This is a genomic window from Pseudoduganella sp. OTU4001, from assembly GCF_038440195.1.
GTDB lineage: Bacteria > Pseudomonadota > Gammaproteobacteria > Burkholderiales > Burkholderiaceae_D > Rugamonas.
In genome coordinates this window covers 1-55,338 of record NZ_JASATG010000017.1, presented here as the reverse complement: position 1 = coordinate 55,338, position 55,338 = coordinate 1, and the positions used below count along the sequence as shown (strand labels likewise).

Annotated in this window: 55 protein-coding genes (1 of these 55 only partly in view); 20 read left to right on the top strand and 35 right to left on the bottom strand. The window is 61.8% G+C overall.

What is annotated here, in order from left to right; translation table 11 throughout:
- The 15 genes from hisB to AAHE99_RS16360 form a co-directional block, all read right to left on the bottom strand.
- Positions 1-111, bottom strand: the 5' portion of a protein-coding gene (gene hisB, locus AAHE99_RS16430) for an imidazoleglycerol-phosphate dehydratase HisB (protein WP_342118433.1). 480 nt of this gene lie to the left of the window's left edge; 111 of the gene's 591 nt are visible here — the first part of the coding sequence; its start codon is at positions 109-111; the stop codon falls past the left edge of the window.
- 20 nt (positions 112-131) lie between these two features.
- The gene (hisC, locus tag AAHE99_RS16425) at positions 132-1,238 is read right to left on the bottom strand and encodes a histidinol-phosphate transaminase (RefSeq protein WP_446728934.1); all 1,107 of its coding nucleotides are present in this window, start codon (positions 1,236-1,238) and stop codon (positions 132-134) included.
- Positions 1,238-2,059, bottom strand: a complete 822-nt coding sequence (locus AAHE99_RS16420) for a DNA-methyltransferase (RefSeq protein ID WP_342118432.1) — start codon at positions 2,057-2,059, stop codon at positions 1,238-1,240. Before AAHE99_RS16420 ends, hisC begins: the two co-directional genes overlap by 1 nt.
- Positions 2,056-3,354 carry a histidinol dehydrogenase gene (hisD, locus tag AAHE99_RS16415; protein WP_342118431.1) on the bottom strand — a complete coding sequence of 433 codons (1,299 nt, stop codon included), beginning with the start codon at positions 3,352-3,354 and terminating at the stop codon, positions 2,056-2,058. The genes AAHE99_RS16420 and hisD overlap by 4 nt, the downstream gene beginning before the upstream one ends.
- Positions 3,351-4,007 (bottom strand): ATP phosphoribosyltransferase, encoded by a 657-nt coding sequence (gene hisG / locus AAHE99_RS16410; RefSeq protein WP_342118430.1) that lies wholly within the window; start codon positions 4,005-4,007, stop codon positions 3,351-3,353. Before hisG ends, hisD begins: the two co-directional genes overlap by 4 nt.
- A gap of 6 nt (positions 4,008-4,013) precedes the next feature.
- Positions 4,014-5,264, bottom strand: coding sequence for a UDP-N-acetylglucosamine 1-carboxyvinyltransferase (gene murA, locus AAHE99_RS16405; RefSeq protein ID WP_342118429.1), 1,251 nt, complete (start codon positions 5,262-5,264; stop codon positions 4,014-4,016).
- A 5-nt stretch (positions 5,265-5,269) separates the two neighbouring features.
- Complete coding sequence (locus AAHE99_RS16400; protein ID WP_055938984.1) at positions 5,270-5,506, bottom strand: BolA family protein; 237 nt, start codon at positions 5,504-5,506, stop codon at positions 5,270-5,272.
- A gap of 18 nt (positions 5,507-5,524) precedes the next feature.
- Positions 5,525-6,286, bottom strand: a complete 762-nt coding sequence (locus AAHE99_RS16395) for an ABC transporter permease (protein WP_342118428.1) — start codon at positions 6,284-6,286, stop codon at positions 5,525-5,527.
- Positions 6,283-7,188, bottom strand: coding sequence for an ABC transporter ATP-binding protein (locus tag AAHE99_RS16390; protein ID WP_342118427.1), 906 nt, complete (start codon positions 7,186-7,188; stop codon positions 6,283-6,285). Before AAHE99_RS16390 ends, AAHE99_RS16395 begins: the two co-directional genes overlap by 4 nt.
- Positions 7,189-7,334: 146 nt before the next feature.
- The gene (locus AAHE99_RS16385; protein ID WP_342118426.1) at positions 7,335-7,631 is read right to left on the bottom strand and encodes an STAS domain-containing protein; all 297 of its coding nucleotides are present in this window, start codon (positions 7,629-7,631) and stop codon (positions 7,335-7,337) included.
- Entirely contained in the window at positions 7,631-8,278 is a 648-nt protein-coding gene (locus AAHE99_RS16380) for an MlaC/ttg2D family ABC transporter substrate-binding protein (RefSeq protein ID WP_342118425.1), read from the bottom strand. Before AAHE99_RS16380 ends, AAHE99_RS16385 begins: the two co-directional genes overlap by 1 nt.
- A gap of 31 nt (positions 8,279-8,309) precedes the next feature.
- Positions 8,310-9,089, bottom strand: coding sequence for an MlaA family lipoprotein (locus tag AAHE99_RS16375; protein WP_342118424.1), 780 nt, complete (start codon positions 9,087-9,089; stop codon positions 8,310-8,312).
- Positions 9,086-9,559, bottom strand: coding sequence for an outer membrane lipid asymmetry maintenance protein MlaD (gene mlaD, locus AAHE99_RS16370; RefSeq protein ID WP_342118423.1), 474 nt, complete (start codon positions 9,557-9,559; stop codon positions 9,086-9,088). Before mlaD ends, AAHE99_RS16375 begins: the two co-directional genes overlap by 4 nt.
- A gap of 14 nt (positions 9,560-9,573) precedes the next feature.
- The gene (mlaE, locus tag AAHE99_RS16365) at positions 9,574-10,356 is read right to left on the bottom strand and encodes a lipid asymmetry maintenance ABC transporter permease subunit MlaE (protein ID WP_161024049.1); all 783 of its coding nucleotides are present in this window, start codon (positions 10,354-10,356) and stop codon (positions 9,574-9,576) included.
- A complete protein-coding gene (locus tag AAHE99_RS16360) occupies positions 10,353-11,156 on the bottom strand; it encodes an ABC transporter ATP-binding protein (protein ID WP_342118422.1) in 804 nt (267 codons plus the stop codon). The genes mlaE and AAHE99_RS16360 overlap by 4 nt, the downstream gene beginning before the upstream one ends.
- A gap of 219 nt (positions 11,157-11,375) precedes the next feature.
- Between AAHE99_RS16360 and AAHE99_RS16355 the strand changes: the two genes are divergently transcribed.
- The 6 genes from AAHE99_RS16355 to AAHE99_RS16330 all read left to right on the top strand — a co-directional run bounded on the left by AAHE99_RS16355 (position 11,376) and on the right by AAHE99_RS16330 (position 18,476).
- Positions 11,376-13,691 (top strand): TonB-dependent receptor, encoded by a 2,316-nt coding sequence (locus AAHE99_RS16355; protein ID WP_342118421.1) that lies wholly within the window; start codon positions 11,376-11,378, stop codon positions 13,689-13,691.
- Positions 13,692-13,695: 4 nt separating this feature from the next.
- Positions 13,696-14,790 carry a DUF3592 domain-containing protein gene (locus tag AAHE99_RS16350; RefSeq protein WP_342118420.1) on the top strand — a complete coding sequence of 365 codons (1,095 nt, stop codon included), beginning with the start codon at positions 13,696-13,698 and terminating at the stop codon, positions 14,788-14,790.
- Positions 14,769-16,133 carry a serine hydrolase domain-containing protein gene (locus tag AAHE99_RS16345; RefSeq protein WP_342118419.1) on the top strand — a complete coding sequence of 455 codons (1,365 nt, stop codon included), beginning with the start codon at positions 14,769-14,771 and terminating at the stop codon, positions 16,131-16,133. The genes AAHE99_RS16350 and AAHE99_RS16345 overlap by 22 nt, the downstream gene beginning before the upstream one ends.
- Positions 16,114-16,350, top strand: a complete 237-nt coding sequence (locus tag AAHE99_RS16340) for a hypothetical protein (RefSeq protein WP_342118418.1) — start codon at positions 16,114-16,116, stop codon at positions 16,348-16,350. The genes AAHE99_RS16345 and AAHE99_RS16340 overlap by 20 nt, the downstream gene beginning before the upstream one ends.
- Complete coding sequence (locus AAHE99_RS16335; RefSeq protein WP_342118417.1) at positions 16,347-16,679, top strand: hypothetical protein; 333 nt, start codon at positions 16,347-16,349, stop codon at positions 16,677-16,679. The genes AAHE99_RS16340 and AAHE99_RS16335 overlap by 4 nt, the downstream gene beginning before the upstream one ends.
- A gap of 81 nt (positions 16,680-16,760) precedes the next feature.
- Positions 16,761-18,476 carry a serine hydrolase gene (locus tag AAHE99_RS16330; RefSeq protein WP_342118416.1) on the top strand — a complete coding sequence of 572 codons (1,716 nt, stop codon included), beginning with the start codon at positions 16,761-16,763 and terminating at the stop codon, positions 18,474-18,476.
- 59 nt (positions 18,477-18,535) lie between these two features.
- Here AAHE99_RS16330 and AAHE99_RS16325 read toward each other — a convergent pair whose 3' ends face one another.
- From AAHE99_RS16325 to AAHE99_RS16315, 3 genes are all read right to left on the bottom strand, one after another.
- A complete protein-coding gene (locus tag AAHE99_RS16325; RefSeq protein WP_342118415.1) occupies positions 18,536-18,772 on the bottom strand; it encodes a hypothetical protein in 237 nt (78 codons plus the stop codon).
- 91 nt (positions 18,773-18,863) lie between these two features.
- Complete coding sequence (locus AAHE99_RS16320; protein ID WP_342118414.1) at positions 18,864-20,327, bottom strand: glutamate synthase subunit beta; 1,464 nt, start codon at positions 20,325-20,327, stop codon at positions 18,864-18,866.
- 15 nt (positions 20,328-20,342) lie between these two features.
- Positions 20,343-25,064, bottom strand: coding sequence for a glutamate synthase-related protein (locus AAHE99_RS16315; protein WP_342118413.1), 4,722 nt, complete (start codon positions 25,062-25,064; stop codon positions 20,343-20,345).
- A gap of 372 nt (positions 25,065-25,436) precedes the next feature.
- Here AAHE99_RS16315 and AAHE99_RS16310 point away from each other — a divergent pair, with 372 nt between their 5' ends.
- The 3 genes from AAHE99_RS16310 to AAHE99_RS16300 are packed head-to-tail and all read left to right on the top strand — an operon-like array spanning position 25,437 to position 27,961.
- Positions 25,437-26,078, top strand: a complete 642-nt coding sequence (locus AAHE99_RS16310) for a choice-of-anchor J family PEP-CTERM protein (protein ID WP_342118412.1) — start codon at positions 25,437-25,439, stop codon at positions 26,076-26,078.
- 23 nt (positions 26,079-26,101) lie between these two features.
- Entirely contained in the window at positions 26,102-26,509 is a 408-nt protein-coding gene (locus AAHE99_RS16305) for a post-PEP-CTERM-1 domain-containing protein (RefSeq protein WP_342118411.1), read from the top strand.
- A 3-nt stretch (positions 26,510-26,512) separates the two neighbouring features.
- The gene (locus AAHE99_RS16300) at positions 26,513-27,961 is read left to right on the top strand and encodes a PA domain-containing protein (protein WP_342118410.1); all 1,449 of its coding nucleotides are present in this window, start codon (positions 26,513-26,515) and stop codon (positions 27,959-27,961) included.
- Between the two features lie 42 nt (positions 27,962-28,003).
- Here AAHE99_RS16300 and AAHE99_RS16295 read toward each other — a convergent pair whose 3' ends face one another.
- From AAHE99_RS16295 to AAHE99_RS16280, 4 genes are all read right to left on the bottom strand, one after another.
- On the bottom strand, positions 28,004-28,708 hold the full coding sequence (locus AAHE99_RS16295; protein WP_342118409.1) for a transposase: 705 nt from the start codon (positions 28,706-28,708) through the stop codon (positions 28,004-28,006).
- A 30-nt stretch (positions 28,709-28,738) separates the two neighbouring features.
- Complete coding sequence (locus AAHE99_RS16290; protein WP_342118408.1) at positions 28,739-29,419, bottom strand: response regulator transcription factor; 681 nt, start codon at positions 29,417-29,419, stop codon at positions 28,739-28,741.
- An 88-nt stretch (positions 29,420-29,507) separates the two neighbouring features.
- The gene (locus AAHE99_RS16285; protein WP_342118407.1) at positions 29,508-30,539 is read right to left on the bottom strand and encodes a PAS domain-containing sensor histidine kinase; all 1,032 of its coding nucleotides are present in this window, start codon (positions 30,537-30,539) and stop codon (positions 29,508-29,510) included.
- A 4-nt stretch (positions 30,540-30,543) separates the two neighbouring features.
- A complete protein-coding gene (locus tag AAHE99_RS16280) occupies positions 30,544-33,663 on the bottom strand; it encodes a DEAD/DEAH box helicase (protein ID WP_342118406.1) in 3,120 nt (1,039 codons plus the stop codon).
- A 206-nt stretch (positions 33,664-33,869) separates the two neighbouring features.
- Here AAHE99_RS16280 and AAHE99_RS16275 point away from each other — a divergent pair, with 206 nt between their 5' ends.
- Positions 33,870-36,218 carry a Tex family protein gene (locus AAHE99_RS16275; RefSeq protein ID WP_342118405.1) on the top strand — a complete coding sequence of 783 codons (2,349 nt, stop codon included), beginning with the start codon at positions 33,870-33,872 and terminating at the stop codon, positions 36,216-36,218.
- Positions 36,219-36,221: 3 nt separating this feature from the next.
- Here the strand turns inward: AAHE99_RS16275 and AAHE99_RS16270 are convergent, their stop codons facing one another.
- Genes AAHE99_RS16270 through AAHE99_RS16255 form a run of 4 tightly spaced genes read right to left on the bottom strand, consistent with a single transcriptional unit; the run spans position 36,222 to position 38,177 of the window.
- Positions 36,222-36,764, bottom strand: a complete 543-nt coding sequence (locus AAHE99_RS16270) for a DUF2812 domain-containing protein (RefSeq protein WP_342118404.1) — start codon at positions 36,762-36,764, stop codon at positions 36,222-36,224.
- On the bottom strand, positions 36,761-37,279 hold the full coding sequence (locus AAHE99_RS16265) for a DUF2812 domain-containing protein (RefSeq protein WP_342118403.1): 519 nt from the start codon (positions 37,277-37,279) through the stop codon (positions 36,761-36,763). Before AAHE99_RS16265 ends, AAHE99_RS16270 begins: the two co-directional genes overlap by 4 nt.
- Positions 37,280-37,317: 38 nt before the next feature.
- Entirely contained in the window at positions 37,318-37,857 is a 540-nt protein-coding gene (locus AAHE99_RS16260; RefSeq protein WP_342118402.1) for a DUF2812 domain-containing protein, read from the bottom strand.
- Positions 37,854-38,177, bottom strand: a complete 324-nt coding sequence (locus AAHE99_RS16255) for a PadR family transcriptional regulator (RefSeq protein ID WP_342118401.1) — start codon at positions 38,175-38,177, stop codon at positions 37,854-37,856. Before AAHE99_RS16255 ends, AAHE99_RS16260 begins: the two co-directional genes overlap by 4 nt.
- 120 nt (positions 38,178-38,297) lie before the next feature.
- On the opposite strand from AAHE99_RS16255, the gene grxD reads away from it, so the two are divergent.
- The gene (gene grxD, locus AAHE99_RS16250) at positions 38,298-38,615 is read left to right on the top strand and encodes a Grx4 family monothiol glutaredoxin (RefSeq protein ID WP_342118400.1); all 318 of its coding nucleotides are present in this window, start codon (positions 38,298-38,300) and stop codon (positions 38,613-38,615) included.
- Positions 38,608-39,189, top strand: coding sequence for a UbiX family flavin prenyltransferase (locus AAHE99_RS16245; RefSeq protein ID WP_342118399.1), 582 nt, complete (start codon positions 38,608-38,610; stop codon positions 39,187-39,189). The genes grxD and AAHE99_RS16245 overlap by 8 nt, the downstream gene beginning before the upstream one ends.
- A gap of 210 nt (positions 39,190-39,399) precedes the next feature.
- Here AAHE99_RS16245 and AAHE99_RS16240 read toward each other — a convergent pair whose 3' ends face one another.
- A complete protein-coding gene (locus AAHE99_RS16240; protein WP_342118398.1) occupies positions 39,400-39,810 on the bottom strand; it encodes a hypothetical protein in 411 nt (136 codons plus the stop codon).
- A 271-nt stretch (positions 39,811-40,081) separates the two neighbouring features.
- The gene (locus AAHE99_RS16235; RefSeq protein WP_342118397.1) at positions 40,082-41,146 is read right to left on the bottom strand and encodes an MBL fold metallo-hydrolase; all 1,065 of its coding nucleotides are present in this window, start codon (positions 41,144-41,146) and stop codon (positions 40,082-40,084) included.
- A gap of 49 nt (positions 41,147-41,195) precedes the next feature.
- Here AAHE99_RS16235 and AAHE99_RS16230 point away from each other — a divergent pair, with 49 nt between their 5' ends.
- From AAHE99_RS16230 to AAHE99_RS16205, 6 genes are all read left to right on the top strand, one after another.
- Positions 41,196-41,600, top strand: a complete 405-nt coding sequence (locus AAHE99_RS16230) for a MerR family transcriptional regulator (RefSeq protein WP_342118396.1) — start codon at positions 41,196-41,198, stop codon at positions 41,598-41,600.
- Between the two features lie 75 nt (positions 41,601-41,675).
- A complete protein-coding gene (locus AAHE99_RS16225; protein ID WP_342118395.1) occupies positions 41,676-42,860 on the top strand; it encodes an isovaleryl-CoA dehydrogenase in 1,185 nt (394 codons plus the stop codon).
- A gap of 23 nt (positions 42,861-42,883) precedes the next feature.
- A complete protein-coding gene (aceK, locus tag AAHE99_RS16220) occupies positions 42,884-44,707 on the top strand; it encodes a bifunctional isocitrate dehydrogenase kinase/phosphatase (RefSeq protein ID WP_342118394.1) in 1,824 nt (607 codons plus the stop codon).
- The gene (locus AAHE99_RS16215; RefSeq protein WP_342118393.1) at positions 44,700-45,899 is read left to right on the top strand and encodes an acetyl-CoA C-acyltransferase; all 1,200 of its coding nucleotides are present in this window, start codon (positions 44,700-44,702) and stop codon (positions 45,897-45,899) included. Before aceK ends, AAHE99_RS16215 begins: the two co-directional genes overlap by 8 nt.
- A 5-nt stretch (positions 45,900-45,904) precedes the next feature.
- Entirely contained in the window at positions 45,905-46,573 is a 669-nt protein-coding gene (locus tag AAHE99_RS16210; protein WP_342118392.1) for an SDR family oxidoreductase, read from the top strand.
- A gap of 6 nt (positions 46,574-46,579) precedes the next feature.
- The gene (locus AAHE99_RS16205) at positions 46,580-47,707 is read left to right on the top strand and encodes an acyl-CoA dehydrogenase family protein (protein ID WP_342118391.1); all 1,128 of its coding nucleotides are present in this window, start codon (positions 46,580-46,582) and stop codon (positions 47,705-47,707) included.
- Here AAHE99_RS16205 and AAHE99_RS16200 read toward each other — a convergent pair whose 3' ends face one another.
- Positions 47,708-48,205 carry a DUF3828 domain-containing protein gene (locus AAHE99_RS16200; protein ID WP_342118390.1) on the bottom strand — a complete coding sequence of 166 codons (498 nt, stop codon included), beginning with the start codon at positions 48,203-48,205 and terminating at the stop codon, positions 47,708-47,710. It lies immediately after the preceding gene.
- A complete protein-coding gene (locus AAHE99_RS16195; RefSeq protein ID WP_342118389.1) occupies positions 48,186-48,464 on the bottom strand; it encodes a hypothetical protein in 279 nt (92 codons plus the stop codon). Before AAHE99_RS16195 ends, AAHE99_RS16200 begins: the two co-directional genes overlap by 20 nt.
- Before the next feature lie 169 nt (positions 48,465-48,633).
- On the opposite strand from AAHE99_RS16195, the gene AAHE99_RS16190 reads away from it, so the two are divergent.
- Positions 48,634-49,314, top strand: a complete 681-nt coding sequence (locus tag AAHE99_RS16190; protein ID WP_342118388.1) for a response regulator — start codon at positions 48,634-48,636, stop codon at positions 49,312-49,314.
- Here AAHE99_RS16190 and AAHE99_RS16185 read toward each other — a convergent pair.
- The 3 genes from AAHE99_RS16185 to AAHE99_RS16175 all read right to left on the bottom strand — a co-directional run bounded on the left by AAHE99_RS16185 (position 49,311) and on the right by AAHE99_RS16175 (position 51,799).
- A complete protein-coding gene (locus tag AAHE99_RS16185) occupies positions 49,311-50,006 on the bottom strand; it encodes a hypothetical protein (RefSeq protein ID WP_342118387.1) in 696 nt (231 codons plus the stop codon). The genes AAHE99_RS16190 and AAHE99_RS16185 overlap by 4 nt on opposite strands.
- Positions 50,006-50,893 carry a MipA/OmpV family protein gene (locus tag AAHE99_RS16180; RefSeq protein WP_342118386.1) on the bottom strand — a complete coding sequence of 296 codons (888 nt, stop codon included), beginning with the start codon at positions 50,891-50,893 and terminating at the stop codon, positions 50,006-50,008. The genes AAHE99_RS16185 and AAHE99_RS16180 overlap by 1 nt, the downstream gene beginning before the upstream one ends.
- 66 nt (positions 50,894-50,959) lie before the next feature.
- Positions 50,960-51,799 (bottom strand): hypothetical protein, encoded by an 840-nt coding sequence (locus AAHE99_RS16175; protein WP_342118385.1) that lies wholly within the window; start codon positions 51,797-51,799, stop codon positions 50,960-50,962.
- 132 nt (positions 51,800-51,931) lie between these two features.
- Between AAHE99_RS16175 and AAHE99_RS16170 the strand changes: the two genes are divergently transcribed.
- The gene (locus AAHE99_RS16170) at positions 51,932-53,239 is read left to right on the top strand and encodes an ATP-binding protein (protein WP_342118384.1); all 1,308 of its coding nucleotides are present in this window, start codon (positions 51,932-51,934) and stop codon (positions 53,237-53,239) included.
- On the opposite strand, the gene AAHE99_RS16165 is transcribed toward AAHE99_RS16170, so the two are convergent.
- Complete coding sequence (locus tag AAHE99_RS16165; protein ID WP_342118383.1) at positions 53,236-54,141, bottom strand: YihY/virulence factor BrkB family protein; 906 nt, start codon at positions 54,139-54,141, stop codon at positions 53,236-53,238. The genes AAHE99_RS16170 and AAHE99_RS16165 overlap by 4 nt on opposite strands.
- Before the next feature lie 151 nt (positions 54,142-54,292).
- The gene (locus AAHE99_RS16160; protein WP_342118382.1) at positions 54,293-55,246 is read right to left on the bottom strand and encodes a S66 peptidase family protein; all 954 of its coding nucleotides are present in this window, start codon (positions 55,244-55,246) and stop codon (positions 54,293-54,295) included.
- Positions 55,247-55,338 lie beyond the last annotated feature (92 nt).

Below are 55,338 nucleotides of genomic sequence, written 5' to 3'. Positions count from 1 at the left end.
GAGGAAAGGCACGCCCGTGTTCAGCTTCTGGGCGCCGGTGCCATCGAGGTTGATGGCGACGCGGACCTGGGTCTCGCTGGTGTTGCGAGTAATTTCTGCGGTGCGGTTCATGAAATGCTCTTGGGTTTCGCTTAGGCTGCCAAGGCGGCCTTCAGGCCGTCCAGCATGATTGCGTTTTCCTCGGGCGTACTGACGGTGATGCGCAGACAGTTGGCCAGTACATTGTGCATTCTACCCACATTTTTGATCAATACCTTGCGTTGCAGCAGCGCGGCGTGCGCAGCGTCGGCATTTGGTACACGAATGAGGATAAAGTTGGCCGCCGAGGGGAAAACATTGACACCCGGCAATTTCGCCAGCGCTTCAGACAGCTCGCTGCGCTGTTGGCGCAGCAGGGCAGCCTGTTCGTTCAGCACCTCGAGGTGGTCGAGGCAGAATTCAGCGGCGGCCTGGGTCAGGACATTGACGTTGTAGGGTGGGCGGATCTTGTCGAATTGCTCCAGCAGGGCTGGCGCGCACGACATATAGCCAAGGCGGATACCCGCCAGGCCAAGTTTCGACAGCGTGCGCATGACGATCAAATTCGGGAATTCGGGCAGGCGGCCCATGAAGCTTTGTTGCGCAAATGGCTCATAGGCTTCATCGACCACGCACAGGCCCTGGTCGCCCAGCGCGGCGATGACCTGCTCGATGTCGCTGGCGGCAAACAGGTTGCCGGTCGGGTTGTTCGGGTAGGCCAGGAACACCAGCGCGGGCTTGTACTGCGCGATGGCGGCCAGCATGGCGGACAGGTCGAGCGTCAGGTCGGCCTTCAGCGGCACGCCGACGAAGTCCATGCCGGCCACCATGGCCGAACGCTGGAACATGACGAAGCTCGGTGCGGGCGCCATCATCACGGCGCGCTTGCCTTCCGCCGGCTGCAGCGCGCAAGCCTGGGCCATGATGGCGATCAGCTCGTCGGAGCCATTGCCGAGCATGACGTCATAGCCTTGCGGCACGCCCAGCTTGGCGCGGATGCGCTGCTTGATGGTTTCGTAGCTGGCGACCGGGTAGCGGTTCAGCGCCACGCTGGCGATACGGTTGGCCAGGTCATGATGCAGGTGGCTCGGCAGCACATATGGGTTCTCCATCGCATCCAGCTTCACAAATCCGCTGGCATCCGGCACATGGTAGATGTGGTCGGAACGCACATCTGAGCGGATCGTGTTGGCGATAAGGCTGTCGAGGGACATCTGCATTACTCCTGTGTCAAAGTCTCACGTGGACTGCGCGTCTTGCGCGCGGGTGATCGTTCGGGCGGAGGCGCTTCCAGCGCCGCCAGCCGCTTCCTGGCTATGTCGCAATACTCCGGGTTCAACTCAAAGCCGACGAAATTCCGGCCGCAGCGACGCGCGGCGACAGCGGTGGTGCCGCTGCCCATGAACAGGTCCATCACCACGCCATCGGGCGGGCAGCTGGCCTTGACCATGCGTTCGATGATTTCCAGAGGCTTCTGCGTGGGGTGATCGACCCGCTCCGCGTGTTCCCGATGCAAGCGCGATACGCTCCACAGGTCTTTCGGGTTGTACCCAACTTCCAGCCACTTGGCGCCGACAAAGATCGAACGCGTACGGGCTTTCTTGGTTTCGGCGTCGTACGGGATACGCACGGCGTCGAGATCGAAGTAGTAATCCTTGCGGCGCACGAAAAAACCGATGGTGTCGTGCACCGAACTGAAACTGCGGGTACTGCCGCCCATCGAAGGCACGCGGCGGTCCCAGATAATTTCGTTCATCATCGTCATGCGCTTTTTCAGCATGACGAAAATCTCCGGCGAAAAGCGCCAGGTCAGGAAGATGTACAGGCTGCCGTTCGGCTTCAGCTTCGGCAGCGCCGCATCAATCCACGCCTCGGTCCAGGCCAGATAGTCGTCCACCGACTGCTGGTCCGATGCGTTGCCGTAATCCTTGCCCAGGTTGTAGGGCGGATCGGTCAGGATCAGGTCGACGGAACCGTCCGGCACGCGGGCCAGCCCGGCCAGCGCGTCTTCACAATAGACCTGGTTCTTCCAGTCGGTCATTTCAGGCGCAGCTCCGCGCTGCGGGCGTGGGCTTGCAGGCCTTCGCCGTAGGCCAGTTCGGCCGCCACCTTGCCCAGCGTTTGCGCGCCGGCTTCGCTGACCTGGATCACCGAGGAGCGCTTCTGAAAGTCGTACACGCCCAGCGGCGACGAGAAACGCGCGGTGCGCGAGGTCGGCAGCACGTGGTTCGGGCCGCAGCAATAGTCGCCCAGCGACTCGGACGAGAAGCGGCCCAGGAACATGGCGCCGGCGTGGCGGATCTGGTCGGCCCACTGCTGCGGGTTCTCAGCCGAAATTTCCAGGTGCTCGGCGGCGATGCTGTTAGCGATGGCGCAGGCTTCCGCCATATCGCGCACTTTCACCAGCGCGCCGCGGTCGCGCAGCGAGGTTTCGATGACGGCCTTGCGCGGCATGGTCGGCAGCAGCTTGGCGATGCTGGCTTCGACCTTGGCGATGTACTCCGCGTCAGGGCACAGCAGGATGGCTTGCGCCAGTTCGTCGTGCTCGGCTTGCGAGAACAGGTCCATCGCGACCCAGTCAGGCTCGGTGGTGCCGTCGCAGATCACCAGAATTTCGGACGGGCCGGCGATCATGTCGATGCCGACGGTGCCGAACACGCGGCGCTTGGCCGATGCCACATAGGCATTTCCCGGGCCGACGATCTTGTCGACCGGCTGGATGGTTTCGGTGCCGTGCGCCAGCGCGGCCACGGCTTGCGCGCCGCCGATGCCGATCACACGGGTCACGCCGGCAATCGCGGCGGCGGCCAGCACCATCTGGTTCTTCACGCCGTCCGGGGTTGGCACCACCATGATGATTTCTTCGACACCCGCGACCTTCGCTGGCACGGCGTTCATCAGCACGGACGATGGGTAGGCAGCCTTGCCGCCCGGGACGTAGATGCCGACGCGGTCCAGCGGCGTAATGCGCTGGCCGAGGATGGTGCCGTCCGCTTCGGTGTAGGTGAAACCTTGCAGCTCCTGCTTCTGGCGCTCATGGAAGGCGCGGATGCGGTCGGCGGCGGTTTGCAGCGCGGCGCGTTGCGCGGCCGGCAGGCTTGCCAGTGCGGCATCCAGCTCGGGCTGGCCGATGTCGAAATCGGCCATGCTGGCGGCGTTCATGCGGTCGAAGCGGTTGGTGTAATCCAGCACGGCTTCGTCGCCGCGTGCGCGCACGTCGGCGATGATTTTCGCGACGGCGCTTTCAATGGCGTCGTCGGTTTCAGCTTCAAAGGCCAGGAGTGCGTCGAGGGTTTCCTGGAAATCGTCTTGGGTGGAGTCGAGTTTGCGGATCATGACTGGGCGGCCTTCGCGGCGGAGGCGCGTTCAAATGCTTCGATAATCGGTTGCAGGCGGGCGCGCTTGAGTTTCAGCGCGGCCTGGTTGACCACCAGGCGGGACGAGATATCCATGATCTCTTCCACTTCCACCAGGTTGTTGGCGCGCAGGGTGCTGCCGGTCGACACCACGTCGACAATCGCATCGGACAGGCCGACCAGCGGCGCCAGCTCCATCGAGCCATACAGCTTGATCAGGTCAACGTGCACGCCTTTCTTGGCGAAGTGTTCGCGCGCAATCGAGGTGAACTTGGTGGCCACGCGCAGGCGCGCGCCCTGGCGCACCGCAGTCTCATAGTCGAAGCCCGCACGCGCCGCGACCGACATGCGGCACTTGGCGATATGCAGGTCCACCGGCTGGTACAGGCCTTCGCCGCCGTGCTCCAGCAAGACATCCTTACCCGCCACGCCGAAATCCGCCGCGCCATGCTGCACATAGGTCGGCACGTCGGATGCGCGTACGATCAGTACGCGAATGCCAGGGTCCGAGGTAGGCAGGATCAGCTTGCGGGAGGTCTCCGGATTTTCGGTGACGGTGATGCCGGCTGCTTCCAGCAGCGGCAAGGTGTCTTCGAAGATCCGGCCTTTCGACAGGGCGAGGATAAGGTCCATAAAAGTTTATTTAATGCGTGTGATATTGGCGCCAACGGCGGACAGCTTCACTTCCATACGGTCATAGCCGCGGTCCAGGTGGTAGATACGGTCCACCAGGGTTTCGCCTTTGGCCGCCAGGCCCGCGATCACCAGCGAGGCCGATGCGCGCAGGTCGGTTGCCATCACTGGCGCGCCGATCAGCTGCTCGACGCCGTCGATGTAGGCGGTGTTGCCGTCGATGGAAATCTTCGAACCCAGACGGTTCATTTCCTGCACGTGCATGAAGCGGTTTTCGAAGATGGTTTCGGTGACCTTGCTGCTGCCGCTGGCGATCAGGTTGACCGCCATGAACTGCGCCTGCATATCGGTCGGGAAGCCCGGGTATTCGGTGGTGCGGAAAGAAACCGGCTTTGGACGCTGGTCCATCTTGGCGCGGATCCAGTTGTCGCCCACGGTCAGCTCCACGCCCATCTCGCGCAGCTTGTCCAGCGCCACGTCGAAGATGTCGGTGCGGGTATTGCGGATGGTGATGTCGCCGCCGGCTGCCGCCACTGCGCACAGGAAGGTCGCCGCTTCGATACGGTCGGAGATCACATCGTGCTTGGCGCCGTGCAGCGCAGGCACGCCCTGGATCACCAGGCGGTCGGTGCCGATGCCTTCGATCTTGGCGCCCATGGCCACCAGCATATTGGCCAGGTCGGTCACTTCCGGCTCGCGCGCGGCGTTTTCCAGGATGGTTTCGCCTTCCGCCAGGGTGGCGGCCATCAGCAGGTTCTCGGTGCCGGTCACGGTGATCATGTCGGTCACGATGCGGGCGCCCTTCAGCTTCTTGCACTTGGCGTAGATGTAGCCGCCGTCGATGGTGATCTCGGCGCCCATCGCACGCAGGCCTTTGATGTGCTGGTCCACAGGACGCGAACCGATCGCGCAGCCGCCCGGCAGGGAGACCTTGGCTTCGCCGAAGCGCGCCAGCAGCGGGCCCAGTACCAGGATCGACGCGCGCATGGTCTTCACCAGCTCATACGGCGCTTCGCACTTGTCGATCTTCGAGCCGTTCAGCGTGACCTTCTCGCCGTCCTGCTCCACTGCCAGGCCGGTCTGGCGCAGCAGCTTGAGCATGGTGGCCACGTCGTGCAGCAGCGGCACATTGGTCAGTTCCAGGTCGCCCGCGGTCAGCAGGCCCGCGCACAGGATAGGCAGGGCGGCGTTCTTGGCGCCGGAAATCTTGATGTCGCCGACCAGGCGCTTGCCACCGGTGATGAGCAGTTTGTCCATGTCTTTTATCCTTGGAATTCTTCTGGGGTCAGGGTTTTCATCGACAGCGCGTGGATCTCTTCGCGCATGCGGTCGCCCAGCGCGGCATACACCAGCTGGTGGCGCTGGATCAGGCGCTTGCCGGCGAAGGCAGGCGACACGATCACGGCCTGGAAGTGCTGGCCGTCGCCTTCCACTTGCAGGTGGGTGCATTCGAGGCCGGCAGCGATATAGCTGTGGATTGCTTCTGGAGTAGTGGTCACTTTGGATTCCTCAATAAATCAGTGGCGCAGGCGGTAGCCGCTGCGCAGAAGTCGGATGGCGAGCAGCGCCAGCACCACCAGGAAGGCGGAGACGATGGCGAGGCTGGCCCATGGGTTCACGTCGGACTGCCCGAAGAAGCCGTAGCGGAAGCCGTCGATCATGTAGAAGAACGGGTTCGCATGCGATACGGCCAGCCAGAATGGCGGCAGCGATTTGATCGAATAGAACACGCCGGCCAGGAAGGTCAGCGGCACGATCAGGAAATTCTGGAAGGCGGCCAGCTGGTCGAACTTCTCGGCCCAGATGCCGGCGATCAGGCCCATGGTGCCGAGGATCGCGGCACCCAGCAAGGCGAACACCAGGATCCACAGCGGCGCGGTGAAGCTCAGGTGCGCGAACCAGGCGGTAATCGCGAACACGCCGAAGCCCACGGTGATGCCGCGCACGATCGAGGCCAGCACGTAGGCCGAGAAGATCTCCCAGTGCGACAAAGGCGTCAGCAGCACGAACACCAGGTTGCCGGTGATCTTGGACTGGATCAGCGACGAGGACGAATTGGCGAAGGCGTTTTGCAGCACGCTCATCATCACCAGGCCCGGGATCAGGAAGGAGACGTAAGTCACGCCAGGATAGACCTCGACATGGCCCGACAGCACATGGCCAAAGATCAGCAGGTACAGCATGGCGGTCAGGATCGGTGCGGCGATAGTCTGGGTCGCGACCTTGTAGAAGCGCAGGGTCTCTTTGTAGACCAGGGTGCGGAAGCCGGTGGTGATCATACGATGTTCTCGTCCATGATTTGCAGGAAGATGTCTTCGAGGTCAGCCTGTTGCAGCTGCATCTCGTCGATGGCGATGCCGCTCTCGCGCAGGCGCGCCAGGATCTTCTCCACTTCCGAGTACTCGTTGATGCGCAGGCTGTACTTGTTGTCTTCCGGCGGATGGTTCAGCAGCGTTGCCAGGTCTTCCGGCAGTTGATTGTGCGGCAGGTGCAGCACCAGCTGCGAGCCCGAGACGCGGCGGATCAGCTGCGACATGGTGTCCAGCGCGACCACCTTGCCCAGCTTGAGCATGGCGACGCGCTTGCACATGGCTTGCGCTTCTTCCAGGTAGTGCGTGGTCAGCACGATGGTGTGGCCTTCGCGGTTCAGGCGCGAGATGAACTTCCACAGCGTCTGGCGCAGTTCCACGTCCACACCGGCGGTCGGTTCGTCCAGCACGATGACCGGCGGCTTGTGCACCAGCGCCTGCGCCACCAGCACGCGGCGCTTCATGCCGCCGGACAGGGCGCGCATATTGGTGTCGGCCTTGTTGGCCAGGCCCAGTTCTTCCATCACCTCGTCGATCCACTTGTCGTTGTTGGACAGGCCGAAGTAGCCGGACTGCAGGCGCAGCGTTTCGCGCACGGTGAAGAAGGGATCGAACACCAGCTCCTGCGGCACCACGCCGAGCTTCTTGCGCGCTTCGCGGAAGTCGCTCACCACATCGTGGCCGTGGATCTTGACGCTGCCGGCATCGGCGCGGATCAGGCCTGCGATGATGGAGATGAGTGTGGTCTTGCCCGCCCCGTTCGGCCCGAGCAGGCCGAAGAACTCGCCTTCTTCGATTTTCAGGGACACACCGCCAAGCGCCTGCAGCGCCTTGTAGCGCTTCTGGACGTTGCTGATTTCGATTGCTGTCATGCTTACTTGTATAGATAACTGGGACAACGATGACCGTTGCAAAGGCGCGCGCTCATCAGGCGCGGGAGACGGTCAATTATATTGGAAATTTGGTTCGGGCTCGCCGAACCAGGTGAATCTACAGCGGCGGGGGGGTGGGGCGGGGGTCAATGATGATGCAGGTCGGCGGGCGACACGAGCGTGCACACGCCGTAGAGCTTGGTCAAGCTCTTGAGCTGTTCTGGCAGGTTGCGCAGTTCCAGCTTGCTGCCGCTTTGAACGGCAGCGCGCTGCCATGCCAGCATGACTGACACGGCAGCGGAGTCCACGGTTTCCACCTGGCCCAGGTCGAACACGGTCTGGCCGGCGCGCAGCGCAGCCAGGCCCTGCGCCAGCGCCTCCGTGGCGTTGGCCACGGTCAGCGACTGCAGGGACAGTTGGTTGGAAACAGTGGTGTCAGGCATTACTTACCTGCAGTTTTCAGCGGCTTGGAAGCCAGCTTTTGGTTCTTGGCCGCCAGGGTCTTGATCAGGCCGTCGATACCGCCCTTCGAGATTTCCGAAGCGAAGGTGCCCTTGTAGGCTTCCACCAGCCACGCGCCCAGCACGTTGATGTCATAGATCTTCCAGCCGGCATCGGTCTTGGCGACGCGGTAGTTCAGCTGGATTGGCTCGCCACGGGCCTGGTTCACCTGGGAACGCACTTCCACTTCAGTGTCGCCTGGGGAGGAACGCATAGGCTTGAAATCGACGGTCTGGTCTTTCACCTGGGACAGGGCGCCCGAGTAGGTGAAGATCAGCAGGGTGCGGAATTCAGCCGACAGCTGCTTTTGCTGCTCCGGGGTGGCTTCGCGCCAGTAACGGCCGGCGGCCAGCGAAGTCATACGCTGGAAGTCGACGTAAGGCAGGATCTTGGTTTCCACCAGGTCCATCACCTTCTTCTGGTTGCCGGCCTGGATGTCCTTGTCGGACTTGGCGGTTTCCAGCACTTCGGAGCTGATGCGCTTGACCAGCGCGTCAGGAGCTTCGTTCGCTGCAGGGGCTGGTGCGGCCAGCGCGCTGGTAGCAAAAGCTACGGTGGCGACCGCGATCAGTTGTTTGATCAGTTTCATTGTTCGTTACCTATGTTGGTTGTATTCCGGGTCACAGGCTGGTGGTTTTCTCAGCCGGTTCCGGAATTATAGCCTGAGGTGCGACAGGAGCCTCGTCCTCTAGTTCAGCCTTCTTTTCCTTGCCCTTTGGACCGTCTTCGCCATCGTAGACCTGGCTGTTGCGGCGCTGCATCCAGCCATCGCGCACGAATTCGTAGCGGTCGAGGGCGGCGTCTTCCAGCAGGGTGGAGGCGTCCAGCAGCGAGGCGCGCTTGTCTACCACGCGCACTACGGTGCCGACATTGCGGACGTGGTCAGGACGCTTTTGGCGCCATGGGTCGCCGGCAATGTCCACCGGCAGGCCGGCGGTATCACGCACGGTCGATGGGCCCAGTACCGGCAGCACTACATAAGGGCCGGAAGGTACGCCCCACAGGCCAAGGGTTTGGCCGAAATCTTCATTATGTTTTTGCAATCCTGCTTCGGATGCAATATCCAGCACGCCCAGCAGGCCGAAGGTCGAGTTCAGGGCCACGCGCATCACGTCCGACATGCCGTCGCCGACCTTGCCTTGCAGCAGGTTGTTGGCAGCGGTCCAGACATCGGACAGGTTGCCGAAGAAGTTGCTCACGCCAACCTGCACGAAGCTCGGGGTGACGTTCTTGTACACGGTTGCCGCCGGCTTCAGCGCCACTTCGTCAACCTTGTCGTTGAAGGTGAACATGGCGCGGTTATAGCCTTCGAACGGATCGCGCGGATTGTTCGAAGTGGCGCAGCCGCTCAGTGCGGCGGTAACAGCTACTGCGAGGGTCAGTTTGCGGAATGTGCTCATTGGGAGGAGTCCTTTCCTTCTGCTGCCTTGCTATAGATAAACTGGTTGATCAGGTCTTCCAGCACGGTTGCGGACTGGGTACGGGCGATGCGGTCGCCAGCGACCAGGTTCTTCTCGTCGCCACCGGCTTCAATGCCAATGTACTGCTCGCCCAGCAGGCCGGCGGTCAGGATCTTGGCCGAGCTGTCTTTCGGGAACTTGAAGCCTTCTTCCATGTCCAGCGTAACAACCGCTTTATACACCTTATCGTCAAAACCGATCGACGCGACACGGCCAACCACCACGCCGGAAGCCTTCACCGCCGCCTGCGGGCGCAGGGAACCGATGTTGTCGAAGCGGGCGGTCACCTGGTAGGTCTTGCCGAAGGCGATCGAGCCCAGGTTGCCGGCCTTGAGCGCCAGGAACATCAGCGCAGCCGCACCGATAACGATAAACAGTCCGACCCAGATATCCAGAGATTTACGTTGCATGTCTTAATTCCTTATTACTTGCTGAACATCAGCGCCGTCAGCATGAAGTCGAGCCACCAGATCATCAGCGAGGAGATGACCACAGTACGCGTCGTCGCACCGGAAACGTCTTCCGGGGTAGGCTGGGCTTCATAGCCCTGGTACAGCGCGATATAAGTGATGGCGATACCGAACACCACACTCTTCACGAAACCGTTAAATACGTCTTTCCACACGTCCACGCCGCCTTGCATCTGCGACCAGAACGCGCCTTCGTCGACACCGATCAGGCCCACGCCGATCAGGTAGCCGCCCAGAATACCCACCGCGCTGAACATGGCAGTCAGCAGCGGCACAGAAATCACGCCCGCCCAGAAACGCGGCGCCAGTACGCGCTGGATCGGGTTCACAGCCATCATTTCCATGGCCGACAACTGCTCGCCCGCCTTCATCAGACCGATTTCCGCCGTCAGGGAAGTACCGGCACGGCCAGCGAACAGCAGCGCGGTGATCACCGGGCCCAGTTCGCGGGTCAGGCCCAGCGCCACCAGCAAGCCCAGCGACTCGGAAGCGCCATATTTATTCAGCGTGTAGTAGCCCTGCAGGCCCAGCACCATGCCGACGAACAGGCCGGACAGGATGATGATCAGCAGCGAGTAGTTACCGATGACATGCAGTTGCTCAACCAGCAGGCGCGGACGGCGCAGTAAGCCGGGCGAAAGTCCCAGCATAGTAAAGAAAGTCCGTGCGGAAAAGCCGATGCTTTCAACATAGTCGCGTGCGCCACCACCCACGCTCAGCAGGAAACGGCGCATCATGCGCGTACTCCCAGGCCCAGGTCTTCCGCCAGGGTCTTGCCCGGATAGTGGAAGGGCACAGGGCCATCCGCTTCCGCGTGGACGAACTGCTTCACGTAAGGGTCGGTCGAAACCATCATGTCAGCTGGAGTGCCGTGGGCAACAATCTTGCCCTGCGACAGGAAATACACATAGTCAGCAATCTGGAACGACTCCTTGACGTCGTGCGACACCAGGATGGTGGTCGAGCCGAGGGCGTCGTTCAGGTTGCGGATCAGGTTAGCGGTCACGCCCATCGAGATCGGGTCGAGGCCGGCGAACGGCTCGTCGTACATGATCAATTGGGGATCGAGCGCAATCGAACGTGCCAGCGCCACACGGCGCGCCATGCCGCCGGAAATCTCGCCCGGCTTCAGCTTGGCGGCGTTGCGCAGGCCGACGGCGTGCAGCTTCATCAGCACCAGGTCGCGGATCAGTTCTTCCGGCAGGTCGGTATGCTCGCGCAGCGGGAACGCCACGTTTTCGTAAACGGTCAGGTCGGTGAACAGCGCGCCGTGCTGGAACAGCATGCCCATTTTGCGGCGCAGCATATACAGTTCGCGGGTCTTTAACTGGTGAACGATTTGACCGTCCACCGAGATGGTTCCCTTCTGCTGGCGCAGTTGGCCGCCAATCAGGCGCAGGACCGTGGTCTTACCGCTACCGGAACCGCCCATGACCGCCACCACCTTCCCGCGAGGGAAGTCCATATGGAGGCCGGACAGGATGGACCGCTTTCCATAGCTGAAGTGTAAGTCACGGATTTCGACGAGATTTGGCACAGATGTCGCTCTTTATTCTTAAGGCCACATTGTAATTCAGAAACGGTTATCTCTGCTTGGAGCCCCTCAGGCGCCCAGTTGACGGAGATAAAGAGAGCAATAATACAACACTACTAACCGCCGAGTCAGATAGTTACATTTTGAAACTGCTGTTGGCTGCTGCAAGGCAACAATTTCATGATATTTTCATAACTTGAGCTCATATCAAGGAAAAAAGGCATGAAAATTCGTCGGACAGTCCTCGCTTGCTCCCTGGCAGCCATCTCGGCCCAGGCTTTTGCAGATAGCGACAAGATTGACGTTGTCACCGTTACCGCGCAGAAGCGCAAGGAAGACCCGAATAAGGTGGCGATGAGTATTTCCGCCATCAGCGGCAATTCCCTGCTGTCGCAGCAGGTGGATGATTTCACCGACCTGACGCGGGCCGTACCGAATATTTCCTTTACCGCCGCAACCGGCAATGGCGGTGCCGGGCCGGGTACTTCCAATATTGAAATCCGCGGCATCAGCTCCTCGGCCGGCCAGGCGACCGTTGGCATCTATTTAGGCGATGTGTCGCTGACCGTGGGTAACCTGTACACCATGGGCACGGTGGAGCCGAAGTTCTTCGACATCGACCGCGTCGAAGTGCTGCGCGGCCCGCAGGCCACCCTGTATGGCGCCAGCTCGATGGGCGGCACCATCAAGTTCGTGCCGAACGAGCCGGACCTGAAGGACCGCGAAATCTCCGCCTTTGCCGAAGCCGCGTCGAATCGCGGCGGCAGCGCGAGCTTCTCGACCAATGTGGTCGGCAACTTCCCGCTGGTGACGAACGAACTGGCGCTGCGCATCGGCGCCCAGGCCCAGCGCGCGGGCGGCTTCATCGACCAGGTGGATGGCGACGGCAAGGTGCTGGCGGGAGATATCAACAAGATTAACGACCAGGAAGTGCGCGTGGCGCTGAAGTGGGCGCCGATGCGCGACCTGACGGTGACGCCGTCCGTTTACTACCAGCGTGTGGACGCCAAGGATATTGCCGCCTTCAGCCTGGACCGCCCGCCTTACCAGGCGCAGAAGCAGGTGCGCGAGCCTTCCATCGACAAGCTGCTGACGCCCAACCTGGCGGTCAACTGGGACCTGGGCGGCGCCGACCTGACCTCCAGCACCAGCTACTTCCAGCGCAAATTCGACCGCCAGCAGAATGGCTCGGCTTACAACAGCTATTCGCTGTCCACCTTCCTGACGTCCACCGAAGATGGCGGCAAGGCGCCACCGGAACTGATCGAAGCAATCGCCGGCCTGCCCTCGACCGTCTTCCTGAACAACGCCGTGCGCCAGATTTCGCAGGAATTCCGCCTGGCGTCCAAGCCGTATGACGCGGCGCGCTCGCCGTGGACCTGGCTGGGCGGCTTCTACTTCTCCAACCAGCACACCAACCTGAACGAGAACGACCCGATCCATGGCGTGACCGAAACCTTCAAGAAGTTCGGCTTCTCGATCGACGATCCTGAATTGCTGCCGGACGCCTACCCTGGCGCCTTCCCGAACGATAACTCCTTCGCCGGCGAGTTCCACTACCGCGAAAAGCAAAGCTCCATCTTCGGCGAGGTCAATTACTACTTCTCGCCAACGCTGCACGCCACTGTCGGCGCGCGCTACCTGAAGGCCAAGTCCGCGCTCTCGCAGCGCAACGGCAACTACCTTGCCGGGGCCGGCAACAACAGCAGCACCAGCCTGTCCGCGCATGCCTTCACGCCGAAATACGCCGTGACCTGGGAGGCCTCGCCCGACCACACCATCTACAGCTCCATCGCCAAAGGCTTCCGCCTCGGTGGCTCCAACGTCTTCGTGCCGCCCACCACCTGCGGCCCGGACCTGGAAGAGAACGGCCTCACCGAAGGCCCGCCAACCTACGCGCCGGACAGTCTGTGGAGCTATGAAGTCGGCAGCAAATCGCGCTTCATGGGCGGCCGCGTTGCCGTCAACGCCGACGTGTTCTACGTAAAGTGGAAGAACATCCAGCAAGGCGTCTACCTGCCAACCTGCGCCTATACCTACAACGCCAACGCCGGCAACGCCACCAGCAAGGGCTTCGAGTTCGACATCAAAGCCAAGCCGATGGCAGGCCTGACCCTGAGCGCCGCCGGCGGCTATGTGAAAGCCGAACTGTCCAACGACGAAGGCATCGCCAACGGCGTGGTCGGCGCCGTTCGCGGCGCGCAGGTGCAAGGCGTACCGAAGTACAACGGCACCGTGACCGCACAGTACAACTTCTCCACCGCCGGCGGCCGCAGTGCGTTCGTGATGGGCGGCATCCAATGGGTCGGCTCCAGCAAAGGCTCGCTCAATCCGGAGCAGACCGACTACGACCGCCCGGCCTACCACACCGCCAACTTCAGCGCCGGCATCACGCTCGACCGCTACCAGCTGACGGCCTTCATCAAGAACGCCTTTGACGAGGACAAGGTAATCCAGCACCCGCAGGTCGCCTCGATCGTGCAAGGCTACCGCCTGGCGCCGCGCAGCATTGGCATGAGCATCGCCGCCAAGTTCTGATCGGATGGCACGAGCCAGTTCCATCGGCGGCAAGGTTGTGGCGACGCTGCTGCTGCTCGTGTTTGGGGCCGTCATGACCGCCGTCGGCATCTTCGGCGGCCTGGCCCAACTGCACGAGCAGGCAAGGAACTGGACTGCAGCGCGCAGGTACGTGCCAGTCCCGGCCCAAGTCGAATCGGCCTTTCTTGACTCCACACGCGGCAAGAAAAGCACGACGTACCAGGCCAAAGCGCAATTCAGCTATGAGTACCAGGACCGCCGCTACGTAAGCAATCGCGTCAGCTTCAGCAACTTCTCCGACAATATCGGCGACTTTCAGCACCGCCTCGCCAGCGAACTGCGCGCCGCGATGGACAAGGGCGAAAGCGTCACGCTGTGGCTAGACCCGCTTGATCCCGCATCGTCCGTCTACGACAAATCGATTCGGCCCGCGATGGTGGCATTCCATCTCCTCTTCGCGGTCCTCTTTCCCAGCGCTGGCCTGGGTGCCCTGTACGGGGTTATCTATGTCCTGCGCGATGGACACCAGAAACCACGCACAACAGCCCTCATACGGACCAAAGGCAATGGCGTCGGCCTGATGCTATTCGCGACGCTGCACGTGAATAGCATTGGCTGGACGATTGCCCACCCCGCGATTGAGCAATTCCTTAGCGGTCATCAAGCGCCGGCTACGGCGCCCTTGCTTTTCCCCCTGGCGGGCCTCGCCATGATCTACTTCACCTGGCGACGCTGGAGGCATCCGCGCTTGACGGGCAAGCCGGTACTCGAAATCACGAGCACCGCACCGCTGCGGGGCCGCCTACTCTTCCACCCCAATCAGGGACTGCAGTCGCCCTCCCGCCAACCGCTCGTGCAAGTAGCGATCGACGCCAGGCAAGTACGCGAAAGGCGCGTCAACCGCAAGCTTGAATTCGAAACCGTATGGCAGCAGCGAGTGCTGGACCGGACTGTCCCGCGCGGCACGGAGCTGCTGGAGTTCGAGGCCGTAGGCCCGCACCTGGGCGACAAGCAATGGCACCTCATCCTGCATCTGGACAACCGCACCACCACGTTTGAAATACCAAAGGACTTAGTATGTGGCGAAAGCTTCTCTTAACCGTCGCAACACTCACCGTGCTTGTCAGCGCAGCTGCAAGCGAAAATCCGCCAGCCGCCCGTCGCGTGTTGGTTAAGTATTCAATCAACGAGAATGACCCCAAACAACTCGAAGAAAAAGTAACCATACCGCTAGAGCGCATCCTGCGGAAATTGGAGCGGGTGACGGAAAGCCATTCCATGACCACCCATGGCCTGGTGCAGATCGAACTCTCGTTCAAGAACGGTGCGACTGAAGACGATAGGGCAACTGTCACTAAATTTGTCGAGCCGCTGGAAATCGACAAAGCATTACGAATCATCTCCCGCAGCATTACGCTGGTGCCAGCGCGCCTGCCTGGAGAATTCGATCAGGCGAACCAGCTGGCCAGGCAGTCAATCCAGACAATCATGCAGGACCAGCGCATTCCGGGTCTCCAGATCGCGGTCGTCAAGAATGACAACGTCGTGTTTTCAGAAAGCTACGGCCTGGCCAACATCGAGAACAATGTCCCCGCCTCGCGATGGATCCGCTTCCCACTCAATTCCGCCACCAAAGCCTTCACTGGCGTCGCGGTGATGCAACTCGTTGAAGCCGGACTGGTCGACCTCGATGCCCCCTTGTCCCAATACCTGGAGGACTTGCCGCAGGCCTGGCGCGACATACGCGTCCGCCAACTGCTGGCTCATACCTCGGGCCTACCGGATATCGTGGATCCACAGGGTGCGCCGAACGGCGGTAATGAAGCCGCAGCATGGCAAGCTGCCCGCGCACAAGCTGTAAATGCGCCTGCCGGCGAGGCGTTCTCCTATAACCAAACCAACTACGCCTTGCTAGCGCAGATCATCAGCAAACAAGGAAAGATGCCTTATGATCGCTTTATCGCGGAACGCCAGTTCGCCATCGCAGGCATGCATTGGGCGACCTTTGGCGACAGCTACGACCTGGTATCCAACGCTGCAACAATCTATGCGCACACCACGCGTGGCCTGTCGCACTGGTTTTACGAAATCCCGCACGGTTTGTGGGCCGGTGGCGGCATCCAGACTACCGCCGATGAAGTCGCACAATGGCTGGTCGCATTGTCCAAAGGGCGACTAATCAGCCAGGCCAGCATTCGGCGCATGTGGACGGCGGAGAAGCTCAATAACGGCAAGGACGGCGAATGGGGCGGCGGTTGGCCGGTATTGCAAACCACGCCGGAACTGCAGGTTGCGGGAATTGGCGGAGCGCGTGCAGCCTTTATCGTCTATCCTGAACAAAAGCTGGCCATTGTCGTGCTGACCAATCTGGCTGGCGCCCACCCGCAACGCTTCATTCCGCAAATAGCCGAGTTCTACAAAAATGCCAACCAAGATCATTGATGGTTATGAACTCGAATTCACTGGCGAACGGCTGGAAGGGACAGGGCAATGGGGCGCCTACGTCTCAATCTTCGCCCCTTCCGCCAATCCCATGCACCTGACCCACATCGTCCCCAAGCGGCGCGTGTCAGCCGACCTCCAATTGCTCGACCAGCACTCCGCTGAAGCAGAGGCAGAACGCGCAGCATTATTGATCTTGCAGGAACTGCGCCCATGACCATGCTCCCACTGACCGGGAAAATGCCGCGTTTTATCGCTGGCGTGGTCATCCTCGGCAACCTGCCTTTACTGGCATTCATACTCCTGTTCTGGCAGGTGATGGCAGCGAGGACCGCCGGCCATGCAGGTGGTGGCGATGCGATAGGGTTGGCAATCATGTCTGTACTGGCGTACGGACTCGCACTCGCAAGTTTCGCTATCGGGGCGGCATACTTTGGATACAAATTCACCCGTCACAAGCTGCGCCCGCAGGGCTTGCACAAGATCGCGCTCGCCTGGTCGTCCATCGAGCTGGCAGTTCCCCTTCTCTACTTCTTGATTACCTGAATTTAGCTCCTTCGAGGCGCGTTAACCATCCTGAAAGAGCGAAGTTATAAATTCTGCAAGTTGCGTTAGAATGCCCGCAAAATGCGAAATGGGGGCAATCAGGTGCAATATTCAATTCGACGCGCTGGCATTTGGCTGACCGGCTTTTTCTTGTCCTTGAGCTGTGCCGCTTCTTTAGCCCAGGATGTTGGGCGGCTAGAAAAGGTGGCGGACATCTTGGCGAAGGAGCAGAAGTTCTCTGGCTCGGTCCTAGTAGCGAAGGGCAACCAGGTTCTATTAAGCCGCGCCTATCGGGAAGCCAACGTTGAATGGGGCATTCCGAATAGACCTGACACCCGCTTCCGCCTCGGTTCGATTACTAAGCAATTCACTGCAGCCTCGGTGCTCCTGCTTGCAGACAGGGGGCATTTGAAGCTGTCTGATTCAATCGGCCAATACCTGACTAATTTGCCGGCAGCTTGGCGCCCGGTCACGATCCAGCAACTCCTGACACACAGTTCCGGCATCCGATCCTTCACCTCTTTACCGGGGTATGAGGCAGTCGAACGCCAAGCCGCTGCACCTGGCCAGGTACTTGCAACGGTGCGGGATCTGGCATTGGATTTTGAACCGGGCACCCGCTTCGATTACAGCAACTCAGGCTACGTGCTATTGGGGATGCTGATTGAAAAAATCAGCGGCGACAGCTACGCGCAGTTCTTGCAGAAGAACGTTTTCGATCCTTTGCGCATGCGCGATTCGGGTTACGATACTAATACCAAGTTAGTGCCTCGCCGCGCCTCGGGATACCAGCAAACAGAACGCGGTTTGGACAACGCCGGCTACATCGACATGAGTGTGCCGTATGCTGCTGGCGGCCTGTACTCCACCACCAGTGACTTGCTACGCTGGCAGCGTGCACTTTACGAGGGCAAGCTCCTCTCAGCGGATTCGCTGCGAGCGATGACGAGCCCCTTCCTCGACCACTATGCGCTCGGCTTGTTTGTGCAGGATGGACCGGATGGCAAGCAATTCGGCCACGGCGGTAACATCGAAGGCTTTAGCACCGCAGTCGCTTACCGGCCGGCTGAGCGTATTAGCGTCATTTTGCTTAGTAACGTGGAACGCACCGATCTTGGGCAACTGGAGCGTGCATTGTTCCAGGTGGCGCTTGGCCGCAGCATCGTGCTGCCCGCTGAACGAAAAGCGATCTCGCTCGGGTCGGGCCAGCTGAATAAAATTGCGGGGCTGTATCTGCTCCCTGATGGAACCAAGTTTCGGGTAAAAGTTGTCGGTAAGGGCCTGGATACCCGCCGTGGCGCTGATGAATGGATTCCTTTTTTTGCGGAAGGCGAGAATCGCTTCTTCGCCAGGAAAGTGGATGCGCAGCTTGATGTTTTACGCAGCGCCGAGGGTTATGCCGACGCACTGGCGCTGCTCCAGGATGGTAACCGCGTCGTGATGCGCCGTGAGGTCGACAAAGGTCCGGATTTTGCGGCGGTACCGCTTTACCTGCGCGGGGAAATGAATGACTGGGGTGTGGAAAATCAAATGCGCAAGGAAGACGCAAACCGTTTTGCAGTGACTCTCAAGCTCGATAAGCGCCACTACTCGTTCAAGCTTGGTTCGGAGGATTTTAAGGCGATTGATTTTGGAGGACTTCAGGGGAAGTCCTCAATCGTCCCAGGTCAAGCGGTTGAACTGGAGGAGTATGGGGGCAACCTGGACGTCGATATCCGCGAAGCTGGGAACTATCGCTTTGTGCTTGAACTTTCAGACGGGCGCGCTCCAAAGCTGGAAATCAAACGTATTGATTAATTCGACCGCGCTTGACGAGCCGAGCGCGCGGCGCAATTGATATCGCGGGAACTGCGGCTTTAATAGACCTTGGCCGCAAGCGCCGCTACTGCGAGCACCACCGTAAAAAGCATGCCATTGAAGACCCGCATCTCCACCCGAAGTCCTCGAATTTCTGCAACGACGCGATCAAAATTTGCGCGAGTTTCGTCCCTGAAATCCTGCAATACTTCAGAGTGATGCTGAGACGAAGTCTCTAACCGAACCACGCGACTTTCGGTGTCACCGTTGGGCTTGCGTGTTGGATCGCTCGTCATGGCCTGCCTCGCATTGGATGCATGGAGACAGTTTACGCTGATGGGAAAAGACGTCAAGCGCACGGGGCTGTGCGCTTGACGTGAGGCGGGATTAACGCGGGAGGACGGAACTGCCCATCAGGTATTCGTCGACAGCGCGAGCGCACTGGCGTCCTTCGCGGATAGCCCACACCACCAGCGATTGGCCGCGGCGCATGTCGCCCGCTGCGAATACGCCTGGCTTGCTGGTCTTGTAGCTGTTGTCGCCTTCGGTCGCGGCGCGGGCGTTGCCGCGTGCGTCCTTGTCGACACCGAACGCGTCCAGCACCTGCGCCACCGGCGAGACGAAGCCCATGGCCAGCAGCACCAGGTCGGCCTTCACTTCGAACTCGGAATTCGGCACTTCAGTCATCTTGCCGTCTTTCCATTCGACGCGGCAGGCGATCAGCTTTTCGACCTTGCCGTTCTTGCCTTCGAAGCGCTTGGTGGCGACGGCCCAGTCACGCTCGCAGCCTTCTTCGTGCGAGGAGGAGGTGCGCAGCTTGGTCGGCCAGTATGGCCATACCAGCGGCTTGTTCTCCTGCTCCGGCGGCATCGGCATCAGCTCGAACTGTGTGACGCTGGCGGCGCCGTGGCGGTTGGAGGTGCCGACGCAGTCGGAGCCGGTGTCACCGCCGCCGATCACGACCACATGTTTGCCGGTGGCTTTGATCTGGTCCTTGATCTTGTCGCCCGCATTGACCTTGTTCTGCTGCGGCAGGAAGTCCATCGCGAAGTGGACGCCTTTCAGTTCGCGGCCTGGCACCGGCAGGTCGCGCGGGGCTTCCGCGCCGCCGGCCATCACCACGGCGTCGAAATCCTTCTCCAGGTCTTCCGGGAAGATGGTTTCCTTGGCGCTGTTGGCAACGGTAGCAGGGAAGTCCTTGCCGATCAGGACGGAGGTGCGGAACTTCACGCCTTCCGCTTCCATCTGCTCGACGCGGCGGTCGATGTGGTGCTTCTCCATCTTGAAGTCAGGGATGCCGTAGCGCAGCAGGCCGCCGATGCGGTCGGCCTTTTCGAACACGGTCACGTCGTGGCCAACGCGGGCCAGCTGCTGTGCGGCAGCCAGGCCTGCAGGGCCGGAGCCGACCACGGCAACTTTCTTGCCGGTCTTGACTTCGGCAGGCTGCGGCACGACCCAGCCGTGCTCCCAGCCTTCGTCGATGATCTTGTGCTCGATCGACTTGATGCCGACCGGCAGTTCGTGGATGCCCAAAGTACAGGCACTTTCGCACGGCGCCGGGCAAATGCGGCCGGTGAACTCGGGGAAGTTGTTGGTCGAGTGCAGTACGTTCAGTGCTTCGCGGTAGTGGCCGCGATACACCAGGTCATTCCAGTCCGGGATGATGTTGTTGACCGGGCAGCCCGAGTTACAGAACGGGATGCCGCAGTCCATGCAGCGCGCGCCCTGGATCTTGGCCTGGTCGTTGGTCAGGTGGATGACGAATTCTTTGTAGTTCTTGAGGCGAGCCTCTGGTGCCAGGTAGCTTTCTTCCTGGCGCTGGAATTCCATGAAACCGGTGATCTTACCCATGTCGTTAATCCTCTCTTACGCTGCGATTGCTTGAGTTTCCGCTTCGATCGCGGCGTTGTCTGCCATTTCCACCAGAGCGCGTTTGTACTCGCTCGGGAACACTTTGACGAACTTGGCGCGGCTTTCCGTCCAGTTGTCGAGCAACAGGCGCGCGCGCGTGCTGCCGGTGTGTTTGAAGTGGCGCTCAATCAGGCGCTTGAGGATGACTTCATCGGCCTCCGGTTCGCCATTGCGATGCTGGCTGTGCCAGGTGGCTTTGTCGACCTGCTGGTCGGCAGCCGCCTTCACTTCTTCCAGGCTCACCATGGACATATTGCACTTGCTGTGGAATTCGCCGTCCGGGTCGTACACGTAGGCGATACCGCCCGACATGCCCGCCGCGAAGTTGCGGCCGGTGGCGCCCAGTACGACTACGGTACCGCCGGTCATGTATTCGCAACCGTGGTCGCCCAGGCCTTCCACGATCGCGGTGGCGCCGGAGTTACGCACGGCGAAGCGCTCGCCTGCCACGCCGTTGAAGAAGGCTTCGCCGGCCACCGCGCCATACATGACGGTGTTACCAACAATGATGTTATTCACAGCCCAGCCACGGAACTCGGTGTTCGGGCGCACGATGATGCGGCCGCCCGACAGGCCCTTGCCCACATAGTCATTACCTTCGCCCACCAGGTCGATGGTGATGCCGGCTGCCAGGAAGGCCGCGGCCGACTGGCCGGCGGTGCCTTGCAGCTGGATGTGGATGGTGTCGTCCGGCAGGCCGGCGTGGCCGTATTTCAGGGCCACTTCGCCCGACAGCATGGTGCCGACGGTGCGGTTGACGTTCTTTACCGGCGAGATGAAGGACACGCGCTCGCCCTTTTCCAGCGCCGGCTTGGCTTGTGCGATCAGCTTCAGGTCCAGTGCCTTGTCCAGGCCGTGGTCCTGTTCTTCGCTGTGGAAGATGGACATGCCGTCGTTGGTCTTCGGCTGGTAGAACACGTTGCTGAAGTCCAGGCCTTTGGCCTTCCAGTGGGTGATGGCTTTCGACTTGTCCAGCAGGTCGGAACGGCCGATCAGTTCTTCGAAGGTGCGGATGCCCAGTTGCGCCATCAGCTGGCGGGCTTCTTCGGCGACGAAGAAGAAGTAGTTCACCACGTGCTCCGGCTTGCCCTGGAACTTCTTGCGCAGTTCCGGATCTTGCGTCGCAACGCCGACCGGGCAGGTGTTCAGGTGGCACTTGCGCATCATGATGCAGCCTTCCACCACCAGCGGTGCGGTGGCGAAGCCGATTTCGTCGGCGCCCAGCAGGGCGGCGATCACCACGTCGCGGCCGGTACGCATCTGGCCGTCGGCCTGCACACGCACACGGCTACGCAGGCCGTTCAGCACCAGCGTTTGCTGGGTTTCGGACAGGCCCAGTTCCCATGGGGTACCTGCATGCTTGACGGAAGACAGCGGCGATGCGCCAGTGCCGCCGTCATGGCCGGCCACCACGATGTGATCTGCTTTTGCTTTCGACACGCCGGCTGCCACGGTGCCGATACCGACTTCCGACACCAGCTTGACCGAGATCGAAGCGCGCGGGTTGGCGTTTTTCAGGTCGTGGATCAGCTGCGCCAAGTCTTCAATCGAGTAGATGTCGTGGTGCGGCGGAGGCGAGATCAGGCCCACGCCCGGTACCGAGAAGCGCAGCTGCGCAATATATTCGGATACCTTGTGGCCTGGCAGCTGGCCGCCTTCGCCCGGCTTGGCGCCCTGCGCCATCTTGATCTGGATCTGGTCGGCGGAATTCAGGTACTCCGCGGTCACGCCAAAGCGGCCGGAAGCGACCTGCTTGATGCGCGAACGCAGCGAATCGCCTTCCTGCAGCGGGATATCGACTTCGATCTTGTCCTTGCCCAGAACGGAAGCGAAAGTCGAACCGACCTTGATCGGGATGCCTTTCAGCTCGTTGGTGTAGCGCGCCGGATCTTCGCCGCCTTCACCGGTGTTGGACTTGCCGCCGATGCGGTTCATCGCAACTGCCAGGGTGGCGTGCGCTTCGGTCGAGATCGAGCCGAGCGACATCGCGCCGGTGGCGAAACGCTTGACGATTTCCTTGGCCGGTTCCACTTCGTCCAGCGGGATCGCCTTCGAAGGATCGATCTTGAATTCGAACAGGCCGCGCAGGGTCAGGTGGCGCTTGCTCTGGTCGTTGATGATTTGTGCGTACTCTTTATAGGTCGAGTAATTGTTGGAGCGGGTCGAGTGCTGCAGCTTGGCGATCGCATCCGGCGTCCACAGGTGGTCTTCGCCGCGCACGCGGTAGGCGTATTCGCCGCCGGCGTCCAGCGCATCGGCCAGCACCGGATCGTCGCTGAAGGCCAGCTTGTGCAGGCGCAGGCCTTCCTCGGCCACTTCGAACAGGCCAATGCCTTCCACGTTCGACTGGGTGCCGCGGAAGTACTTGTCGACCAGCGAGCGGTTCAGGCCCACGGCTTCAAAGATCTGCGCGCCGCAGTAGGACATATAGGTCGAGATGCCCATCTTGGACATGACCTTCATCAGGCCCTTGCCGACTGCCTTGGTGTAGTTGTAGATCGCCTTCTCTGGCGTCAGGTCGCCTGGCAGGGAGTGCGCCAGTTCGGCCAGGGTTTCCATCGCCAGGTATGGGTGCACAGCTTCCGCGCCATAGCCAGCCAGCAGGGCGAAGTGGTGGGTTTCGCGGGCCGAGCCGGTTTCCACTACCAGGCCGGTGGAGGCGCGCAGGCCCTTGCTCACCAGGTGCAGGTGGATGGTGGACGTTGCCAGCAGGGCCGGGATCGCAACGCGGTCCGGGCCTACCGAGCGGTCGGACACGATCAGGATGTTGTGGCCGGACTTCACCGCATCGACGGCTTCCGCGCACAGCGATGCCAGCGACGCTTCCACGCCTTCCTTGCCCCAGGCCAGCGGGTAGCAGATGCTCAGTTCATAGGACTTGAACTTGCCGCCGGTGTGCTGGCTGATGCTGCGCAGGCGCGCGATATCGTCAAAGCCCAGCACCGGCTGCGACACTTCGAGACGCATTGGCGGGTTGACGTTGTTGGTATCCAGCAGGTTCGGCTTAGGGCCGATGAAGGACACCAGGGACATCACCATCGCTTCGCGGATCGGGTCGATTGGCGGGTTGGTCACCTGCGCGAACAGCTGCTTGAAGTAGTTGTACAGCGGCTTCAGTTTGTTGGAAGTGACGGCCAGCGGCGAGTCGTTACCCATGGAGCCGACGGCTTCTTCACCGGCGGTCGCCATCGGCGCCAGGATGAAGCGCATGTCTTCCTGGGTATAGCCGAATACCTGCTGGCGATCCAGCAGGGAGGCGGCCTGCTTCTCGCCGGCGGCCGGACCGTACTTCGCCACATTGGCAGCGGTCTGGCTTTCGCTCATTTTCAGCTCGCCCAGCTTGATGCGCACGGCGTTGATCCATGCCTTGTATGGCTTGGCGTTGGCGTAAGTGTCCTTCAGTTCCTTGTCGTCGATGATGCGGCCGGCTTCCAGGTCGATCAGGAACATCTTGCCCGGCTGCAGGCGCCATTTCTGGATGATCTTCGATTCAGGGATTGGCAGCACGCCCGATTCGGACGCCATCACCACCAGGTCGTCGTCGGTCACGATGTAGCGGGCAGGGCGCAGGCCGTTACGGTCCAGGGTGCCGCCGATATAGCGGCCATCGGTGAAGGCCATGGCGGCCGGGCCGTCCCATGGTTCCATCATCGACGCGTAGTATTCGTAGAAGGCTTTGCGGTTGTCGTCCATCAGCGTGTGGTTTTCCCACGCTTCCGGAATCATCATCATCATCGCTTGCGCCAGCGGGTAGCCCGCCATCAGCAGCAGTTCCAGCGCGTTGTCGAAGCAGGCGGTGTCGGACTGGCCTTCGTAAATCAGCGGGAACAGCTTCTGCAGGTCGTCACCCAGCACGGCGGACTTCATCACGCCTTCACGCGCACGCATCCAGTTGAAGTTGCCCTTCACGGTGTTGATCTCGCCGTTGTGCGCGATCAGGCGGTAAGGGTGGGCCAGCGGCCATTCAGGGAAGGTGTTGGTCGAAAAACGCTGGTGCACCAGCGCCAGCGCGGAGATGCAGCGCGGGTCCTGCAGGTCCTTGTAGTACACGCCCACCTGGTCGGCCAGCAGCAGGCCTTTGTACACGACGGTACGGGCCGACATCGAAGGCACGAAGAATTCTTTACCGTGGATCAGTTTCAGCGCCTGGATCGCGTGGCCGGACGATTTGCGGATCACGTACAGCTTGCGTTCCAGCGCGTCGGTCACCATTACGTCCTGGCCGCGGCCGATGAAGATCTGGCGGATGACAGGTTCTTTTTCACGGACGCGCGGCGACATCGGCATTTCGGAGTCGATCGGCACGTTACGCCAGCCCAGCACGACCTGGCCTTCGATGCGCACGGCGCGCTCGATTTCCTGTTCGCAGGCGATGCGGGAAGCGTTTTCCTTTGGCAGGAACACCATGCCGACGCCGTATTCGCCTGGCGGAGGCAGTTCAACGCCTTGCTTGGCCATTTCATCGCGATAGAACTGGTCCGGAATCTGGATCAGGATGCCGGCGCCGTCGCCCATCAATTTGTCCGCACCGACTGCGCCCCGGTGGTCCAGGTTCTTCAGGATCAGCAGACCCTGTTCGACGATCGAGTGGCTCTTGTTGCCTTTGATGTGGGCGACGAAACCGACGCCGCAGGCGTCATGTTCGTTGGCTGGGTTGTACAAACCTTGCGCTTCCATGCATTTCTCCGCTGAATTTTTACTCACGAAAATCCAGAGTAGTGCAATGCACAAAAACGCGCAACAAAAACAATTAGGGTCGGAGTCACATTAAATCAGCTCGAGATTCCGTGAAAATTAATTAGGGACACAGTAAAGGCTATTTTCGGAAAATGGGGGCATTGTGCCGCTCTGCGGCTTTCCCCTGCTCTTTCAGGCCCAAAAAGCCGGCCTACTGTCGAGTTTCTTTACAGTTCCTGCTGAGTTGGAAGCAGAAATCTTGACGTTTCATTACAAATCAATGACATATTGGCATGGTACGTAAATTGCTAACTTGCAGAAGTCGTAATTGTGTTGTCATGAAATAAAATATTCCCACAGGAGAGGTTTCACATGATGAAAAAAGCACTTTGCACTCTCGCTTTATTGGGCGCCGCGGCCACAAGCCAAGCGGGCGTACTGGTATCGCAGAACTTCAATAACGTGGCCGCCCTCGGGGCTGGCTGGGTTATGACCAATAACAGCACTCCCGCCGGCAGCACTGGCTGGGGCCAGGGCTCCCCAGAGGTCTTCACGGCCCATCAAGGCGCCGAAAACTCGTATATTTCGGCCAACTACAACAACGCTGCACCGGGCGGCATGATCGATAACTGGCTGATCACTCCGGTATTCAGCACTGCCCTGGGCGCCACCATCACCTTCTGGATGCGTGCCGACAAGGCGGAAGACTACTTCGACATGGTGTCCTTCGGCCTCAGCGACGGCAGCAGCAACACCATCGATTTCAATCTGGATCCTTCCTTCGTCGTGAATACCGACGGCTGGGCCAAATACACCATCTCCATCGCCAACCAGGCTCCTGGCTCGACCGCCCGCTTTGCGATCAACTACAACGGCCTGGCCGACGAGGCCAACTATATCGGTATCGATACGCTGCAGATTGCTGAAGTCCCTGAGCCTGCCTCCCTCTTGCTGCTGGGCACTGGCCTCGCTGGCCTGATTGCATCCCGCCGCCGCCGCCAGCGCGCTGCCTGACCCACCATCCAAAGGAGACCGATATGAAGAGCAAAATTTGCCTGCTGGGCCTGGCGCTTGCCGCCGCCCTGCCACTGCATGCCCAGGAAGCCGCCCAAGCTGAACCGGTTGCCCAGCAACTGACCGTGGTGCGCGATGCCGAAACCGGCAAGCTGCGCGCCCCGACCGCTGAAGAGCAGGCCGCAATCCAGAATCCGAAACAAGCGCAGCGTATGCGCCAGGCTGCGCCGCAGCCGCTGATCCAGAAGTTCCATAAGTCGGGCGCGCAAGGCGTACGCCTCAACAGTGAATACGGGAGCATGGCGGTCGCCGTGCGTGGCGAAGATGGCAAGCTGAACAAGCTGTGCTTCGACCGCCACGACGTGGCCGAGGCCACTGTACAAGGCCACACCCACATCGCCCCGAAATCCATCCAGTCCGACACGGAGTAAGCCATGGCAAAAACCTTTACCCGCACCCTGCTGGCTTCGGCCGTTGCACTGGCTTGCTTCAGCGCTCAAGCAGCCTCGACCATTATCATCACCAGCCGCGACGCGCCAGGCGTAGGCTTCAACGATCCAACCCCGGTTGCGCCAGTAGGCGGCAACCCAGGCACCACCCTGGGCGCGCAGCGCTGGTTCGTGTACCAGCACGTGGCCAAAATCTGGGAGCAGGCCCTGGACAGCCCAGTGCCCATCACCGTGAGCGCCGGTTGGGAACCCCTGAGCTGCACCGCTACCGGCGCCACCCTGGGCAGCGCCTCGTCCTGGAACGGCTGGTACAACGTTCCTAACGGCAAGCCTGGTATCTTCTATCCGCAGGCCCTGGCCAACAAGCTGGCCGGCTACGACCTGTCGGAAGGCCAGCCGGATGACGGCACCGGCTACGGCAACGTGGACATCAAGACCCAGTTCAACATCAACCTGGGCAACCCAGGCTGCCTGACCGGCACCCCGTTCTACCTGGGCATCGACGGCAACGCCGGCACCGCGGTGAACTTCGTCGAAACCCTGCTGCACGAACTGGGCCACGGCCTCGGCTTCTCGGTCTTCACCACCAATACCGCCAACGGCTCGCGCCTGGGCGGTATCCCAAGCGTGTGGGAAGAATACATGTACGACAATACCGCCGGCAAAACCTGGCTCAACATGACCAATGCCGAACGTGTGGCATCGGCCATCAACCCTCTGAAGCTGGGCTGGAACGGCGCCAACTCGGTGGCCGGCGCCAGCATGCTGAAGCCGGTGGCGATGGTGAATGTCACCTCCCCAGTGCCGGGCGGCAGCGGCTCCTACGACTACGTCACCGCAACCTTTGGCCCAACGCCACCGAACAGCGCAAGCTGGGGCACGGCGTCCAGCTACCAGACCCAGGATGGTGAAACCGGTCCTGGCTGCGATGCTTTCAATGCAGCCAACGCGGCTGCCGCGAACGGCAAAGTTATGGTGATCCCACGCGGCACTTGCACCTTCACCGTCAAGGTGAAGAATGCGCAGAATGCCGGCGCTATCGGTGTCATCATCAGCAACAACCAGGCTGGCGTGCCTGGCATGGGCGGCACTGATCCTACCGTCGTCATTCCAGCCGTGGGTGTCACCCAAGCCCAGGGCGATTCGCTGCGCAACAGCATCGCCAACGCCAGCAAGTACGGCTCGCGCTCGAAGCCTGGCATCGTGACTGTCGCCTTCGCGACGGATGCGGTGCGCAAGTCGGGTTCCGACATTGCCGGCCGTCCGCTGCTGTACACCCCGAACCCACGCGTGCCGGGTTCCTCGGTGTCGCACTGGGATGTCACCGCTACGCCTAACCTGCTGATGGAGCCAAGCATCAACTCCGATCTGGGCACCGTCCTGGTTCCACCGAAGGACCTGACCGTCCCACTGCTGAAGGACCTGGGCTGGTAATGGCCAACTGATCCGGCACGGCGCCCGCCGTGTCGGATTTCTTTACACTTCGGCGGGCGGCTTGACTTTGAAAGGCCGCCCGCGCTTCGCCGGCAACACTTGCCGCTTCATTCTCCGCTCCAGTTCCGCCTTCCATTTATCGCTGCCCAAGGGCCAGCCTTTCAGCGCTGCGGCTTCGATGGCCCGCAAGTCGGCGCCCGGCAAGCCTGATGCCGCCAGTTCTATATAGGCAGCCTCGCGCTGGAACGGCGTATTGCCCAGCGCCCAGTACAACGGATGGTCGGTCACCACCCCGTCCGGCCTGATCCCGGCATGGTGCGGGTAGCTGGACCAGGAATAATGCTCCGGCCCACCCGCCAGCCCGGCGCGCACGGCGGCGAACTCAATGTAGCGGCTGCAGGCCATCAGGTAGCTTTCCGCCTCGATAACCGCAGTCTTATAGCGGCCGGCCCACAGTGTACCGCTGCGGCCGTATTTTTGGTTGTAATAAGGGACATAGTGCCTGCCCACCCATTGCACCATGCCACCCAACCCCTCTTCGTCGGCCGGCGTCACCAACAGATGCAGCTCGCCGGGCAGCAGGGTATAGGCGTGCACAGCCACCTGGTACTGGCGGGCGGCGGCGCGCAGCCAGCCGAGAAAAGCGGTGTAATCCCCCTCATCGCCAAAGACTTGCTGGCCATTCAGGCCACGCTGGATGAGGTAATGGGGCTGGTTGGGGACGATAAGACGGGGTAAGCGGGCCATAGCCGCTATTTTACCCCGCTCTGTCCCTAATTAGGAAAGGTTGAAACTGGCGGACAGGCTGTAGCCTTCGCCGTAAGCGGAACGCAGGGGCAGATCCTGGCCCAGGCCGCTGCGTGCCTTCTTGCGCAAACGGTACACCAGCATGTCGACGCGGCGTCCGGCGTCCGGATCGTCGCCGCCAATGCCGGCCACGATCACCTGGCGCGGCACGGGACGGGTGTTAATCGTCAGCAAGTGCAGGAAATTGCACTCTTTTTCGGTCAGGGTGATGGCCTGGCCCTGCAGTTCCAGCTGGCGCGCGGAGACCTTCAGGGTCCACTTGCTTGGCACCGGGATGGCTTCTTGCGGGCCGACGCGGCGGTCCAGCGCCTCGATATGGGCGGCCAGTTCCGGGAACTTGATCGGCTTGGTCAGGTAGTGGTCGGCGCCCAGGCGCAGGCCCATGATGCGGGAATCGAATGCCACGCGGCCGGTCAGCACCAGCAGGCCGATCTGCGGGTACAGCTGACGCATGCGAGGGATGACGTTGAATCCATCCTCATCCGGCAAGCCCAGGTCGAGCACCACTACACCGACGGTGCCCTGGCTCAGGGCGGACCACATTTCCTGGGCGTTATTGGTGGTATGCACTTCATGGCCGAGCTCAGCCAGGAAATCCGCCATCTCTTCGGCGTATTCCAGGTTGTCTTCCACGATCAGTATCTGCGTCATTGATGCGCCATTTTCTATTCATTTCGCAAGCCGGGGGTTAGGGCTTGCGTCAAAGAATTATCACGGTTGGTCACAGGCTGCGCAAGCCTTAAGCAGCGACTGGGAGCCAAATCCGAAATTTCTTGCCGCTTTCAGGCAAATTTTCCACAGACAGCGTGCCGCCGTGGACCTCTACAACATTCTTGGCCATGTAAAGGCCGAGGCCGGAACCGGCTTGCCCTGCGGCAGCCTTGCCTCGGTAACCCTTGTCGAAGAGTTTGCCTAGCTCATCATCCGGAACTGGAGCGCCGCGGTCGATGACGAGAAGTTCCACCCCGCCTTCGCTGGCTTTCCTGCCATGTAATTCTATCGCAACGTTGTCATTTGTGTACTTGAGCGCATTATCCAGAAGAATGTCCAGGCACAGCCGCATGCCTTGCGGGTCGCAGCGCATCCATTGCGGCAGGCCGTCGGCGCGCACCGTGATCTCGGCGCGGCGCTGGCGCGCCTGTTCCGCCGCCGTTTCCAGCAGGGCTTCCGGCGAGACTTCGTCGGCCTGGCGCTTGCGGCCGATGCTGGCCAGGCGCTCCGGGCTCAGGTACTCGTTGATCAGTTCCAGCAGGCGGTCGACCGCGGTCTGGATCTTGCGGTAGCGCTTTTTGGTATTTTCATCGGCATTGGCCGACGTCATTTCCAGGCGCTGGATGGCGCCGTCGATGGTCGACAGCGGCGTGCGGAATTCGTGCGACACCATGGACGCGAATTTTTTCTGCTGCCGTTCGCGTTCGACGCGCTCGCGGATATCGCGTACGGTACCGACCAGGCGCAGCACGCCGCTACCCACATCGGGCACCAGGGTCGATTCGATTTCGACCGGGATCAGGGTGCCGTCCTTGCCCGGCAGCTCCGTCTCGCGCACGGTGTGGCGGCGGGTGGTGTCGCCGGAGGTGTAGGCTTCCAGCCGCTCGGGCAGCTCGGCCAGCAGGCTTTCAGCTACCTGCTGGGCGCGCTCGGGCATATAGCCGAACAGCTTCTCGGCGGACGGGCTGACGTACAGCAGCTGGCCACTATCGCAGTCCAGCATCCAATGTACGTCGCTACTGTGGTCGAGGATCTGGCGATAGTGTTCAGCACTCAGCATGGTGTCAATCCTGTAACGGAGCGAAGATCTGTTGCAGGTCTTCCTGGGTCAGCGCCATCTTCTGCGATTCGCCTTCGGCCAGCACGGATTGCGCCAGGTCCGATTTCTTTTGCTGCAGCAGCTGGATCTTTTCTTCCAGCGTGCCTTTGGCGATCAGCTTGTACACGAAGACTGGCTTGTCCTGGCCGATACGCCAGGCGCGGTCGGTAGCCTGGTTCTCGGCCGCCGGATTCCACCAGGGATCGTAGTGGATCACGGTGTCGGCCGCAGTCAGGTTCAGGCCCACGCCGCCGGCTTTCAACGAGATCAGGAAGATCGGTACCGCGCCTTGCTGGAAGGCCGCCACCTGGGCACCGCGGTCGCGCGTCTCACCGGTCAGGATGGCGTACGGGATATCGCGCGCTTCCAGTTCTTCTTCGATCAGTTCCAGCATAGATGTGAACTGGGAGAAGACAAGGATTTTACGTTTCTCTTCCAGCAGGTCTTCCACCATCTGCATCAGGTCGATCAGCTTGGCCGAACCGGTGGCGGCAGCCTTCTTGGTGGACTTCACCAAACGCGGGTCGCAGCAGACCTGGCGCAGCTTGAGCAGCGCTTCCAGGATCACGATCTGGCTGCGCGCCACGCCTTTGCGGTCGATTTCTTCGCGCACCTTCTGGTCCATGGCCAGGCGCACCGTTTCGTACAGGTCGCGCTGCGGGCCGGACAGCTCCACCTTGCGCACCATCTCGGTCTTCGGCGGCAGTTCCTTCGCCACGCTGTCCTTGGTACGGCGTACCAGGAACGGCTTGATGCGGCGGTTCAGCAGCATGCGGCGCTGCGGGTCGTCCTGGCGTTCGATCGGGTGGCGGAAGTTGCTGTTGAATGTCTTCTCGTCGCCCAGCAGGCCCGGCAGCAGGAAGTGGAACTGCGACCACAGCTCGCCCAGGTGGTTTTCCAGCGGCGTGCCGGACAGGCACAGGCGGTGGCGGGCACGCAGCAAGCCGGCGCTCTGGGCCGCCTTGGAGCGGGTGTTCTTGATGTAGTGCGACTCGTCCAGGATCACCAGGTGGAAGTCGTGCTCGCGCAGTTTTTCCTCATCGCGCGGCAGCAGGGCGTAGGTGGTCAGCACCAGGTCCGATTTCGGGATCTCGTCGAACAGCTCGGCGCGGTCCTTGCCTTGCAACAGCAGCACTTTCAGATCCGGCGCAAAGCGTGCGGCTTCGTCCTGCCAGTTGTTCATCAGGCTGGTCGGCGCGATGACCAGGGCCGGGTGGTCCAGGCGGCCGGCTTCCTTCTCGACCAGGATGTGGGCCAGGGTCTGCACCGTCTTGCCCAGGCCCATATCGTCGGCCAGGATGCCGCCGAAGTTGTACTCGCGCAGGAACTGCATCCAGCTCAAGCCGTCGGTCTGGTAGTCGCGCAGGGTGGCGCGCAGGCCGGCCGGGGTCGGCACGCGCTTGACCGAGGAGAACTGGTTCAGCTTGCGGCCCATTTCGCGCAGCGCTTCGCCGCCGGTCCACTGGAAGTCCACATTGCGCGCCAGTTCGTCCAGGCGCGCCGCATCCAGCGAGGACATGCGCACCGAGTGGCGGATCTTCTCGCTGAAGTACAGCTCGCCGATGGTGGCCAGGATCGGCTTGACGCGGTTCCATGGCAGGGCCACGCGGGTACCGTCCGGCAGGGCGGCCAGCATCTGGTCCGACTCGCCATGCACGGCCAGCGCTTTCGGGCCGAAGTCGTTCGGGAAATTGCGGATCATCTGCACCAGCACCGGCAGCAGCGGCACGCGCTCGCCGTTGACGGTGATGCCCAGCTCCAGGTCGAACCAGGCGGCGCCGTTATCGGTGGTTTCCTCTTCCACCTCGGCATACCACTCGTCCACGGCGACCATGTCGTAGCGGTACTTGGTGGATTTTTCCACGCGCCAGCCGGCCGCCACCAGTTCATCGATGCCGGCTTCGGCAAAGCGGATCCAGTCGGCCTGGTTGGCCAGCAGCAGGCCGCCGCGCACGCTGGACAGCGGCAGGGCGGTCGGCTTCTTGAAGCCAAGCTGGGTCAGGGTTTCCAGCGCGGCCGCTTCGGCTTCTTCATTGCGCTGGATGATTTCAGTCACTTCTCCGCGCTGGCGCACCACGCGCTGCGACGGGTCGAAGGACACGCGCTCGCCGTCGTAATCATACGACAGCACGGCAAAGTCGTTCCAGCGCTGCAGCGTGCCGTCGGCCAGCTGGGCCGAATCGAGCACCAGGATCGGGCGCGGCTTGACGTCGGTGCGCACGCGCTGCGGCAGCGGCTGCGGCAGCGGCATCAACTGCTGCAGGCCATGCGCCAGCAGCAGCTGGGACACGCGCATCTTATCGTTCGGCATCAGCAGCGGCGCCTGCGCCACCAGGGCTTGCAAGTCGGCCAGCGGGATGGTGGTGCCGCCCTGGTTCAGCTGCAACACGCCAGCGGACAGGTTGTCGATATACCACGGCGGTTCGGTCGGCAGCATGTAGTCGATCTGGTCGGCGCCGTGGTGCTTGGCGCCTTCCGGCACTTCGACCTGCCAGCCCAGGCGCAGGCCCTTGCCTTCCTCGCGCCAGGCCAGGTTGGCGTTGCGCAGCGGGCCGGGCTTCATCGGATAGACCAGGCCGTTGCCGACGTCGGACCAGGAATTCGCCCACAGCAGCTTTTCCTGCTCGGACAGCATTTGCAGCAGGGAGGCGCCGATCTTGCCGCGCGGCTCGGTAGCGCTGCCGGTCTGGGAGTTGGGGCCGCTGCGCATGGCCACGAAGAAGCGCACCAGGTCTTCATCGCCCGGCGCCAGGAAGGCTGGCGGGGCGGAGAGCAGGGAGAACACTTCGCTGACCGGGCTGGCTGCCGCCACGTCGCCGTTCGGCTTCAGGCGCGCCTTGTACAGGCAGAGCGCGACATGGCGCCCGCCGCTGGTGGGCGCCAGCACGTAAATCAGTTTGTAGTTAGTCTGTTTCGGGTCGATTTCGACCGGGGCCAGCTTAGGCTTGGGATGCGCGGCTGCATCCACCCTCTGCAACCACGTCGCCACAGCATAGGGAAGCTGGTTGGGCGGGGCGGCTGGTACTGGAGCAGCGGGTGCCGGTGCGACTGGAGTTTCGCGGAGTTCGTCGCGGGTAATATCCATTGGGCGCATTCTTTTAAATCAGCGGTTCAAAAACAGCAACATGCAATATTATCCGCCTTCTACAGTTTCGTGTTTGTGAAAATCCTAACTTAGTGCAACTAGAAGTACGACGGACAACATTATCTAATTCATAATAATCGATTCCGGGGCCCATTGGCGATGCGGGCGTTGTATGATTTCGGCCTTCACAGTTTGGAAACACCGTCATGCTGCCTTCTATCGAACAACGCCTTGCCCTCGAACTGGCCGCCAAACCGGCCCAGGTCGCCGCCGCCATCGCCCTGCTGGACGAAGGCGCCACCGTCCCGTTTATCGCCCGCTACCGTAAGGAAGCGACCGGCGGCCTGGACGATATCCAGCTGCGTACCCTGGAAGAGCGCCTGCGCTACCTGCGCGAGCTGGAAGACCGCCGCGCAGCCATCATCGCCTCGATCACCGAGCAGGGCAAAATGACACCGGAGCTGCTAGATGCTGTCACCCATGCGGAAGACAAGACCCGCCTGGAAGACCTCTACCTGCCGTACAAGCCAAAGCGCCGCACCAAGGCCCAGATCGCTATCGAAGCCGGCCTGGCGCCGCTGGCGGAAGACCTGCTGGCCGACCCAAGCCGCAACCCGGAAGAAGAAGCCGCCAAATACCTGCGCGAAGCCTTCGAAACCGCCGACGGCAAAAATGCCGGCGTGCCGGACACCAAGGCTGCACTGGACGGCGCGCGCCAGATCCTGATGGAACGCTTCGCCGAAGATGCCACCCTGCTGCAATCCCTGCGCGAATATGTGCAAGAGCATGGCGTAGTTGAGTCGAAAGTTGTTGAGGGAAAGCAAGAAGAGGGCGAAAAGTTTGCCGATTACTTCGATTATTCCGAGCCGCTGGCCGCCGTACCCTCGCACCGCGCCCTGGCACTGTTGCGCGGACGCCGCGAAGGCATGCTGGATGTGACCCTGCGTTTGGACTCGGAAGAGGAAAAACCGAAGTGGGATGCGCCACATAACCCATGCGAAAGCCGTATTTCGGCCCGTTTCGGCATCAAACAGGCTGGCCGCCCGGCCGACAAATGGCTGGCCGACACCGTGCGCTGGACCTGGCGCGTGAAGTCCTTCATGCACCTGGAAACCGAACTGATGGGCGCCCTGCGCGAAAAAGCCGAGCTGGACGCCATCAATGTATTCGCTACCAATTTGAAAGCCTTGCTGCTGGCGGCCCCGGCCGGCCCACGCGCCACCATGGGCCTGGACCCCGGCCTGCGCACCGGCGTCAAGGTGGCGGTGGTGGATGCCACCGGCAAGGTGGTGGATACCGCCACCATTTATCCACACCAGCCGCGCAATGACTGGCACGGTTCGCTGCACACCCTGTCGCAGCTGGCGGCCAAGCATGGCGTGCAGCTGGTTTCCATCGGCAACGGCACCGCCTCGCGCGAGACCGACAAGCTGGCGCAGGACCTGATCAAGCAATGCCCTGAGCTGAAGCTGACCAAGATTGTGGTGTCGGAAGCCGGCGCCTCGGTCTACTCGGCTTCCGAATACGCTTCGCGCGAACTGCCGGAGCTCGATGTGTCGCTGCGCGGCGCGGTCTCGATCGCACGCCGCCTGCAAGACCCGCTGGCGGAGCTGGTGAAGATCGACCCGAAATCGATCGGCGTCGGCCAGTACCAGCACGACGTATCGCAGACCCAGCTGGCCCGTTCGCTGGACGCTGTGGTGGAGGATTGCGTGAACGCGGTCGGCGTGGATGTGAACACCGCCTCCGCCCCGCTGCTGGCGCGCGTGTCCGGCCTGTCCGCCAGCGTGGCGCAGAGCATCGTGACTTACCGCGATATGAAGGGCGCCTTCGCCTCGCGCGCCGCGCTGAAAAGCGTGCCGCGCCTGGGCGACAAGACCTTCGAACAAGCCGCCGGCTTCCTGCGCATCATGGGCGGCGAGAACCCGCTGGACGCGTCCGCCGTGCACCCTGAGTCCTACCCGGTGGTCGAGAAGATCCTGGCCGACATCCAGAAGGATGTGCGCGGCGTGATCGGCGAAAGCAAGCTGCTGAAAGGCCTGTCCCCGGCCAAGTACGCCGACGACAAGTTCGGCGTGCCGACCGTGACCGACATCATCAAGGAACTGGAAAAGCCGGGCCGCGACCCGCGTCCTGAATTCACCACCGCCACCTTCAAGGAAGGCGTGGAGGAAATCAGCGACCTGCGCGCCGACATGATCCTGGAAGGCGTGGTGACCAACGTTGCCGCCTTCGGCGCCTTCGTCGACATCGGCGTGCACCAGGACGGCCTGGTCCACATCTCCGCGCTGTCGAACACCTTCGTCAAGGATCCGCACACGGTGGTCAAAGCCGGCCAGGTGGTGAAAGTGAAAGTGCTGGAAGTGGACGTGAAGCGCAAGCGTATAGCGCTGACCATGCGCCTGACCGACAGCGCCCCGGCCGCCGGCTCGCGCCCTGAGCAACGCGGCGACCGCAACGACCGCCGCGCCATGGGCCAGCAGCAGAAGCAGCAGTCGCGCGAGCCGGCACCGCAGGGCTCGATGGCCGCCGCTTTCGCCAAGCTGCGCGGTTAAGCGTCAGCCCGGCCCGTTTGCGTCCAGCTGGCGCAGACGGGACATGGCATGCAGCTTGTTCGGCACCATGATGCCCATGAATGCCAGCATGCCTATGAAGTAGGCTGGGAAAAACCAGCCCGGACCATCCGGCCGGCTCAGTCGGGGCAAGCATAAAAACAGGACGACCACGCCGAGCATGATTGAGCTGCCAAACCTGCCTTGCAGTTCGCGCAGCATCGCACGTTTGCCTTCCCGGTCGCGTAAGGGCAACACGGCCTGGCCCGCCACCACCGGCTGGCGCCAGCAATGCCAGCGCCCGGCCGTGCCAGCCAGCTCCCATCCTGCCTCGCGGCAACGCTGGCAATAAGCTAGCAGCTCTTCTTCCTTGCGAGGCGCCAAGTCCCAGGTGAAGGCCATGTCCGCCGGCGCAGCCTGCTCGAAGCGCTGCAAGCCCCAGGCATTTTGGCCGAGATAATGCCAGCCCTGGCGCGCCATGCCCGCCAGCCACGCCGCGTGCGCGTCCATCCGCACGAACCTGAACGGTTTGAAACGACTGGTCTTCATGTGCGCTCCTTCAGCCGAACCAGCGCATAGGCCAGCATTGCCAAGCCAAGGGTGCCCACCGTCGCCCCAAACCAATGTCCCACGCGGAAGCTCGGGTTATCCGTCATCAGCTTGGTGATCGCGCGCACGGTGAGGAACGCCAGGAAACTGCCATACACCAAATAATCAGTGCGGATGCGTTTCAGCATTTGCACGGTTTCTTCCGCATCGCGCATGATCCGGGGAGGCTGGCCAGCGACGACCGCGCTACACCAGCAGACCAGGTTGCCCGTTTCGGCCACTGGCTGCCAGCCGGCCTGGACGCGGGTGCGTACGTACGTGACCTTTTGCTCCTTGCCCCACAGGGGAGCACAGTCCCAGCAAAATACGAACTCGCCCGGTTCGCCCGGCTCGAAGCGATCGAAGCCCATGACGCGGCTACGGTAATGCAGTCCCTTGCGCGCCTGTTCGGACAGCCACGCTTCGTGGCCTTCGAAATTCCAGGTGTCGAGGAAGCGGAACCAGCTTAGTTTCATTTTTGTTGCCAACTTGAAATGCGAAGTTGGCAACTATATCAAATCTCCTGCATACGGCGCCAAATGCGCAGCGAGCCATACAGGCCCAGCAGCGCAAATGCCAGCCCCAGCGCCAGGAAGCCACCGGCCACGATGCCGGATGCGCCGCCCGCCGCCAGGTCGGCCCAGATATCGCGGTTGGAGGCGACCATCGGCAGCAAGGGCAGGCTGGTCACCGCCAGCACACCCAGCAGGTTGCGGTATTTCTGGCGCAGCGAAGCGCGGTCGGTGAAGATTTCCGGCTCGGGGCCGGCGCCGGCCGGCTTGCTCCAGCACAGCCAGCCACCGGCCACGTCGCCGACCAGCTTCCAGCCGGCATCGGTGAACAGCTGGCGGTAATCGCGTTTGCCGCCATCGGTCTGGTAGTCCCAGCGGTAGCTGATGTTGGCCGGCGCGCCCGGTTCAAAATGGTGGAGCAGGCCCAGCATCGACACCTTGCGCAGGTGCAGACCCATGCGCGAACGCTCGGCCAGCCATTGCTCATGCTCGCGATCGTCCCACGCCCACCACATCTTGAACTCCCGCACCACGTCCTTCATGCTGCCCTCCCGATGTTGAGCGCCGCCTGGGCGCCGCGTACCATGATCTCCAGCCGGCGCACCTGCTCCGCCAGCACATCCTTGCCCAGATCCGTCAGTGCATAAATCTTGCGCCGGTCCTCCTCCGCCACTTTGACGATCAGCTTCTGCTTTTCCAGCGTGCTGAAGGCGCCGTACATGGTGCCGGGGCCAATGGTGACGCTGCCGCCGCTCATGGCTTCCACCTTTTGCATGATGGCGTAGCCGTGCGATGGCTGGTCCAGCGCCGCCAGCATGTAAAAGCTGGCTTCCGACAGGGGCAGGTATTTTGAGTAATCCATATATCGAATAGCGCTATATCGAGTGTCGATATAGTCGCACCGGACATGACCTGTGTCAACTGGCAAATGGCCAAATCGCGGTAAAATGACGGGATTCCAATCCTTAGCAGTGAGAATGCAATGAGCGACGTACAAACCTGGATCAAAGAAACCGTGACCAATACCCCGGTCGTGCTGTTCATGAAGGGCACCGCCCAGTTCCCTCAGTGCGGCTTTTCCGGCCGTGCCATCCAGATCCTGAAAGCTTGCGGCGTCGAGAACATCGCCACCGTGAACGTGCTGGACGATCCGGAAGTGCGCCAGGGCATCAAGGAATACTCGAACTGGCCCACCATCCCGCAGCTGTACATCCGCGGCGAGTTCATCGGCGGTTCCGACATCATGACCGAGATGTATGAGTCCGGCGAACTGAAAGCCCTGCTGGACAACAATGGCTGATCGCCCGCAGCGGCTGGTCATTGCCATCACCGGCGCCACCGGCGCCGTGTATGGCGTGCGGCTGCTGCAGCACCTCCGCAATATCCCGAACGTCGAGACACATTTGGTGGTGTCCGACGCTGCGGTCCTCACCCTCCACCAGGAAACCGGCCTGCAGCGCAAGGAAGTCGAAGCGCTGGCCCATGTCGTCCACAAGCAGAACAATATCGGCGCGTCCATCGCCAGCGGCTCGTTCCAGGCCGACGGCATGGTGATTGCCCCCTGCTCGATGAAGACCCTGGCGTCCGTGGCCCATGGCTTGTCGGACAACCTGATCGCCCGCGCCGCCGACGTGATGCTGAAAGAACGCCGCCGCCTGATACTGATGGTGCGCGAAACCCCGTTCAACCTGGCGCACCTGCGCAATATGACGGCCGTGACCGAGATGGGCGGCATTATCTTCCCGCCATTGCCAAGTTTTTACCACCAGCCGCTATCCATTGATGAAATGGTCGACCACACCGTTGCGCGCGTGATTGATTTATTCGGCCTATGTCACAATCTGGCCCCTCGCTGGAATGGCATGAACCCCTGAATACATGCGCCTTTACGGGCTAATGTATCAACATTGTTACAAAGTGGTATGGTCGTTTGTGACATGGCAGGACGCCAAATCAAGGCCGTGACTAGCCCTCGCCGGGCCCGCTTTACAGGAAACCCGGACGACAATGCGGAAAGTGAAACCGGAAGGGCGTGCAGACGGCTATTTGCCCCGCTGTTGTGCAGGACAAATAGTGTCGAATTGTTACTTTTGGTAGTTGACCCTGACAAGCATGCGAATAAATTCGCGTGCGATTTGCTTGTGGTGCTCATCTAGCCGTTGCAAATCGGCGATCAATTTGACATCGGCGGACTCGAATCGGGCCAGGTTGCTGCCGTTCGTATCCCCATTATGATGCTCACCTTCCGGCCCACCAAAGCGCAGCCATTCAGCAGGAACGCCAAGCCACTGCGCGATCATGCGCAGCTTTTCCTGGGTCGGAATCGCCTCTCCAACCAGCCATTTTCGGGCTGCGTGGACCGTAATCGGTCTGCCCTCGAAACGGATGTTGAACTCCCGCGCCAGCCGGGTAGGGCTGTCCGGAGAGTAGTGGGCGTTTTTCAAAGCCTGCTGGAGTCGCTGGCTAAAGCTTTCACGTTCGTTTGAAGAATTCATAGTTGCACTATTTCATGTCAGAACATGAATGTCAGTCTCTAGTCTCATCAGACCAATTGTGACAAACTCGAATTACAACAATTAACAATTGGCGCTACAGACTGCCCGATTTCCTACTCTGCAGACCCGAATTTTTTTCGGCGTAACTGGTCAAATCTAGCAGAATCTACTTGTCAGGACGACAAGTAATCGAGATGCAACATTGACTATCAAAGTTGCTTTGCGACTACAAACCTAGGGGCGATCTTGGTTGTCGACCGGTCGGCTGGTATTAGAGACCGACGGTAACTTTTGGCGCCTTTATGAAACGTATGATGCCGTCCTTACCGCTATCCCGGCGCACGATACCATCCCGCCATAGCTTGTGGAGATGGGCCAGCGCCTCACCCAGGGCGAAGCTGAGCTGGTGGGCATCCAACGGGCGGCGGAACATGATTGGTACTATCTCGGCGGCGCTGCGCGGGATGTCGGCACAGGCGGCCAGCACCTCGGCCAGGCGCGCCTCGTGATGGTCGCGCAACTGCTGGATACGGGTATGCAAGCCGCGGAACGGGCGGCCATGCGATGGCAGTACCAGCACATCGTCCGGCAGGCCGGCGAAGCGCTCGAGCGAGTCGAGGTATTGCTGCAAGGGGTTGGCTTCCGGCTCGACGGCGAACACCGACATATTGGTCGAAATACGTGGTAAGACCATATCACCAGAAATCAGCACATTCAGCTGCTCGCAATACAGCGCCGCGTGCTCCGGCGAGTGGCCAAAGCCCGTAATGACGCGCCAGCCGCAGTCACCGGCCGTGACCAACTGTCCGTCCTGCAAGCGCACATAGGCGGTCGGCACCGATGGCACCAGCGAGGGGAAGTAGTTCTTGCGCGAGCGCATTTTTTCCAGCATCTCAGGGTCGACCAGGCCGTGGCGCTCGAAGTGCGGCACAGCCGACGGTCCGTCCACGCCGGGCAGGCCGGCCGACATCATGCGGGCAAAGGCATATTCGCCCGCCGTCATCCACAGCGACACGCCGAAGCGCTGGCACAGCCAGTCGGCCAGGCCCACATGGTCGGGGTGACAGTGAGTGGCCACTACGCGCTGCAGGGGCTGGCCCGCCAGTGGTCCGGCCAGCACCGCGTTCCAGGCATCCTTGCTGGCATCCAGCGCCACGCCGCAGTCGACCACGCTCCAGCCATCCGCCTCGCGCAGCAGCCACAGGTTGATGTGGTCCAGGGCAAAAGGCAGCGGCAGGCGCATCCACGCCACGCCGGGCGCGACTTCCAGGATGGTGCCGGCGGCTGGCAGAGTGTCGCCAAATGGATAGTCAAGCTGGGATTCGAGCGGATTCATAGGCTAGAATGTGGTTAACGTTACGTAAACGGAAGATCCATTGTAAGCCATGCCGACCTACACCATCACTGAACTCGCCCGCGAATTCGATATTACCCCGCGCGCCATCCGTTTCTACGAAGACCAGGGCCTCCTGGCGCCATCGCGCGAGGGTGCCGGCGGCCGCAACCGCGTATATACACCACGCGACCGCACCCGCCTCAAGCTGACCCTGCGCGGCAAGCGCATCGGCCTGTCGCTGAGCGAGATCAAGAGCCTGGTCGATATGTACGAGTCGCCCAAGGATACCGCAGCCCAGATGAACCGCTTCCTGGGAGTGCTGGCGCAGCACCGCGAGACGCTGGAACAGCAGCGCGAGGACATTGAAATGTCGCTGCAGGAGATCACCACCCACGAGGAAGAATGCCGGCGCTTGCTGGCGGCTCTTGCTGAAAAGCAATCCGAAGCTACTTGACGTTTACGTTAACGTCACTCAGGCGTATCATCAGCCTTTCAATACCCAAATACCCAACATCCAATAGAGGAAGACATGCTCCATCTCCCAGGCCTGACCTTTGACCACGGCGAGGACATCGCCGCCCTGCGCGAAGCGGTACAACAGTTTGCCGCCGCCGAAATCGCCCCGCGCGCCGCCGAAATCGACCGTACCGACCAGTTCCCGATGGACCTGTGGAAGAAGATGGGCGAACTGGGCCTGCTGGGCATCACCGTCGGCGAAGAATACGGCGGCTCCAACATGGGCTACCTGGCCCACATCATCGCGATGGAAGAAATTTCCCGCGCTTCCGCCTCGGTCGGCCTGTCCTACGGCGCCCACTCCAACCTGTGCGTGAACCAGATCAAGCGCAACGGTACCGAAGAACAAAAACAGAAATACCTGCCCAAGCTGATCTCCGGCGAGCACGTGGGTGCGCTGGCCATGTCCGAGCCAAACGCCGGTTCCGACGTGGTGTCGATGAAGCTGCGCGCCGACTTCAAGGGCGACCGCTGGGTGCTGAACGGCACCAAGATGTGGATCACCAACGGTCCGGACGCCGACACCCTGGTGGTGTACGCCAAGAATGACCTGGAAGCCGGCCCGCGCGGCATGACCGCTTTCCTGATCGAGAAAGGCTTCAAGGGCTTCTCCATCGCCCAGAAGCTGGACAAGCTGGGCATGCGCGGCTCGCACACCGGCGAGCTGGTGTTCGAAGACTGCGAAGTGCCTGCCGAGAACGTGCTGGGCGGCCTGGGCAAGGGCGTCAACGTGCTGATGTCCGGCCTGGACTTCGAGCGCACCGTGCTGTCCGGCGGTCCGCTGGGCATCATGTCGGCCTGTATGGACGCTGTGGTCCCTTACATCCACGACCGCAAGCAGTTCGGCCAGCCGATCGGCGAATTCCAGCTGATGCAGGGCAAACTGGCGGATATGTACTCCACCATGATGGCGTGCCGCGCCTACGTCTACGCCGTGGGCCAGGCCTGCGACCGCGCCACTTCGCCAGAGCAGGTACGCGCACTGCGCAAGGACGCCGCCGGCGCCATCCTGTACTCGGCCGAAAAGGCAACCTGGATGGCTGGCGAAGCAATCCAGACCCTGGGCGGCAACGGCTATATCAACGAGTACCCGGTCGGCCGCCTGTGGCGCGATGCCAAGCTGTACGAAATCGGCGCCGGCACCAGCGAAATCCGCCGCATGCTGATTGGCCGCGAGCTGTTCGCCGAGACCAAGTAAGAAGTCCTGCCCGCAAGGCCGCCATGATCCACGCCGCCTTCCCCAAGCTGCTGTCGTCGCAAATTGCGTTCGACATCGCGCGCACCATACGCGAGGGGTTCGACAAGCACTACCGCCTGTTCCGGCAGGCGGCGCAGGCGGCCAAGCGGCATTTCGAGAAAGGCGATTGGGCCGTCGCCCAGGTCGCGGCGCGCGAGCGCATCGACTACTACGACAAGCGCGTGCAGGAATGCGTGCAAATGCTGGAGGACGAGTACGACCCGTCCGAGCTGACCGATGAAGTGTGGCGCGAGCTTAAGCTGCACTACATCGGCATGCTGACCAACCACAAGCAGCCGGAGCTGGCCGAGACCTTCTTCAACTCCGTCTGCTGCAATATCCTGCACCGCTCCTACTTCAACAACGAATTCATTTTCGTGCGCCCGGTGATCTCCACTGAGTACATCGAAACCGAAGAAGCGGCGCCGATCTACCGCGTCTACTACCCCGCGAAAGACGGCCTGACCTTCACGCTCAAGCGCATCGTCACCAACTTCCAGCTGGATACGCCGTTCGCCAACCTGTCGCGCGACATCGGCCTGGTGGAAGCGCGCATGGCCAGCCTGTTCGGCGAACTGGAACCGAATGCGCAGATCCAGGTGCTTTCGAGCCTGTTCTTCCGCAACAAAGGCGCCTACATTGTCGGCAAGGCCGTCAACGGCAACCGCGAACTGCCGTTCGTAATCCCGATCCTGCACAACAAGAACAAGCAGCTGGTGCTGGACGCGATCCTGACCGAAGACGAATTGATCGTCACCTTGTTCTCGTTCACGCGCGCCTACTTCATGGTCGACATGGAAGTACCGTCGGCCTACGTGCAGTTCCTGCGCAATATGATGCCGCGCAAGCCGCGCAGCGAGATCTACACCATCCTCGGCCTGCAGAAGCAGGGCAAGAACGCCTTCTACCGCGACTACCTGCAGCACCTGAAGCACTCGTCCGACCTGTTCACGATTGCGCCCGGCATCCGCGGCCTGGTGATGCTGGTGTTCGCGCTGCCGTCCTTCCCTTATGTGTTCAAGGTGATCAAGGACTTCTATCCGGCGCCGAAGGAAACCACGCGCGAGCAGATCAAGGCCAAATACCTGCTGGTGAAGCACCACGACCGCGTAGGACGCATGGCCGATACGCTGGAATATTCCAACGTGGCCTTCCCGCGCAACCGCTTCTCCGACGAGCTGGTGAAAGAACTGATGCACTTCGCACCCTCGCTGGTGGAAGAGGATGGCGAGCAGATCGTGATCAAGCACCTGTACATCGAGCGCCGCATGGTGCCGCTGAATATCTTCCTGTCGCACGCCGACGAAGTGGGCGACGATGCGGCGCTGGAGCATGGCATCATCGAATACGGCAACGCCATCAAGGACCTGGTGGCGGCCAATATCTTCCCGGGTGATATGCTGTACAAGAACTTCGGCCTCACCCGTCATAAACGTGTCGTTTTCTACGACTACGATGAAATCGAATACATCACGGACTGCAACTTCCGTGTGATTCCGGCACCGCGTAACGAGGAGGACGAAATGTCCGCCGAGCCGTGGTACCCGATCGGCAAGCACGACGTGTTTCCCGAGCAGTTTGGCAACTTTCTGCTAGGAAACGCGAAAATCCGAAAATACTTTATGAAGCACCACGCCGATCTGTTGTCCCAGTCCTGGTGGGCCGGGAAGAAGGAGCGGATCGCCAGTGGCGTCATTGAGGACGTGTTCCCCTACCCTCAACACGTTCGATTCTGCAATCAAAGCCTGCCACCCTCGGTGGCGGCCCCCTTGACACCATCCCTTTTGGAGACCTTTGAAAATGAATGACCCTATCGTAATCGTCGGCGCAGCCCGCACCCCAATGGGCGCCTTCCAGGGCGACTTTTCCAGCCTGAGCGCAAATGACCTGGGCGCCGTGGCCATCAAGGCCGCCGTCGAGCGCGCCGGCATCAAGCCGGAAGCCGTAGAGCACGTCTACTTCGGCAACTGCCTGATGGCAGGCCAGGGCCAGGCCCCTGCACGCCAGGCCGCAATCAAGGCCGGCCTGCCGGTTTCCGCCGGCGCCGTAACCCTGTCGAAAATGTGCGGCTCCGCCATGCAGGCCGCCATCTTCGCCTACGACACCATCGCCGCCGGTTCCGCCGACGTGATCGTGGCAGGCGGCATGGAGTCCATGACCAACGCCCCGTACCTGATCCCGAAGGCACGCGGCGGCTACCGCATCGGCCACGGCATGATGTTCGACCACATGATGTACGACGGCCTGGAAGACGCCTACACCCGCGACGCCAAGACCGGCCAGGGCCGCTCGATGGGCACCTTCGCCGAACAGTGCTCGACCGCCTACAAGTTCACCCGTGAAGCGCAGGACGCCTTCGCGATTGAATCCGTGAAGCGCGCCCAGGCTGCCCAGGCATCCGGCGCCTTCAACTGGGAAATCGCCCCGGTGACCGTATCCGGCCGTGCCGGCGACGTGGTAATCGACAAGGATGAAGGCCCGCTGAAAGCCAAGGTTGAAAAGATCCCTTCGCTGAAGCCAGCCTTCGCCAAGGACGGCACCATCACCGCCGCATCCTCGTCTTCGATCAACGACGGCGCTGCTGCACTGGTGCTGATGCGCGAATCGACCGCCAAGAAGCTGGGCGCCAACGTGATCGCCAGGATCACCGGCCACGCCACCAACGCCCTGGTGCCGGAGCAGTTCACCACCGCCCCGATCGGCGCGATCCAGAAGCTGTTCGCCAAGACCGGCTGGAAAGCCAGCGACGTTGACCTGTTCGAGATCAACGAAGCCTTCGCCGCCGTGCCAATGGCAGCGATGCACGACCTGGACATCCCGCACAGCAAGGTGAACGTGCACGGCGGCGCCTGCGCCCTGGGCCACCCGATCGGCGCCACCGGCGCGCGCATCATCACCACCCTGATCGGCGCACTGAAGGCCAAGGGCGGCAAGAAGGGCGTTGCAGCACTGTGCATCGGCGGCGGCGAAGCCACTGCCATGGGCATCGAGCTGGTATAAGCCTGATGGCGCTGGCACTCGTTATCGGCGCCTCGCGCGGCATCGGCCTGGAACTGGTGCGCCAGTACCTGGCCGATGGCTGGCGCGTGATCGCCACGGCCCGCAAGAAGGAAGATGTCGCCATGCTGGCCGGGATGGGTGCTGAAGCCCACAAGCTGGACGTCACCAATGTGGAAGCCGTAGCCGGCATGGGCTGGAAACTCGATGGCGAAGAGCTGGACGTCGCCATCCTGAACGCGGGCATCTTTGGCCCGCGCAGCGACGGCTTCCCCATGCAAACTGATTTCGACGCCGTGATGCACACCAATGTGCTGGGCGCGATGCGGCTGCTGCCGATCATCGCCCCGCTGGTGTGCGCAGGGCGCGGCAAACTGGCGGTGATGTCTTCCCGCATGGGTTCCCTGAGCGAGCGTAACGGATCTTCCGGCTCGCTGTACCGCGCCAGCAAGGCCGCGCTGAACTCCGTGCTGATCGACACCGCGCATCAATTTGCCAACAAGGGCGCCACGTTTGCCGCCCTGCACCCGGGCTGGGTCCGCACCGACATGGGCGGCGCCTCGGCCACGCTTTCGGTCGAAGAAAGCGCCGCCGGCATCCGCCGCGTGCTGGCCGACCTCCCCGCATCCGAACAACCCGTCTACCGAGACTACGACGGTTCCACTATTGGCTGGTAAAGAATAATGATCCTCAAAGAAGAACACGAAATGATCCGCGATGCGCTGCGCGCGTTTTCGCAGGAACGCCTGGCGCCCAACGCAGCGCGCTGGGACAAGGAACACCACTTCCCGAAGGAAGAGCTGAAAGAACTGGCGGCGCTGGGCGCCTTCGGCGTGGCCGTGCCGGAAGAACTGGGCGGCGCCGGCCTGGATTACGTGTCGCTCGCGCTGGTGCTGGAAGAAATCGCCGCCGGCGATGGCGGCACCTCCACCGTGATCTCCGTGAATAACTGCCCGGTGTGCAGCATCGGCATGATGTACGCCAACGAGCAGCAGAAGCAGCAGTGGCTGCGCCCACTGGCGCAAGGCGAGATGCTGGGCGCTTTCGCCCTGACCGAGCCGCATACCGGCAGCGACGCTTCCGCCCTGCGCACCACCGCCACCCGCGACGGGGACGACTTCATCATCAACGGCACCAAGCAGTTCATCACCTCCGGCAAGCATGCCGACGTGGCGATCGTGTTCGCGGTGACCGACAAGGCAGCCGGCAAGAAGGGCATCAGCGCGTTCTGGGTACCGACCAGCACTCCGGGCTATATCGTGGCCGGCATCGAACACAAGATGGGCCAGCACTCCTCCGACACCGCGCAGATCCTGTTCGAAAACTGCCGCGTGCCGGCAGCGAACATGATCGGCGAGCCAGGCCAGGGCTACAAGATCGCCCTGTCCGGCCTGGAAGGCGGCCGAATCGGCATCGCCTCGCAGTCGGTCGGCATGGCGCGCTCCGCTTTCGAAGCCGCGCTGAAATACGCCCGCGAGCGCGAATCGTTCGGCAAGCCGATCTTCGAGCACCAGTCGGTGCAGTTCAAGCTGTCCGAAATGGCAATGCAGCTGGAAGCCGCCCGCCAGCTGATCTGGCACGCCGCCTCGCTGAAGGACGCCGGCCAGCCATGCCTGAAGGAAGCCGCGATGGCCAAGCTGTTCGCCTCCGAGATGGCCGAGCGCGTCTGCTCCGACGCGATCCAGATCCACGGCGGCTACGGCTACACCGCCGACTTCCCGGTCGAACGCATCTACCGCGACGTCCGCGTATGCCAGATCTACGAAGGCACCAGCGACATCCAGAAAATCCTGATCGCCCGCGCGCTGTAATCAGTCCGTGCCCCGCAGGATGCGCTTCAACGAACGCGCACCCTGCGGGCCATAGAGAACATCCACAATGCGCCCACGCGCAAGCCGGTATTCGATCGTGGTGGCCTCGCCGCTTACCGGATTCTTGAACCGCACCTGCACTCTCCCGGCTGCCAGCAGCGATAGTTCCAGATCCGTCACCACCGGGTCTTGCGAATCAAACAGAATGTCGAAATCCAGCCTGCAAATCCCGCGCTCTTTGGATTGGCAAGCCGCATCATCCCTAATTAGCCGCGCCAGCTCGGGGTCGAAATAGCGCCCCAAAACATCCTTTCCCTGTTGCGCGACACCGTTCTCGAACAGTTCATTTTGGATAGCAAAAGCCTGCCACCCAAAATCCTTATACAAACGCGCGACCACCACCTCGGCGCCGGCCGGCGCAGCCGACGCAAAACCGCTACTGGTCAGCAAAAAGATCGCGCCGATAACCAACGCCCGCCTAGCGACGATAGACCACATATTTTGGTTTCTCCTTGGCATAAGCCGTGCCAATGTCACCCTTTTGGAAAACATGAATCTCGGGCTTATCTACCGTAATCGCTCGGCAGCCGTTACGCGTCAATAGATTGCCATACCTTTTGGCTTCTACCGGGTGGCCCGAGGTATCGGCACCGCCAGCCTCCAACGCAAGCCGAACGTACTTGGCGCATTGCGCTCGGCTATGACTGGAGGCATTCTTACGGAGGCTGGACACAAACACTTCGTTATCGAAAGACATGATCGGCTCCTTACGAAAGGTCGTAGGAGCATTATTCGGCACCGGGCGGAGGCGCCGTTTGAGCTAAGTCAGGCCGGGCTTCACAAAATGTATCGGTTTGTCGGAATTTCAGTGAATTTGTGCCACAACCGGGCAGCTCTTATAGAATATCCGCCACAAGGAGATAGTCATGGTTCATGTGATGTTGGTGGAAGACGATGCGCGCCTGGCCGAGCTGGTCACGGAGTATTTGGCGGGCTACGAGTTCAAGGTGGACGTGGTGCCGCGCGGCGATGAGGCCCTGCCTCGCTTTAAGGCCGCCAACCCCGACATCGTGGTGCTGGACCTGATGCTGCCCGGGATGGACGGCATGAAGGTCAGCCAGCAAATCCGCGAAATCAGCGACGTGCCGATCCTGATCATGACGGCGCGCGAAGACTCGTACGACGAGGTGTCCCTGCTGGAGCAGGGCGCCGATGACTTCATCAACAAGCCGGTGCAGCCGCGCGTGCTGCTGGCCCGCCTGCGCGCCCTGCTGCGCCGCCGCCAGGGCAAGCCGGACGCGGACCAGCTGGTGTTCGGCCAGCTGAGCATCATTACCAGCGACCGCTCCGTCACTTGGCGCGGCCAGCCTTGCGCGCTGTCGAATACGGAATACAAACTGCTTCTGGTGCTGGCGGAATCGGCCGGCAGCGTGCTGTCGCGCGACGCCCTGCTGAAGACCATGCGCGGCATCGAGTTCGATGGCCTGGACCGCAGCATCGACAACAGCATCTCCAAGCTGCGCCGCAAGTTCGACGACACGGATGGGGAAAAGATCAAGACCGTGTGGGGCGAGGGCTACCTGTTCTCGCCTTCGGCCTGGAATTAATCGTATAGCGGGGCAATCGCCAGCGGCGTATTCTGGCTGACGACTTGCCCCTGCGACGACCAGTCGGCAAAGCGGTAAGTGGCGGTGCGGAAGGCTCCCGCCGTTTCACCTTCAAAGGCGGGACCATCCACCACCGGCAGCGGCGCTTCGCGCTGGCCGAACTTCACCTGCACCAGCGCCTCGGCGCGGTTCACAAACACAAAGCGCACGCCGCTGCACTTCTTGGCGTTATAGGACGCATCCACAAAGCGCTGGTAGGCCAGCGCCTGTTCGCACGCCGCGCGCAGATCGGCGGATTCATAAATGCCGTCATTGCGCGACATGATCGACACGCGCGGCATGAAGCGGTAATGCGCCAGCCGGCGGTTCAGCGCCAGCACGGCATTGTCGTCATAAGCCGCCTTCAGCAGCGGGAAGATCGCGCGCCCGGCCGCATCCAAAGGCAGGTTCAGTTGCGTGTTCTTGCCCGTCAGCGTCAGGTGCAAGCCATCCAGCGTGCCCGCCGCATCGCGCGGGCTGACCTGGTAATGCACCTGCAGGAAGTTCTTCGGCTTGCCGTACTTGGCAAACACCACCATCTGCTTATAGGCGTCGCGATAGCTGACCCACTCCTCCTGCGCCTGGGCGGCACAGGACACCGCGGCCAGGCACAGGGCCGGCAGCATGGTGCGGAGCAGGGTCAAAGTTTTCATCAGAATCGGTAAGCCAGGGCAGAAGAAATATAGACATTGGTCGCCCGGTCAACCAGCGGGCTTCTCTTGGCGTCACCCGCCAGGCGGTCCACCTGGAGGCCCGACGTCAACATCCAGCTTGGGCTCAGCGCCCAGTTCCAGCGCAGGCTCGCGCGCACCGACTGCACACCGCCATCCGGGCGGTAGAACGACAGCGTGCTGCGGCTGGCTTCATCCTTGGTGATGCCGAACCAGGTTTCATTGTTGGCGCGGTTGACCACCGATACGCCGGCCGACAAGACCACGGTATGGTGCGGCACGATGTCTTCCAACATGTACTGCAAGGCGGTGTGCAGGCGCGCGCCATTGCGGTCCTTGCCACCGCCATAAGTCAGGTTATTGGTCAGGCGCAGCTTGGGGCTCAGGTAGTAATTGAAAAAGCCGCCGTACAGCACGCGGCGCTTCACCACGTCCATGTAATACAGCTTGTTGCCGCCGTTCTCCGCCGGCGCCTCGGAGCCGCCCGGCACGATGCCGCCTGGGCGGATGCCGGTAATGAAGGCGCGGCCGTCTGAACTTTCGCCGACGCTGCCGATGCCGAGCGACAGCCCGTCGCGGTCGCGCCGCGGCGACATCGCCAGCAGCGGCCCGAACTCCATCGATGGCGACGGCGACAAGTGCCAGCCGACCGAAGTACCGGACACGAAGATCCCGTTACTCCACTGGATCTGCATCACCGGCAGGGGCAAGGTGCGGTTGTCGTCCGCGCCTTCATAGCGCGGAACGGACTGGGCGCCCACACCAATGAACATATCCCGACTGCCGTCTGGCATCGGGTTTGTGGCCGGTGTCTGTGCTGCTACCGTGCTGCAGGCGCCGGCGAGGGCGAGGAACAGGTACTGTCGCATATGAAACGTCTACGGTTGGGAATGGCGCACATTGTAAATGCAATACCATCCCAACCGTGAAAACGCTCAGATTCCGCTGAAGTTCACCTTGGCATCGATGCGGTCCACCAACACCATGCTCACCGGCGAGGTGACTACCGCGGCGCAGGCCATACCGTCTGCCGGCTGGATCACGTGGTAGTTGACCAGCAGGGCGTCGCCGCTGACGGAGACCTTTTCAATCCCCACGTGGGTGCAGCCGCCGCCATAGCCGGTTGCCACGGCCAGCACCATCTTGCGGGTGAAGTCGATCTTCGGCAGATCCGGCGCCGGGACGCGGTTCTGGTACACACCGGTCCACAGCTTACGGAAAGCGTCTTCATCACGCGCCACCACGTTCTCGGCGTTCGTCAATCCGGAGATCTGCTCGGTCGCCAGCTTCTGGAAGGCCAGCGGGCCGTCTTTCGGCAGGAACGGCACATATTCGACTTTGTGGCCGGCGCCCAGGCCCAGGTCCGGCTTGTCCAGGTTGGCCACGATGATGTCGAACAGGGCGCGCTGGCTGGCGTCGGTGCAGGTGGTGCGCGGGCCGGCGATGGAGTCGCCGTTGGTGCACTGCAGCGCTTGCGGGGTCATGCCGAACAGGGTGTTGCGGTAGCTGGCGTCAGCGCAGTTGCCGGCAACTTCCCAGAACACTTGTTTACCGTCGATGATGTACAGCCGGTTGGTGCGGTCGCTGCACGATACGTCGCCGCGCGCCATCTTGATGAAGTCATCTTTAGCGGGGGCGCCGGGGGCCGGCTCACCGACAGCAATGCCCTGGCCACCGGTGGCCAAGGCCTGGGTGGCCGAACCACCGCCGCCGCCACCGCAGGCAGCCAGGAACAGGGCGCCCAGCACGGGCAGGTAACGAGCAAGTTTGTTCATAACGAAATCCTCCAGGCGATGATGTGATCTTAGGTAAAGCCGGCCTGGAAATCCGCCGCGATCTTTACGCTTTTTGTCGCAAATTTGTACGCCAATCTGCCGCATGTCCTTGTTTCTTATACAATCCGCGAGATGAATCGCCTGTTCTTCCGCTTTTTTATACTGGTGATGCTGTCCATCAGTGCGGCGGCATTCATTGTCTATTTCGCCATCAACCGCCTGTTCGGCGACCCCCTCGACTCGATTGCGCGGCGCCAGGCGGCGGCCCAGATCTTCCTGCTGGAGCAGTACATCGACCAGGCCCCGGCCGACCAGTGGCTGGACCGGCTAAACAAGGTACGCGAAGTGTCGGGCATGCGCTTCGAGCTGGTGCCGCTGGGCGAGGTGCGCAAGCAGCTGTCCGGGATCGACGCGGCAGGCTTCGAGCGCGGCGATGTGGTGCTGGATATCGGCCGCAAGGCGTTTTACCGGCGCGTCGACCTGGCCGGCGAACGCTATATCGGCAGTAATGACGAGGCGCTGGTGGCGCAGGACCTGCCGATCGATATCGGCTTTGCCCTCTCCATGGAAGCGGTGCGCTACCTGATCGTCGCGCTGGTGCTGCTGATCCCTATCGCGGCCTGGTCGCGCGCCCACTGGCAAGGCTTGCAGCAGCTGTCCGATGTGGCGGACCGTTTCGGCGGCGGCGACCTGGCGGTGCGCGCGCATATGCAGCCCAAGGACAGCATTTACCCGCTGGCGGAGCGCATCAACCACATGGCCGACCGCATCGCCCGCCTGCTGGATTCGCAGCGCAACCTGCTGCATTCGGTGGGCCACGAGATCCGCACCCCGATTGCACGGCTCGAGTTCGCGCTCGAGCTGCTGCGCGATGCAGCCGAGAACCCCGCACTGGACAAGCGCATCAACGCCATGGAAGGCGACCTGCGCGAGCTGAAGGAGCTGGTCAACGAATTGCTCGGCATGACCCGGCTGGATGCCGAACCGCACCTGCAGCGCCAGCCCTTCGAACTCAGCGCCGCGCTGGGACACTGCCGCGATACCTTGCCGCCGGCAGAGGGCATGGTGCTGGAAATGGCGCTGGCGCCGGAGCTGGGCCACTACAGCGGCGACCAGCGGCTGCTGGAGCGTGCGGTGGGCAACCTGCTGCGCAATGCCCTCAAATACGGCAACCGCACTGTACGCCTGAGCGCCGTGCGCAACCTGGGCGGCATCCAGGTGATGGTGGAAGATGACGGGCCCGGCATCCCGCAGGCGGAGCTGGAGCGCGTGTTCGAACCCTTCTACCGCCTGGACCGCAGCCGCGACCGCAACACCGGCGGATTCGGCCTCGGCCTGTCGATCGCGCGCAAGGCGGTTGAGCTGCATGGCGGCACGCTGGCGGCCGGCAGCTCGGCGCTGGGCGGGGCGCGCTTCACCATTACCCTGCCGCTGGCTTAGCAGACTGTCTTGGTTTGCAGGCGGCGCGGCGCCTTGTGCTGTTCGCCGCGCGCCACCCTTTCGAATTCCGAAATCACCTGGGCGCCGAACAGCAGCAAGGTGGCGCCGATTTCCAGGCTGAACATGACGACGATGGCGGTGGTCATCGAACCGTACACCAGGTTGACCTGGGACAGGGTGGAGAAATACCAGACCAGCACATGGCGCGCCACCTCCCATAGCGCGGTGGCGGTGGCGCCGCCGATCAGCGCGTGGGCCCAGGACAGGCGGCCGACCGGCATCACCAGGTAGATTGAGCTCAGCATCAGTACTTCGCCCGCCAGGCCCAGCAGGTAGAGCAGCACCCCGGACAGCCCGTGCAGCGACCAGACATGGCCGAACAGGCGCACGCTCTCCTGGCCGATGACTTGCAGGCTGCCAGCCACCAGAGTCATCACCAGGGCGCCGACGCCCAGGAACAGGATGTAACAGTACGGCAACAGGGCCGACACCACGAAATGCCTTCGCCGCACCGCGACCCGGTGCAGGAAGATCACGCACATAGCGTTTTCCAGCACGGTAAAGGCCAGCGAGCTAAAGAACAGCATCACCAGCACCAGGGCCCAGCCGACCAGTTCGCGGTGTTCGAGGAAATGGCCGACCTCGGCCACCACGGCCTGCGACTGGCCCGGGATCAGCCATTCCAGGTAGCGCCCGATAATTTGCAGCAATTCCTGCTGCGGAATGACGTGGGAAAGCGCCACCACCACCAGCATTAGCAGCGGGACGATAGAAAGCAGCGAGTAATAGGCGACGGCGCCCGCCAGCAGCAAACCCTGGTTAGCGCGGAAGCCCTTCAGGCACTGCAGCGCAAAATCCAGGGGATGCGCCAGCACATAGGCCACCGCCTTGTGCTTGAGCATTCGCATCGCCCCATTCTACGCCTATGTTTATTGCCGAGCCCGTGTCCCACCCTGGAGTCACACCCTAACTGGGACACGGCCTCGGCAATATTGCGGTTGAACTCGTGTCTCGCTTAGGGTGTGACCCCATGGTGGGACACGGGCTGGGCTGTTAGGCGACGGCGGGTTCGAGCAGGGTGAGGGTCTGTCGCTCGGTGTCGAGGCGGGCGCGGATGCCCATCGGGATGGTGAACTGGTTGCGGATGTGGCCGAAGCTGTAGCCGGTCACGGCGGGCTGCTTTAGCGGCTTCAAATGCTGATCCGTGGTCTCATCCAAAGTCAGCGAAATGTCGCTGTCCTGCGGGCCGCAGTTTTCACAGATGCCGAGCATTACCCCGGCCGCCTGCTCGAAGCCACGGTTGAGGTGCAGCTGCATCATCATGCGGTCGATGCGGTAGGGCGCTTCGTTCACTTCTTCCAGGAACAGGATGCCGCCTTTGTAATTGGCGGCGTATTCAGTGCCGACCAGGGCGCTCACCAGGCATAGGTTACCGCCCGTGAGTGGGCCCTCACTTATACCAGGAACCACTGTCCGCATCGCATAGTGCGGCTCTTCCTCTGCCTTGCGGCTGTTTTCCAGCGCCATCGGGATGGTGTATTCCTGCTTCGGGTTCATCAGCACATTCAGCATATGCGTCACGGAGTAGTCGGACATGGTGGACGAGGCCACCGGGCCATGGAAGGTCACCAGGCCCACCTTCTTCTGGATCGCGAGGTGCAGGGCGGTAATGTCGGAATAGCCGAGCAGGATCTTGGGATTCTTCCGGATCAGCTCGTAATCGAGGTGGGCCAGCAGCTGGATACAGCCGGAGCCGCCACGAATCGCCCAGATCGCCTTCACTTCGGGATCGGCAAACATGGCGTGCAGGTCGTCCAGCCGTAGCTGCGGCACGCCGCCATAGTTGCCGTACACGGCTTCCAGGTTATTGCCCAGCTTCACGCGGAAGCCCAGCGTTTCAATATTCTTGACGGCCTTGGCGATGGCTTTCGCATCGGTATGGCCGCCTGGGGCGATCAGGCCGATGGTGTCGCCCAGTTGCAGGCGCGGCGGTTTGATCAGCTTCATGACAGGCTTTCGGGAAACAGGACGGGGGGGCCCCCCCCCCCCCCCCCCCCCCCCCCCCCCCCGGGGGGGGGCGGGGGGGGGGGCGCGGGGGG

Bases quoted from the DNA above. Each gene is read 5' to 3' on its own strand.
- murA (WP_342118429.1), bottom strand. From the start codon at position 5,264: ATGGACAAACTGCTCATCACCGGTGGCAAGCGCCTGGTCGGCGACATC.
- AAHE99_RS16215 (WP_342118393.1), top strand. From the start codon at position 44,700: ATGAATGACCCTATCGTAATCGTCGGCGCAGCCCGCACCCCAATGGGC.
- AAHE99_RS16295 (WP_342118409.1), bottom strand. From the start codon at position 28,708: ATGGCCCGCTTACCCCGTCTTATCGTCCCCAACCAGCCCCATTACCTC.
- AAHE99_RS16225 (WP_342118395.1), top strand. From the start codon at position 41,676: ATGCTCCATCTCCCAGGCCTGACCTTTGACCACGGCGAGGACATCGCC.
- AAHE99_RS16315 (WP_342118413.1), bottom strand. From the start codon at position 25,064: ATGGAAGCGCAAGGTTTGTACAACCCAGCCAACGAACATGACGCCTGC.
- AAHE99_RS16185 (WP_342118387.1), bottom strand. From the start codon at position 50,006: ATGAAAACTTTGACCCTGCTCCGCACCATGCTGCCGGCCCTGTGCCTG.
- AAHE99_RS16205 (WP_342118391.1), top strand. From the start codon at position 46,580: ATGATCCTCAAAGAAGAACACGAAATGATCCGCGATGCGCTGCGCGCG.
- AAHE99_RS16175 (WP_342118385.1), bottom strand. From the start codon at position 51,799: ATGAACAAACTTGCTCGTTACCTGCCCGTGCTGGGCGCCCTGTTCCTG.
- AAHE99_RS16190 (WP_342118388.1), top strand. From the start codon at position 48,634: ATGGTTCATGTGATGTTGGTGGAAGACGATGCGCGCCTGGCCGAGCTG.
- AAHE99_RS16270 (WP_342118404.1), bottom strand. From the start codon at position 36,764: ATGAAGACCAGTCGTTTCAAACCGTTCAGGTTCGTGCGGATGGACGCG.
- hisC (WP_446728934.1), bottom strand. From the start codon at position 1,238: ATGCAGATGTCCCTCGACAGCCTTATCGCCAACACGATCCGCTCAGAT.
- AAHE99_RS16305 (WP_342118411.1), top strand. From the start codon at position 26,102: ATGAAGAGCAAAATTTGCCTGCTGGGCCTGGCGCTTGCCGCCGCCCTG.
- AAHE99_RS16165 (WP_342118383.1), bottom strand. From the start codon at position 54,141: ATGCTCAAGCACAAGGCGGTGGCCTATGTGCTGGCGCATCCCCTGGAT.
- mlaE (WP_161024049.1), bottom strand. From the start codon at position 10,356: ATGATGCGCCGTTTCCTGCTGAGCGTGGGTGGTGGCGCACGCGACTAT.
- AAHE99_RS16320 (WP_342118414.1), bottom strand. From the start codon at position 20,327: ATGGGTAAGATCACCGGTTTCATGGAATTCCAGCGCCAGGAAGAAAGC.
- AAHE99_RS16300 (WP_342118410.1), top strand. From the start codon at position 26,513: ATGGCAAAAACCTTTACCCGCACCCTGCTGGCTTCGGCCGTTGCACTG.
- hisD (WP_342118431.1), bottom strand. From the start codon at position 3,354: ATGATCCGCAAACTCGACTCCACCCAAGACGATTTCCAGGAAACCCTC.
- AAHE99_RS16170 (WP_342118384.1), top strand. From the start codon at position 51,932: ATGAATCGCCTGTTCTTCCGCTTTTTTATACTGGTGATGCTGTCCATC.
- AAHE99_RS16275 (WP_342118405.1), top strand. From the start codon at position 33,870: ATGCTGCCTTCTATCGAACAACGCCTTGCCCTCGAACTGGCCGCCAAA.
- mlaD (WP_342118423.1), bottom strand. From the start codon at position 9,559: ATGCAACGTAAATCTCTGGATATCTGGGTCGGACTGTTTATCGTTATC.
- AAHE99_RS16160 (WP_342118382.1), bottom strand. From the start codon at position 55,246: ATGAAGCTGATCAAACCGCCGCGCCTGCAACTGGGCGACACCATCGGC.
- AAHE99_RS16375 (WP_342118424.1), bottom strand. From the start codon at position 9,089: ATGAGCACATTCCGCAAACTGACCCTCGCAGTAGCTGTTACCGCCGCA.
- AAHE99_RS16210 (WP_342118392.1), top strand. From the start codon at position 45,905: ATGGCGCTGGCACTCGTTATCGGCGCCTCGCGCGGCATCGGCCTGGAA.
- AAHE99_RS16290 (WP_342118408.1), bottom strand. From the start codon at position 29,419: ATGACGCAGATACTGATCGTGGAAGACAACCTGGAATACGCCGAAGAG.
- AAHE99_RS16285 (WP_342118407.1), bottom strand. From the start codon at position 30,539: ATGCTGAGTGCTGAACACTATCGCCAGATCCTCGACCACAGTAGCGAC.
- AAHE99_RS16385 (WP_342118426.1), bottom strand. From the start codon at position 7,631: ATGCCTGACACCACTGTTTCCAACCAACTGTCCCTGCAGTCGCTGACC.
- AAHE99_RS16265 (WP_342118403.1), bottom strand. From the start codon at position 37,279: ATGAAACTAAGCTGGTTCCGCTTCCTCGACACCTGGAATTTCGAAGGC.
- AAHE99_RS16325 (WP_342118415.1), bottom strand. From the start codon at position 18,772: ATGACGAGCGATCCAACACGCAAGCCCAACGGTGACACCGAAAGTCGC.
- AAHE99_RS16380 (WP_342118425.1), bottom strand. From the start codon at position 8,278: ATGAAACTGATCAAACAACTGATCGCGGTCGCCACCGTAGCTTTTGCT.
- hisG (WP_342118430.1), bottom strand. From the start codon at position 4,007: ATGGACCTTATCCTCGCCCTGTCGAAAGGCCGGATCTTCGAAGACACC.
- AAHE99_RS16335 (WP_342118417.1), top strand. From the start codon at position 16,347: ATGACCATGCTCCCACTGACCGGGAAAATGCCGCGTTTTATCGCTGGC.
- AAHE99_RS16230 (WP_342118396.1), top strand. From the start codon at position 41,196: ATGCCGACCTACACCATCACTGAACTCGCCCGCGAATTCGATATTACC.
- AAHE99_RS16255 (WP_342118401.1), bottom strand. From the start codon at position 38,177: ATGGATTACTCAAAATACCTGCCCCTGTCGGAAGCCAGCTTTTACATG.
- AAHE99_RS16260 (WP_342118402.1), bottom strand. From the start codon at position 37,857: ATGAAGGACGTGGTGCGGGAGTTCAAGATGTGGTGGGCGTGGGACGAT.
- AAHE99_RS16195 (WP_342118389.1), bottom strand. From the start codon at position 48,464: ATGTCTTTCGATAACGAAGTGTTTGTGTCCAGCCTCCGTAAGAATGCC.
- AAHE99_RS16340 (WP_342118418.1), top strand. From the start codon at position 16,114: ATGCCAACCAAGATCATTGATGGTTATGAACTCGAATTCACTGGCGAA.
- AAHE99_RS16245 (WP_342118399.1), top strand. From the start codon at position 38,608: ATGGCTGATCGCCCGCAGCGGCTGGTCATTGCCATCACCGGCGCCACC.
- AAHE99_RS16350 (WP_342118420.1), top strand. From the start codon at position 13,696: ATGGCACGAGCCAGTTCCATCGGCGGCAAGGTTGTGGCGACGCTGCTG.
- AAHE99_RS16310 (WP_342118412.1), top strand. From the start codon at position 25,437: ATGATGAAAAAAGCACTTTGCACTCTCGCTTTATTGGGCGCCGCGGCC.
- AAHE99_RS16390 (WP_342118427.1), bottom strand. From the start codon at position 7,188: ATGACAGCAATCGAAATCAGCAACGTCCAGAAGCGCTACAAGGCGCTG.
- AAHE99_RS16395 (WP_342118428.1), bottom strand. From the start codon at position 6,286: ATGATCACCACCGGCTTCCGCACCCTGGTCTACAAAGAGACCCTGCGC.
- aceK (WP_342118394.1), top strand. From the start codon at position 42,884: ATGATCCACGCCGCCTTCCCCAAGCTGCTGTCGTCGCAAATTGCGTTC.
- AAHE99_RS16280 (WP_342118406.1), bottom strand. From the start codon at position 33,663: ATGGATATTACCCGCGACGAACTCCGCGAAACTCCAGTCGCACCGGCA.
- AAHE99_RS16200 (WP_342118390.1), bottom strand. From the start codon at position 48,205: ATGTGGTCTATCGTCGCTAGGCGGGCGTTGGTTATCGGCGCGATCTTT.
- AAHE99_RS16355 (WP_342118421.1), top strand. From the start codon at position 11,376: ATGAAAATTCGTCGGACAGTCCTCGCTTGCTCCCTGGCAGCCATCTCG.
- AAHE99_RS16345 (WP_342118419.1), top strand. From the start codon at position 14,769: ATGTGGCGAAAGCTTCTCTTAACCGTCGCAACACTCACCGTGCTTGTC.
- AAHE99_RS16180 (WP_342118386.1), bottom strand. From the start codon at position 50,893: ATGCGACAGTACCTGTTCCTCGCCCTCGCCGGCGCCTGCAGCACGGTA.
- AAHE99_RS16235 (WP_342118397.1), bottom strand. From the start codon at position 41,146: ATGAATCCGCTCGAATCCCAGCTTGACTATCCATTTGGCGACACTCTG.
- AAHE99_RS16240 (WP_342118398.1), bottom strand. From the start codon at position 39,810: ATGAATTCTTCAAACGAACGTGAAAGCTTTAGCCAGCGACTCCAGCAG.
- grxD (WP_342118400.1), top strand. From the start codon at position 38,298: ATGAGCGACGTACAAACCTGGATCAAAGAAACCGTGACCAATACCCCG.
- AAHE99_RS16330 (WP_342118416.1), top strand. From the start codon at position 16,761: ATGCGAAATGGGGGCAATCAGGTGCAATATTCAATTCGACGCGCTGGC.
- AAHE99_RS16420 (WP_342118432.1), bottom strand. From the start codon at position 2,059: ATGACCGACTGGAAGAACCAGGTCTATTGTGAAGACGCGCTGGCCGGG.